Origin of the sequence: Sphingomonas rustica (assembly GCF_039652585.1) — a bacterium.
Lineage (GTDB): Bacteria > Pseudomonadota > Alphaproteobacteria > Sphingomonadales > Sphingomonadaceae > Sphingomonas > Sphingomonas rustica.
The window spans coordinates 57,672-112,481 of sequence record NZ_JBDIZK010000014.1 but is presented as its reverse complement, the minus strand read 5'-3'; the positions used below and the strand labels follow the sequence as shown (position 1 = coordinate 112,481).

The 54,810-nt window shown below is 68.0% G+C and carries 58 protein-coding genes and 1 tRNA gene (2 of these 59 running past the window's edge); 37 read left to right on the top strand and 22 right to left on the bottom strand.

Features of this window, described 5'->3' with window-relative positions; translation table 11 throughout:
- From TPR58_RS20280 to TPR58_RS20255, 6 genes are all read left to right on the top strand, one after another.
- Positions 1-996: the 3' portion of a PAS domain-containing protein gene (locus TPR58_RS20280; RefSeq protein WP_346248577.1), read on the top strand. Its footprint begins 309 nt before the window's first position; the window shows 996 of its 1,305 coding nt (coding positions 310-1,305); its start codon lies beyond the left edge, outside the window; it ends in the stop codon at positions 994-996.
- 108 nt (positions 997-1,104) lie between these two features.
- Entirely contained in the window at positions 1,105-5,733 is a 4,629-nt protein-coding gene (locus TPR58_RS20275) for an NAD-glutamate dehydrogenase domain-containing protein (protein ID WP_346248576.1), read from the top strand.
- 126 nt (positions 5,734-5,859) lie between these two features.
- Positions 5,860-6,507, top strand: a complete 648-nt coding sequence (locus tag TPR58_RS20270; RefSeq protein ID WP_346248575.1) for a PepSY-associated TM helix domain-containing protein — start codon at positions 5,860-5,862, stop codon at positions 6,505-6,507.
- A gap of 20 nt (positions 6,508-6,527) precedes the next feature.
- Positions 6,528-7,055: a DUF2271 domain-containing protein gene (locus TPR58_RS20265; RefSeq protein WP_428835745.1), complete on the top strand. Its 528-nt coding sequence runs from the start codon at positions 6,528-6,530 to the stop codon at positions 7,053-7,055.
- Positions 7,056-7,072: 17 nt separating this feature from the next.
- Positions 7,073-7,948, top strand: coding sequence for a DUF4198 domain-containing protein (locus TPR58_RS20260; protein ID WP_346248585.1), 876 nt, complete (start codon positions 7,073-7,075; stop codon positions 7,946-7,948).
- Between the two features lie 95 nt (positions 7,949-8,043).
- A complete protein-coding gene (locus tag TPR58_RS20255; RefSeq protein WP_428835744.1) occupies positions 8,044-8,922 on the top strand; it encodes an FAD:protein FMN transferase in 879 nt (292 codons plus the stop codon).
- Positions 8,923-9,017: 95 nt separating this feature from the next.
- Here the strand turns inward: TPR58_RS20255 and TPR58_RS20250 are convergent, their stop codons facing one another.
- From TPR58_RS20250 to TPR58_RS20225, 6 genes are all read right to left on the bottom strand, one after another.
- On the bottom strand, positions 9,018-9,701 hold the full coding sequence (locus TPR58_RS20250; protein ID WP_346248572.1) for a Fe2+-dependent dioxygenase: 684 nt from the start codon (positions 9,699-9,701) through the stop codon (positions 9,018-9,020).
- A gap of 90 nt (positions 9,702-9,791) precedes the next feature.
- On the bottom strand, positions 9,792-12,185 hold the full coding sequence (locus TPR58_RS20245) for a TonB-dependent receptor (protein ID WP_428835743.1): 2,394 nt from the start codon (positions 12,183-12,185) through the stop codon (positions 9,792-9,794).
- Positions 12,186-12,418: 233 nt separating this feature from the next.
- Positions 12,419-12,673: a ribbon-helix-helix domain-containing protein gene (locus tag TPR58_RS20240; protein WP_346248571.1), complete on the bottom strand. Its 255-nt coding sequence runs from the start codon at positions 12,671-12,673 to the stop codon at positions 12,419-12,421.
- Positions 12,666-14,498 carry a cobaltochelatase subunit CobT gene (cobT, locus tag TPR58_RS20235; protein ID WP_346248569.1) on the bottom strand — a complete coding sequence of 611 codons (1,833 nt, stop codon included), beginning with the start codon at positions 14,496-14,498 and terminating at the stop codon, positions 12,666-12,668. Before cobT ends, TPR58_RS20240 begins: the two co-directional genes overlap by 8 nt.
- A gap of 59 nt (positions 14,499-14,557) precedes the next feature.
- Positions 14,558-15,562, bottom strand: a complete 1,005-nt coding sequence (gene cobS, locus TPR58_RS20230; RefSeq protein ID WP_346248568.1) for a cobaltochelatase subunit CobS — start codon at positions 15,560-15,562, stop codon at positions 14,558-14,560.
- An 87-nt stretch (positions 15,563-15,649) separates the two neighbouring features.
- Positions 15,650-16,330 (bottom strand): winged helix-turn-helix transcriptional regulator, encoded by a 681-nt coding sequence (locus TPR58_RS20225; protein WP_346248567.1) that lies wholly within the window; start codon positions 16,328-16,330, stop codon positions 15,650-15,652.
- Between the two features lie 104 nt (positions 16,331-16,434).
- Between TPR58_RS20225 and TPR58_RS20220 the strand changes: the two genes are divergently transcribed.
- From TPR58_RS20220 to TPR58_RS20195, 5 genes are read left to right on the top strand one after another with little or no spacing between them, the layout of a single operon-like run.
- On the top strand, positions 16,435-16,869 hold the full coding sequence (locus TPR58_RS20220; RefSeq protein WP_346248566.1) for a VOC family protein: 435 nt from the start codon (positions 16,435-16,437) through the stop codon (positions 16,867-16,869).
- A gap of 16 nt (positions 16,870-16,885) precedes the next feature.
- Positions 16,886-17,116: a DUF4287 domain-containing protein gene (locus TPR58_RS20215; protein WP_346248565.1), complete on the top strand. Its 231-nt coding sequence runs from the start codon at positions 16,886-16,888 to the stop codon at positions 17,114-17,116.
- Positions 17,117-17,141: 25 nt separating this feature from the next.
- On the top strand, positions 17,142-17,636 hold the full coding sequence (locus TPR58_RS20210; RefSeq protein ID WP_346248564.1) for a VOC family protein: 495 nt from the start codon (positions 17,142-17,144) through the stop codon (positions 17,634-17,636).
- Between the two features lie 39 nt (positions 17,637-17,675).
- The gene (locus TPR58_RS22675; protein ID WP_428835741.1) at positions 17,676-18,392 is read left to right on the top strand and encodes a DUF1428 domain-containing protein; all 717 of its coding nucleotides are present in this window, start codon (positions 17,676-17,678) and stop codon (positions 18,390-18,392) included.
- Between the two features lie 20 nt (positions 18,393-18,412).
- Complete coding sequence (locus tag TPR58_RS20195) at positions 18,413-19,207, top strand: VOC family protein (RefSeq protein ID WP_346248563.1); 795 nt, start codon at positions 18,413-18,415, stop codon at positions 19,205-19,207.
- 36 nt (positions 19,208-19,243) lie between these two features.
- On the opposite strand, the gene TPR58_RS20190 is transcribed toward TPR58_RS20195, so the two are convergent.
- Positions 19,244-19,855 carry a J domain-containing protein gene (locus tag TPR58_RS20190; RefSeq protein ID WP_428835740.1) on the bottom strand — a complete coding sequence of 204 codons (612 nt, stop codon included), beginning with the start codon at positions 19,853-19,855 and terminating at the stop codon, positions 19,244-19,246.
- Between the two features lie 36 nt (positions 19,856-19,891).
- Between TPR58_RS20190 and TPR58_RS20185 the strand changes: the two genes are divergently transcribed.
- From TPR58_RS20185 to TPR58_RS20165, 5 genes are all read left to right on the top strand, one after another.
- Positions 19,892-20,176, top strand: coding sequence for a BolA family protein (locus tag TPR58_RS20185; protein WP_346248562.1), 285 nt, complete (start codon positions 19,892-19,894; stop codon positions 20,174-20,176).
- Between the two features lie 2 nt (positions 20,177-20,178).
- Complete coding sequence (locus tag TPR58_RS20180) at positions 20,179-20,877, top strand: glutathione S-transferase (protein ID WP_346248561.1); 699 nt, start codon at positions 20,179-20,181, stop codon at positions 20,875-20,877.
- Positions 20,874-21,335, top strand: a complete 462-nt coding sequence (locus TPR58_RS20175) for an NUDIX hydrolase (RefSeq protein WP_346248560.1) — start codon at positions 20,874-20,876, stop codon at positions 21,333-21,335. Before TPR58_RS20180 ends, TPR58_RS20175 begins: the two co-directional genes overlap by 4 nt.
- A complete protein-coding gene (locus TPR58_RS20170; RefSeq protein WP_346248559.1) occupies positions 21,332-22,234 on the top strand; it encodes a pirin family protein in 903 nt (300 codons plus the stop codon). The genes TPR58_RS20175 and TPR58_RS20170 overlap by 4 nt, the downstream gene beginning before the upstream one ends.
- Before the next feature lie 156 nt (positions 22,235-22,390).
- Entirely contained in the window at positions 22,391-23,296 is a 906-nt protein-coding gene (locus TPR58_RS20165; protein ID WP_346248558.1) for an alpha/beta fold hydrolase, read from the top strand.
- A 17-nt stretch (positions 23,297-23,313) separates the two neighbouring features.
- On the opposite strand, the gene TPR58_RS20160 is transcribed toward TPR58_RS20165, so the two are convergent.
- The gene (locus TPR58_RS20160) at positions 23,314-24,372 is read right to left on the bottom strand and encodes a DUF2332 domain-containing protein (protein WP_346248557.1); all 1,059 of its coding nucleotides are present in this window, start codon (positions 24,370-24,372) and stop codon (positions 23,314-23,316) included.
- 61 nt (positions 24,373-24,433) lie between these two features.
- Here TPR58_RS20160 and hisG point away from each other — a divergent pair, with 61 nt between their 5' ends.
- From hisG to TPR58_RS20135, 5 genes are all read left to right on the top strand, one after another.
- Complete coding sequence (hisG, locus tag TPR58_RS20155; RefSeq protein WP_346248556.1) at positions 24,434-25,084, top strand: ATP phosphoribosyltransferase; 651 nt, start codon at positions 24,434-24,436, stop codon at positions 25,082-25,084.
- Positions 25,081-26,361, top strand: a complete 1,281-nt coding sequence (hisD, locus tag TPR58_RS20150) for a histidinol dehydrogenase (RefSeq protein WP_346248555.1) — start codon at positions 25,081-25,083, stop codon at positions 26,359-26,361. The genes hisG and hisD overlap by 4 nt, the downstream gene beginning before the upstream one ends.
- Positions 26,362-26,465: 104 nt before the next feature.
- Positions 26,466-26,927 (top strand): transcription antitermination factor NusB, encoded by a 462-nt coding sequence (nusB, locus tag TPR58_RS20145; RefSeq protein WP_346248554.1) that lies wholly within the window; start codon positions 26,466-26,468, stop codon positions 26,925-26,927.
- Positions 26,924-27,808 (top strand): thiamine-phosphate kinase, encoded by an 885-nt coding sequence (gene thiL, locus TPR58_RS20140; protein WP_428835742.1) that lies wholly within the window; start codon positions 26,924-26,926, stop codon positions 27,806-27,808. Before nusB ends, thiL begins: the two co-directional genes overlap by 4 nt.
- Positions 27,809-27,914: 106 nt before the next feature.
- Entirely contained in the window at positions 27,915-30,074 is a 2,160-nt protein-coding gene (locus tag TPR58_RS20135; protein WP_346248553.1) for a sodium-translocating pyrophosphatase, read from the top strand.
- A gap of 64 nt (positions 30,075-30,138) precedes the next feature.
- Here TPR58_RS20135 and TPR58_RS20130 read toward each other — a convergent pair whose 3' ends face one another.
- Together TPR58_RS20130 and TPR58_RS20125 are read right to left on the bottom strand one after the other, a co-directional pair.
- Complete coding sequence (locus tag TPR58_RS20130) at positions 30,139-30,459, bottom strand: hypothetical protein (protein ID WP_346248552.1); 321 nt, start codon at positions 30,457-30,459, stop codon at positions 30,139-30,141.
- Entirely contained in the window at positions 30,459-30,722 is a 264-nt protein-coding gene (locus TPR58_RS20125) for a DksA/TraR family C4-type zinc finger protein (protein WP_346248551.1), read from the bottom strand. The genes TPR58_RS20130 and TPR58_RS20125 overlap by 1 nt, the downstream gene beginning before the upstream one ends.
- 287 nt (positions 30,723-31,009) lie before the next feature.
- Between TPR58_RS20125 and TPR58_RS20120 the strand changes: the two genes are divergently transcribed.
- The 4 genes from TPR58_RS20120 (at position 31,010) to TPR58_RS20105 (ending at position 32,187) form a co-directional block, all read left to right on the top strand.
- Positions 31,010-31,138, top strand: a complete 129-nt coding sequence (locus TPR58_RS20120; protein WP_346248550.1) for a hypothetical protein — start codon at positions 31,010-31,012, stop codon at positions 31,136-31,138.
- Between the two features lie 67 nt (positions 31,139-31,205).
- Positions 31,206-31,469 (top strand): hypothetical protein, encoded by a 264-nt coding sequence (locus tag TPR58_RS20115; protein ID WP_346248549.1) that lies wholly within the window; start codon positions 31,206-31,208, stop codon positions 31,467-31,469.
- A 186-nt stretch (positions 31,470-31,655) separates the two neighbouring features.
- Positions 31,656-31,865, top strand: coding sequence for a cold-shock protein (locus TPR58_RS20110; RefSeq protein WP_346248548.1), 210 nt, complete (start codon positions 31,656-31,658; stop codon positions 31,863-31,865).
- Between the two features lie 178 nt (positions 31,866-32,043).
- A complete protein-coding gene (locus tag TPR58_RS20105; protein ID WP_346248547.1) occupies positions 32,044-32,187 on the top strand; it encodes a hypothetical protein in 144 nt (47 codons plus the stop codon).
- A 3-nt stretch (positions 32,188-32,190) separates the two neighbouring features.
- Here TPR58_RS20105 and paoC read toward each other — a convergent pair whose 3' ends face one another.
- The 4 genes from paoC to TPR58_RS20085 form a co-directional block, all read right to left on the bottom strand.
- Entirely contained in the window at positions 32,191-34,401 is a 2,211-nt protein-coding gene (gene paoC / locus TPR58_RS20100) for an aldehyde oxidoreductase molybdenum-binding subunit PaoC (RefSeq protein WP_346248546.1), read from the bottom strand.
- Positions 34,402-34,404: 3 nt separating this feature from the next.
- Entirely contained in the window at positions 34,405-35,355 is a 951-nt protein-coding gene (locus tag TPR58_RS20095) for an FAD binding domain-containing protein (protein ID WP_346248545.1), read from the bottom strand.
- Positions 35,352-35,999, bottom strand: a complete 648-nt coding sequence (gene paoA, locus TPR58_RS20090; protein ID WP_346248544.1) for an aldehyde dehydrogenase iron-sulfur subunit PaoA — start codon at positions 35,997-35,999, stop codon at positions 35,352-35,354. The genes TPR58_RS20095 and paoA overlap by 4 nt, the downstream gene beginning before the upstream one ends.
- A 140-nt stretch (positions 36,000-36,139) precedes the next feature.
- Entirely contained in the window at positions 36,140-37,129 is a 990-nt protein-coding gene (locus TPR58_RS20085; RefSeq protein ID WP_346248543.1) for an aldo/keto reductase, read from the bottom strand.
- Between the two features lie 90 nt (positions 37,130-37,219).
- On the opposite strand from TPR58_RS20085, the gene TPR58_RS20080 reads away from it, so the two are divergent.
- The 3 genes from TPR58_RS20080 to TPR58_RS20070 all read left to right on the top strand — a co-directional run bounded on the left by TPR58_RS20080 (position 37,220) and on the right by TPR58_RS20070 (position 39,800).
- Entirely contained in the window at positions 37,220-38,113 is an 894-nt protein-coding gene (locus tag TPR58_RS20080; protein ID WP_346248542.1) for a LysR family transcriptional regulator, read from the top strand.
- 135 nt (positions 38,114-38,248) lie between these two features.
- Positions 38,249-39,304: an NAD(P)-dependent alcohol dehydrogenase gene (locus TPR58_RS20075; RefSeq protein ID WP_346248541.1), complete on the top strand. Its 1,056-nt coding sequence runs from the start codon at positions 38,249-38,251 to the stop codon at positions 39,302-39,304.
- A 94-nt stretch (positions 39,305-39,398) separates the two neighbouring features.
- Positions 39,399-39,800, top strand: coding sequence for a DUF4279 domain-containing protein (locus TPR58_RS20070; RefSeq protein ID WP_346248540.1), 402 nt, complete (start codon positions 39,399-39,401; stop codon positions 39,798-39,800).
- Between the two features lie 121 nt (positions 39,801-39,921).
- Here the strand turns inward: TPR58_RS20070 and TPR58_RS20065 are convergent, their stop codons facing one another.
- The gene (locus TPR58_RS20065; RefSeq protein WP_346248539.1) at positions 39,922-40,332 is read right to left on the bottom strand and encodes a hypothetical protein; all 411 of its coding nucleotides are present in this window, start codon (positions 40,330-40,332) and stop codon (positions 39,922-39,924) included.
- Between the two features lie 99 nt (positions 40,333-40,431).
- Positions 40,432-43,332 (bottom strand): VIT domain-containing protein, encoded by a 2,901-nt coding sequence (locus TPR58_RS20060; RefSeq protein WP_346248538.1) that lies wholly within the window; start codon positions 43,330-43,332, stop codon positions 40,432-40,434.
- Between the two features lie 147 nt (positions 43,333-43,479).
- Here TPR58_RS20060 and infA point away from each other — a divergent pair, with 147 nt between their 5' ends.
- The 9 genes from infA (at position 43,480) to TPR58_RS20015 (ending at position 49,842) form a co-directional block, all read left to right on the top strand.
- Complete coding sequence (infA, locus tag TPR58_RS20055) at positions 43,480-43,698, top strand: translation initiation factor IF-1 (RefSeq protein WP_003049127.1); 219 nt, start codon at positions 43,480-43,482, stop codon at positions 43,696-43,698.
- Positions 43,699-43,756: 58 nt separating this feature from the next.
- Entirely contained in the window at positions 43,757-44,326 is a 570-nt protein-coding gene (locus tag TPR58_RS20050) for a Maf family protein (RefSeq protein ID WP_346248537.1), read from the top strand.
- Complete coding sequence (locus TPR58_RS20045) at positions 44,319-45,272, top strand: ribonuclease (RefSeq protein ID WP_346248536.1); 954 nt, start codon at positions 44,319-44,321, stop codon at positions 45,270-45,272. The genes TPR58_RS20050 and TPR58_RS20045 overlap by 8 nt, the downstream gene beginning before the upstream one ends.
- Positions 45,269-45,451, top strand: coding sequence for a DNA gyrase inhibitor YacG (locus tag TPR58_RS20040; RefSeq protein WP_346248535.1), 183 nt, complete (start codon positions 45,269-45,271; stop codon positions 45,449-45,451). The genes TPR58_RS20045 and TPR58_RS20040 overlap by 4 nt, the downstream gene beginning before the upstream one ends.
- A 31-nt stretch (positions 45,452-45,482) precedes the next feature.
- A tRNA-Phe gene (locus TPR58_RS20035) sits at positions 45,483-45,558 on the top strand.
- A 157-nt stretch (positions 45,559-45,715) separates the two neighbouring features.
- The gene (locus tag TPR58_RS20030) at positions 45,716-46,051 is read left to right on the top strand and encodes a ribosomal protein L7/L12 (RefSeq protein WP_346248534.1); all 336 of its coding nucleotides are present in this window, start codon (positions 45,716-45,718) and stop codon (positions 46,049-46,051) included.
- A gap of 138 nt (positions 46,052-46,189) precedes the next feature.
- Positions 46,190-48,199: an acyltransferase family protein gene (locus TPR58_RS20025; protein ID WP_346248533.1), complete on the top strand. Its 2,010-nt coding sequence runs from the start codon at positions 46,190-46,192 to the stop codon at positions 48,197-48,199.
- 153 nt (positions 48,200-48,352) lie between these two features.
- Positions 48,353-49,312: a glycoside hydrolase family protein gene (locus TPR58_RS20020; RefSeq protein WP_346248532.1), complete on the top strand. Its 960-nt coding sequence runs from the start codon at positions 48,353-48,355 to the stop codon at positions 49,310-49,312.
- Positions 49,309-49,842 carry a hypothetical protein gene (locus tag TPR58_RS20015; RefSeq protein ID WP_346248531.1) on the top strand — a complete coding sequence of 178 codons (534 nt, stop codon included), beginning with the start codon at positions 49,309-49,311 and terminating at the stop codon, positions 49,840-49,842. The genes TPR58_RS20020 and TPR58_RS20015 overlap by 4 nt, the downstream gene beginning before the upstream one ends.
- 45 nt (positions 49,843-49,887) lie before the next feature.
- Here the strand turns inward: TPR58_RS20015 and TPR58_RS20010 are convergent, their stop codons facing one another.
- The 6 genes from TPR58_RS20010 to tssH form a co-directional block, all read right to left on the bottom strand.
- Entirely contained in the window at positions 49,888-50,727 is an 840-nt protein-coding gene (locus TPR58_RS20010) for a peptidoglycan-binding domain-containing protein (protein WP_346248530.1), read from the bottom strand.
- A gap of 1 nt (position 50,728) precedes the next feature.
- A complete protein-coding gene (locus tag TPR58_RS20005) occupies positions 50,729-51,019 on the bottom strand; it encodes a hypothetical protein (protein ID WP_346248529.1) in 291 nt (96 codons plus the stop codon).
- Positions 51,016-52,446: a methyltransferase domain-containing protein gene (locus tag TPR58_RS20000; RefSeq protein WP_346248528.1), complete on the bottom strand. Its 1,431-nt coding sequence runs from the start codon at positions 52,444-52,446 to the stop codon at positions 51,016-51,018. The genes TPR58_RS20005 and TPR58_RS20000 overlap by 4 nt, the downstream gene beginning before the upstream one ends.
- Positions 52,447-52,490: 44 nt before the next feature.
- Positions 52,491-52,979, bottom strand: coding sequence for a hypothetical protein (locus TPR58_RS19995; protein WP_346248527.1), 489 nt, complete (start codon positions 52,977-52,979; stop codon positions 52,491-52,493).
- Complete coding sequence (locus TPR58_RS19990) at positions 52,976-53,875, bottom strand: M15 family metallopeptidase (RefSeq protein WP_346248526.1); 900 nt, start codon at positions 53,873-53,875, stop codon at positions 52,976-52,978. The genes TPR58_RS19995 and TPR58_RS19990 overlap by 4 nt, the downstream gene beginning before the upstream one ends.
- Positions 53,876-53,966: 91 nt before the next feature.
- On the bottom strand, positions 53,967-54,810 hold the 3' end of the coding sequence (gene tssH, locus TPR58_RS19985; protein ID WP_346248525.1) for a type VI secretion system ATPase TssH. 1,877 nt of this gene lie beyond the right edge of the window; the window shows 844 of its 2,721 coding nt (coding positions 1,878-2,721); its start codon lies off the right edge, out of view — the gene reads right to left on this strand; the stop codon is at positions 53,967-53,969.

The following is a 54,810-nucleotide window of genomic DNA, read 5'->3' as shown; positions in this document are numbered from 1 at the left end:
GTCGCCCAGGTGCCCAGCCGATCGCTGCTGTCGCGGCTGACCGATCATTATCTCCAGATCATCGCCAACCGCGCACCGATCGGGTTCGAGGCCGAGTTCGTCGGCCTGCGCGGTCTGAATACGCTGTATCGCGGCATCCTGATGCCCTTCTCGTCGACCGGCGACGCGATCGACTTCATCTACGGCGTGATCAACTGGAAGGAGATGGTCGACTCCGAGACCCAGGCCAGGCTGGAGACCGAGGTCGCCGAATCATGCCGCGCGGCGCCCACGCCGCCGCCCTGTGCCGCGGCCTGGGCCGACGGGCCCGGCGCCGACTTCGCCGCGACCACCGGCGCCCCGGATATCGACCATGCGGATATCGACGCGACGGACATCGGCGCCGAAGCCGCGACGATCCCCGGCGCGGCATCGACCCTGGTCGACCGGCTTACGCTGGCGCGCGAGACCGCGGCCGCGGCGCGAGCGTCCGACACCCGCAGCCGTTCGGCACTCCATCGCGCCTTGTCGCGCGCCTATGACTTCGCGGTGGCTGCCCAGGAAGACGAGGCCGGCCTTGCCCGCCTGCTCGACCAGGCAGGCCTGGCGGAGCAGGAATGCGCGCCGATGGCACCGTGCGTCGCGCTGGTCTTCGGCCCCGGTTACGACAAGGACCGGATCGCCGAATTCGCCGCCTTGCTGACCCGCGCCCGACGGAGCGCAGTCCCGGTCGGCGCGTTGGAAACCTTTCTGGACGGCGTCGATGGCGGGGTCGGGGGCGGCACTCGCGCCGGGCATGCGCCGCGCCGGGCCGATGACACGCCGGTCGATCTCTATGCCCGGGCAGCCGAGATGCTGCGCCGCCGTGCGCCGCTGGCGCATGTGGCGATCGATGACGGCGAGGGCGAGTTCACCCTGTTGCTGGCCCGGCGCGGACGCGCGGGACTCGACATCGTCGCGTCGGTGGACGGCGACCCGGCGCTGGTCGAACGGGCCGTGCGAAAGGTCGCCGCGTAACGACCTTTAATTAGCCCGGATGGAAACCGCGCGCACGTTAATTGCGATTGTGAACAGCCAGCGCTGTCGGACTTGAGAAGGGCAAGGGGCAGGCGCATAGGATCGCGCATGCCGAAGAATATAAGCGCGCTCAAGCAAGCGTTCGAAGCCCGGCTGCTCGATGGAGCACTCCCCGGCGAACTCGAGGGATTTGGAGAGGAAGAGCGGAAAGGCGCCGCGCTGTTCGTCGCCGAAGCCGCAGCCGAGCGTCCGCCCGGCACCGCCAAGATCGTCCTCGAAAGCTATGAGGACGAGAGCCGCCGCATGCGGCTGGCGGTCATCAACGACGACATGCCCTTCCTGGTCGATTCGATCTCCGGCGCGCTGGCCGCGCACGACATCGCGATCCACCGCATCCTGCACCCCGTGCTGAAGGTGACCCGCAACGCGGCGGGCCAGCTGACCGATATCGGCCCCGACGCCGACGGCGCCCGCCCCGAATCGATGGTGTTCATCGAGATGGAGCGCGCCGACGCCAGGACCCGCCGTGCCGCGGCGACCGAGATCGAGCGGACGCTGGAACAGGTTCGCGCCGCGGTCGAGGACTGGCGCGGGCTCCAGGCGGCGATCGGCGCCGACGCCGCCCACCTTCCCACCCCCGAGGGCGAGGCGCTGCTGCGCTGGTTCCAGGGCGGCGCGATGACGCTGCTGGCGCACGAGAAATGGCGCACCGACGGGACCAGCACCGACCAACTGGGCATCATCCGCTATTCGCAGAGCGCGCCGATCCTGGCCGACGCGTCGCGCAAGGCCGCGGTCGACTATTTCGCCAGGGGCGGCGAGGCGCCGCTGCTGCTGAAGTCCAACTGCATCTCGACCGTGCACCGCCGCGCGCCGCTCGACATCATCGTGCTGCCGATCCTGACCGGTGCCGAAGTCACCGGCCTGTCGATCCATGCCGGCCTGTGGACCAGCGCCGCCTTGTTCTCGCTGCCCGAGGAAGTGCCGCTGCTGCGCGCCCGGCTGAAGGGTCTGGAGGCCAAGTTCGGCTTCAATCCGAAGGGCCATACCGGCAAGGCGATGGCGCATGCGCTGACCGCGCTGCCGCACGACCTGACCACCGCGTTCGAGCCTGCGGCGCTGGAACAGCTGGTGCTGACCGCGATGTCGATCGCCGATCGGCCCCGCGCCAAGCTGGCGCTGGTCGCCAGCCCGCTGAAGCGCCATCTGTTCGCCTTCGTCTGGCTGCCACGCGACGAGGTGTCGACCGGCCGACGCACCGCGATCGGCGAGATGCTGAGCGAGGCTGCCAATGCCCGCGTGATCAACTGGACGATCGCGCTCGAGGACGGCGTGGTCGCGTTGCTGCGCTACACGCTCGACCTGCGCGGCGGTGGCCAGCTGCCCGACGCGCATGCGCTCGACCAGCGGCTGAAGAAGATGGTGCGCGGCTGGGTGCCCGCGGTCGAGGCCGCGCTGCACGAACAGGGCGATGGCGGGTCGACCCGCCTGGCGATCCGCTATGCCGCCGCCTTCCCCGCCGCCTATCGCGCGACCAGCTCGGCCGAGGAAGCGGCCCGCGACATCGCTCGCATCGCCGGCCTGAAGTCGAACACCGATCGCTCGGTCCGGATCTCCCCGGCCGAAGGCGAGGCGAACGGCTTCCGCATCAAGCTCTATGCCCAGGGCGGCGCACTGGCGCTGTCCGACGCGGTGCCGGTGTTCGAGAATTTCGGCTTCCGCGTGATCGAGGAGATCCCGACCGAACTGAGCGGCGACCATGGCATCTTCATCCATGACTTCGAGGTCGCGCTTGCCGGCCCCGCGCCGGCGCTGACGCGCGATCCCGCCCTGGTCCAGAACGCGATCGCCGCGGTGCTCGAAGGCACGGCGGAAAATGACGCCTTCAACCGCCTGATCGTCGAAACGGGCATGAATCCCGGCTCGGTCGTCCTGCTGCGCGCCTGGTTCCGCTATCTGCGCCAGACCGGCCTCGCCTACGGCATGGTGACCGTGGTCGATGCGCTCCGCCGCGCGCCCGCCGTCGCGGCGGCGCTGATCGAGCGGTTCGACGCGGCGCATAATCCGGCGCGCGCCGGCAAGGCCGATGCCGCGATCGACGCTGCCGATGCGGCGATCGAGGCGGGCCTGGCCAACGTGTCCGCGATCGACGACGACCGCATCCTGCGCGCGCTGCGCGGCGTGGTCCTGGCGACGCTGCGGACCAACGCCTATGCTCCGGCCGCGAAGGAAGCGCTCGCGTTCAAGCTGGACAGCGCGCAGGTCCCGGGCCTGCCGCGTCCGCTGCCCTGGCGCGAGATCTGGGTGTACAGCCCGCGCGTCGAGGGCATCCATCTGCGCGCCGGCCCGGTCGCGCGCGGCGGCCTGCGCTGGTCCGATCGCCGCGACGATTTTCGCAGCGAGATCCTCGACCTGATGAAGGCGCAGCGCGTCAAGAACGCGGTGATCGTACCCACCGGCGCCAAGGGCGGCTTCTATCCGAAGCAGCTCCCCTCGCCCGCGCTCGACCGCGACGCCTGGTTCGCGGAGGGCACCGAGAGCTACCGGATCTTCATCCGCACCCTGTTGTCGATCACCGACAACATCGTGCAGGGCGACGTGGTCCATCCCGAGGGCGTGACCGTGCTGGACGGCAACGACCCATATTTCGTCGTCGCCGCCGACAAGGGCACCGCGACCTTCTCCGACGTGGCGAATGCGATCGCGGTCGACAGGGGCTTCTGGCTGGGCGACGCCTTCGCCTCGGGCGGCAGCCACGGCTATGATCACAAGGCGATGGGCATCACCGCCAAGGGCGGCTGGGTCTCGGTCCAGCGCCACTTCCTCGAGATGGGCATCGACGTCCAGTCGGAGCCGGTGCGCGTCGCCGGCTGCGGCGACATGTCGGGCGACGTGTTCGGCAACGGCATGCTGTTGTCGAAGGCGATCAAGCTGGTCGCCGCCTATGACCATCGCCACATCTTCCTCGATCCCGACCCCAATCCGGAAACGAGCTGGACCGAGCGCGCCCGCATGTTCGCGCTGCCGCGGTCGAGCTGGGCGGACTATAATCCGTCGCTGATCTCGGAAGGCGGCGGCGTCTATGCCCGGACCGAGAAGTCGATCCCGCTGTCGCCCCGGGTCCGCGAGATGCTGGGCGTCACGATCGATTCGATCGATCCGGCGGGGCTGATCAACCTGATCCTGAAGGCGCCGGTCGACCTGATGTGGTTCGGCGGCATCGGCACCTATGTGAAGGCTGCGGCCGAGAGCCATCTCGACGCGCGCGATCCCTCGAACGACCGGCTGCGCGTCAATGCCGAGGAGATGCGCGCGCGCGTCATCGGCGAAGGCGCCAATCTGGGCGTGACCCAGGCGGCGCGCATCGCCTTCGCGTCGCGCGGCGGGCGGATCAACACCGACTTCATCGACAATTCGGCGGGCGTCGATTGTTCGGACAACGAGGTCAACATCAAGATCGCGCTCAACCGCGAGGTGATCGAGGGCAGGCTGGACTTCGAGGATCGCAACAGCTTCCTCGCGTCGATGACCGACGACGTGTCGCACCTGGTGCTGGAGGACAACCGGCTCCAGACGCTCGCGCTGTCGTTCATGGAGAATGACGGTGCGGTCGCGCTTCCCTCCTATGTCCGCGTGATCGAGATCCTCGAGGCGGCAGGCCGGCTGGACCGCACGGTCGAGGGGCTGGGCACCAATGACGACCTGCTTCGCCGCGCGCAGGAAGGCCGCGGGCTGACCCGGCCCGAGCTCGCCGTGCTGCTGGCCAGCTGCAAGCTCGGCATCCAGGATGCGGTCGAGCATGGCGACCTCGGCAACGACGCCGAACTGGCGCACTATCTGCACGACGCCTTTCCCGCTGCAATGCGCGAGCGCTTCGCCAAAGCGATCGACGAACACCGCCTGCGCGCCGAGATCATCGCGACGAAGCTGGCCAATCGTGTCGTCAACCGGCTGGGCGTGCTCCACCCGTTCGAACTTGCCGAGGAAGAAGGCGCGTCGATGCGCGACATCGCCGCGATGTTCGTCGTCGCCGAGAAGCTGCTCGGACTCCCCCAGATCTGGGAAGCGATCGAGACCGCCGAGGTCGGCGAGGGCGCTCGCCTCGCGCTGCTCGAGGAAGTGGCCGTCGCGGTGCGCGGACAGATCGCCGACCTGCTGCGCGTCTGCCGCCCGGGCGCCAGCCCGGCCGAGGTCATCGCCCGGCTGAAGCCCGGTATCGAAAGCCTCGACCGGCAGACCAAGGCGCTGCTGCTCGACGAAGTCCGCGCCCAGTCGAACCGCATCTCGGCTCGGTTGGAGGCTGCGGGCGCGCCGGGCGATCTGGTTGCCAAGGTCGTCCGCCTGTTCGAGCTGGACGGCGCGGTCGGTCTCGCCGACCTGGGCGAACGCCGCGGCATCGACGAGACGGTGCTGACCCGCGCCTTCACTGCGCTGGGACAGGCACTGGGCCTCGACTGGGCACAGTCGACCGCCGCTAGGATCACCACCGGCGACGTGTGGGAACGGTTGCTGATCGCCGGGCTAGCCCGCGACTTCCAGCAGCTTCGCCTGGAGTTCCTGGCGCGTGTCGATGCCAAGGATCCGCAGGCGAGCGTCGATGACTGGCTGCAGGCGAACCAGGCGCGCGTCGCCCAGTTCGCGGCGCTGGTGGCGCGGGCGCGTCTTGCCCCGACGCCGAACGCGGCGATGCTGGCGCAGATTGCCGGACAGGCGCGGGTACTGCTCGGCCGATCCTGAGGTCACGGCCCCCGAAGCCATGCTTCGGGGGCCGTCGCAGCAGCGGAAATCGACGCGCGACACGTTGCAATTGCGAATCGTTCGCGTTATCGGCCGGTCATCGATCCTTGAGATGACCGCCACCCGATGCATGCTCCCGCCCCCCCGGCTCGACCCGCGAAGAAGCGCAGCCGGAAAGCCTTCTGGCTGAAGCAGCTTCACACCTGGCACTGGATCAGCTCGGCGATCAGCCTGATCGGGCTGCTGTTGTTCGCGATCACCGGCTTCACGCTCAATCACGCCGCCGATATCGAAGGGTCCCCGGTCACCCGGGAAGCCAAGGCGCAGCTGCCAAAGGCGCTGTTGCCGCGGATCGCACCCGATGATGCGCCCGATGCGAAGAAGCCGTTCCCGGCCGAGGTCCGCAGCTGGCTTGAGTCGAATCTGAAAAGCCGTGCCTCGGGCGAGGCCGACTGGTCGGGGGACGAAATCTATCTGGCCCTGCCCCGACCCGGCGGCGACGGCTGGATCTCGGTCGATCGCGCCACCGGCGAGGTGACGACCGAGACGACCAGCCGCGGCTGGATCGCGTATCTCAACGACCTGCACAAGGGCCGCAACTCGGGCACCGCGTGGAAGTGGTTCATCGACATCTTCGTGCTGGCCTGCATGGTCTTCACGCTGACCGGGCTGGTGCTGCTGTGGATGCATTCGAAGCACCGCAAGAGCACCTGGCCGCTGGTCGGCGCCGGGCTCGTGATCCCGGCGCTCATCGCCATTTTCCTGATTCACTGACATCTAATGGGGGACCGATGATGGAGTATCGCCTGACCGGAATGACCGCCGTCGCGCTTGGCGCCGGCGCATTGCTGCCGGGAAGCGCCGCGGCGCAGACGCTGGACCTGAACGTCGCGATTCCGCGGCTCAGCGTTGCCGAATATCACCGGCCCTATGTCGCCATCTGGCTCGAGAAGGAGGGCGGCCCGACCAGGACGGTCGTCGTCTGGTATGATTTCGACATGAAGAATGGCGAAGGCACGAAATGGCTTCGCGACATCCGCATGTGGTGGCGTGCCTCGGGCCGGACGATGTCGTTCCCGGCCGACGGCGTCAGCAGCGCGACCCGTGCACCCGGCTCGCACAAGCTGACCCTGGTCGGCGGTCGCGGCGGGATGCCGACGCTCAGCCCGGGCAAGTACACGCTGTCGATCGAGGCGGCACGCGAAGTGGGCGGGCGCGAGATCCTGCGCCTCCCCTTCACCTGGAACGGCAGCACCGCCGTATCCGCCAAGGCTGCCGGCGCGTCCGAGCTCGGCGCCGTCTCGCTCACGCTCAAGCGCTGAAAGGTCCGACCATCATGATGAAGCTGCGCACCTCGCTGATCGCCATCGCCGCCGTCGCGACGCTGGCCGTCCCCGCCGTCGCCCACCGCGCCTGGATGCTCCCCTCGTCGACCGTCGTCTCGGGCCAGGACAACTGGGTCACGGTTGATGCCGCCGCATCGAACGACCTGTTCTTCTTCGACCATCGCCCGCTGTCGGCGATCCCGACGGTCACCCAGCCCGACGGCAGCGCCGGCAAGGTCGAGAACCACGCGGTCGGCCGGTTCCGCGCGACCTTCGACCTGCATCTCACGCAACAGGGCACCTACCGCGTCGCGATCATCAACGATGGCGTGTTCGGCAGCTACCAGCTGAACGGCGAGACCAAGCAGCTGCCGCGCGGCACCACGACGGCGACCTTGGCCCAGGCGATCCCGGCAGGCGCGACCAATGTCCGCACCTCGGAAAGCCTTGGCCGCAACGAGATCTTCATCACCCAGGGCGCGCCGACGACGACCATCTTCAAGCCGACCGGAAAGGGGATCGAACTGGTCCCCGTCACCCATCCCAACGACCTGATCGCGGGCGAGGCGGCGACCTTCCAGTTCCTGCTCGATGGCAAGCCGGCGGCCGGCCTGACCGTCACCGTGATCCCCGGCGGCATCCGCTACCGCGACGCGCTGAAGCAGATCGACGCGAAGACCGATGCCCAGGGCAAGGTGACCGTGACCTGGCCGGAGGCCGGCATGTACTGGATGAGCGTCAGCCCGGCCGGCGCGCGCGGCGAAGGCGGTCCGGGCGGCCCCGGCGCAGGGGGTCCGGGCGCGGCGGCGCCTGCGGCGGGCACGGCGCCTGCCAGTCCCCCGGCGCGGCGCGTCAACTACATGACCACGCTCGAGGTGCTTGCCCCCTGAGCGCGGCGCGCATCGTCCTGCCTCCGAACCTGTCGCCGGCGGCGTTTCACCGCCGGCGCAGCGGTTCCGGCGTGTCCCGCCTGAGCGGCGAGACGATGGGCACCAGCTGGTCGGTACGCCTCGTCGATCCCGCGCCGGAGGCGATGACGACGATCGAGACGGCCCTGGACCGCGTGGTCGGGCAGATGAGCCACTGGTCCGCCGGGTCCGATCTCTGCCGGTTCAACCAGGCGGCCGCGGACGTCTGGCATCCGCTGCCCTCCGAACTGTCCGATGTCCTGGCGGCGGCGCTCCGGGTCGCGCGCGCCAGCGACGGCGCGTTCGATCCTGCGATGGGACGTCTGGTCGACCTCTGGGGCTTCGGTCCGCCGGGACCGCGCGGCACTGCCCCGTCGCTGGCCGAGATCCGCGCGGTGCAGGGCGGTCGGATCGAGCATGACAGCGCCCGGTGCCGGGCGCGCCGCACCGACCCGGCCGCACTCGATTTCTCGGGCATCGCCAAGGGCCATGCGGTGGACGCCGTCGCCGGATCGCTGCGGGACACCGGCCATCGCGACTTTCTGATCGAGATCGGCGGCGAACTGCTCGGCGAAGGCGTCAAGCCGGATGGCCAGCCCTGGTGGGTCGACCTCGCCCCCCTGCCCGGCATCGCTCCGGTCCGTATCGCCCTGCACGGGCTGTCGGTCGCCACCTCGGGCGCGGACCAGCGCAACTTCGTCGTCGGCGGCCGCCGCTATTCGCACACGCTCGACCCGCGCACCGGCGGGCCGATCGCCAATGGCGTGGTACAACTGAGCGTGATCCATCCGAACTGCATGCTGGCCGATGCCTGGGCTACGGCGCTGACCGTGCTGGGACCTGACGCATCTGCAGTGGCGGAACGCGAGACGCTGGCGATGCACAGGGTGTGGCGCGACGGCGGCGTGTTGCGCGAGGCGATGTCCTCCGCGCTCGAAGCGATGCTGAGCGACTAACACTCCGTCGCCCCGGCCGAAGTGCCGGAGCCCATCCATCCTCCATCCCGGGAACGATGCGGCTTTGCGGGGTCAGGTCAGCGATCCCCACCCCGCTACGCGTCCGCCCAGCGGCGCAGCAGATTGTGATACACCCCGGTCAGCTCGATCACGCTGCGGTCGTCCCCGCCAAGCTGGGCGGTCAGGCGCTGGACCGACTGGTCGAGGTCGAACAGGATCCGGCGGGCGCCGTCGTCGCGGACCATGGATTGCAGCCAGAAGAAGCTTGCGACACGGGTGCCACGCGTGACCGGCGTCACATGGTGCAGGCTGGACGAGGGGTAGAGCACGGCATGGCCGGCCGGCAGCTTCACCCGCTGCACGCCGAAATGATCCTCGACGATCAGCTCGCCGCCGTCATAGGCCGATGGATCCGCCAGGAAGACGGTCATCGACAGGTCGCTGCGGATGCGGAACTCGGTGCCGCGCTGGATGCGGATCGCATTGTCGACATGCGTGCCGAAGGTCTGCCCCTCGCCATAGCGGTTGAACAGCGGCGGAAAGACCTTGAGCGGCAACGCCGCGGCGAAAAAAAGAGGCGAGGCGCCCAGCGCCTGCATAACGATGCCGCCTGCCTCGCGCGCGGCCGCGCTGGCTTCGGGAAGCTGCTCGTTCTGCTTGGCCAGCGCCGACTGGTGGCCCGATGTGACGTTACCGTCGACCCAGTCGCCCGCATCGATGATCGCACGCACGCGCTCGACCGCCTCGGGATCGAGCAGGTCGGGAATGGCGATCATCATGTTCGGGGTCCTTCGAACGGCAGCGGCAGTCGGAACGGTGTACCGTCCCGACTGCCGCAGGTCTTGTGCGGGATCAAATCTCGCCAGGCATCAGAAGCCGTAGTTGAGCGTCAGCACCGCGGCGCGACCATCGCCGGGCGTCGCCCAGCCATTGTTGCGGATGCGGGTATAGTAGAGTTCGTCGGTGACGTTCTTGACGTTCAGCGCCAGGTTGAAATTCTCGTTCACCTTGTACGCGATATAGGCGCTGTGGATCAGATAGTCGTCCGAGCGATACACCGGCGTCAGCGCGCTGCTCGGGGTCGTCGCCAGCGGCGTAGCCAACGCCGGCAGGTTCAGCGCGAAGCTCCCCTGATAGGTCACGCTGTAGCCGATCGTGAGGCCGAACGGGAAGGCGTACGTCGTGAACAGGCTGCCCGAATGCTTCGGCGTGTTCTGCAGTTCGGCGTCGGCCGCCGGATCGCGGACCAGACTGTTGTTGCCGCACGGATTGCTGACCACCGGCGGCTGGCCGGTCGTGATCGGGCCGGGATTTGCGAGGCAGCTGTCCGAGACCGACTGAAGCAGCTTGGGCTCCAGATAGGTATAATTGGCGGTGACCGACCAGTTGGGGGTGATCTTCCCGATCGCACTCAAGGCGATGCCGTCGACGCGCGAATGGCCGTCCAGCACTTGATCGGGGATCGTCGGGTCGTTCGACGGCAGCCGATAGCTGTCGCGTTCGTTGCGGAACGCGGCTGCGGTCAGCAGCAGGCGGCCGCCGGCCACTTCGGCCTTCGCACCGATCTCGTAATTCTTGGCGCTTTCCGGCTGCACGTTGCAGGTCGCGGCGACGCAGGCGCCGTTGACGGCGCTGATCGACGGCGTCTTCGAATTGCCGAATGCGGCGTAGAGCGTCACGGCCTCGACCGGCTTGTAGACCAGGCCGATGCGATACGAGAACAGCTCAGCCTTGTTGTACAGCGTCGGTCCGGTCGTGACCGGCCCCTGCGGCACGGTTGCGGTCGCTGCCGGCGTCGAAGCGTCGGTGCGGTAGTTGCCGCTGTTCGATTCCCAGCGAATGCCGCCGTTCAGCTCGAACTTGCCGAGCTTCATCGCGTCGAACAGGTACAGCGCATAGTTGGTGACTTCGCCGCGCTGACGGCCGCTTTCGACATAGTTGAGCGGGCCGGTATAGACGTTGCTGCCATAGGTGAAGCCGGCAGGACCGGTCACGACCTCGTTCGGGTTGGCGATGTTGACCAGCGGGAACGAGGTGTACGCGGCGGTGCGATTCGCGTTGCGGAAGATGTTGCCGGTCGAGAGCTGGTACTTCTCCCACATCGCCGATCCGCCGACGACCAGCGTATGTTCGATTCCTCCGGTGTCGAAGACCGCACGGAGATCGAGCTGGTCGTACATCAGCTCGTTCTGCGAATCCCGCACGTTCCCGCGCGGGCCGCCGATCAGGTAGTAGCCCGTGGGAAGGGTGACGCTTGCGCCGTTGTAGGTCGCGGTGCACGCAGCGCCCGTCGGGGTCTTGCCATTGGCCAGGCAGTAGGTGCCCTGGGGCGGACCGACGATCGTCAGCTGCTCGACATTCTGCCAGCGCGCCAAGTTCCGGATCGAGACGGTGTCGCTGATCTCGTGCTCGAAGGTGACCGTCGCCTGGTCGACGGTGATCTCCTGCGTATCGACGTTGCGATAGCCGAAATAGTCGCTGCGATCGACGCCCGGCAGCGCGCCCGCGTTCACCGCATTCAGGTAATAGGGCACGCCATATTGCGGGATATTGTCGTCTTCCTGGTGAATATACTGGAAGGTCAGCCGCGTCGGGCTGTCGATGCCGATCGTCACCGCGGGCGCGACGCCCCAGCGCTTGTAATTCTCGACATCGCGGCCGGGCACGTCGTTCCGGTGAACCATGGCGTTCAGACGCACCGCGATCAGGTCGCTGACGCGGACGTTCGCATCGACAGTGCCGCGATAATAGTCGTCGGTGCCGATGCCTCCGCTGACCAGCACGCGGGTCTCGGCCTGGGGACGCTTCGTCACGATGTTGATCGTGCCGCCGACCGAACCCGATCCGTTGCTGACCGAATTGGCGCCGTTGACGATCTCGAGCTGTTCGAGGTTGAACGAGTCCGACCGGTTATAGGCCGCGCTGTCGCGCACGCCGTCCTGGGTGATGTCGCTGCCCGCCGAATAGCCGCGCAGGTTGATCGAGTCCGCCGGCGGGCTGCCGCCCTCGGCCGCGCCGAAGGTGATGCCGGGGACGGTCGACAGCATGTCGCGCAGCGTCAGCAGATTCTGCTGCTCGATCGCCTCGCCCGAGATGACCGTCACCGTCTGCGGCGTGTCGCGCACGCTGCGCGTTGCCTTGGGGCTGGCCTGGCGCTTTTCATAGACATGGCCGCTGACGATGATCTGGTCGCGGTCCTGGCGGCTGGCGTCCTGGTCGTCATCGCTGGTCGCGACCGCCGGGTCCTCGACCGGCTGCGCCATAGCCGGCGCAGTGGCGATGAAGCCGACACAGGCGAGCGCGAGGAACGACGCGCCCTGACGCGCGGCGGGACTGGACTTGATCAAGATAGCACCCCTTTCGAGTCGGGTTTTCCGATTTCGTTGCGGGTGCAGCTATTGAGAGTCGTTCTCAGTGTCAACGCTAATGCGACTGGCTCGCATCATTGTATCAGGGGAAGGATGCGCGCTGATCCAGTTCCAGTCGATGGTCGAGATCAACCGGGCGCGGACGCAACCTCGGCGAGCAGCCAAGACCGGATCGCGCTCGCCAGGTTCGGCGGATCCTCGGCGCCGATCCGGGCATGGTCGATCGCGGCGACCAGCGCGCTGAGCGGCAGGCGCCGCGCATCCGCCGCCGCCTCCAGTGCCTGCCAGAATTGCGGCTCGAGGCTGATCGAAGTCTGGTGCCCCGCGATCGTCACCGATCGCTTCACCGGGCCGTGGAAACCGCCCGGCGGCGGATCAATCATTGCTGTCGAACAGTGCGGCCAGCTGTTCCATCATCGTGCCGGCAAGCTGCTCGGCGTCCATGATCGTGACCGCCTTCTGGTAATAGCGCGTCACGTCATGGCCGATGCCGATCGCGACGAGCTCGACCGGCGAGCGTCCCTCGATCCAGGTGATGACCTGGCGCAGATGCCGTTCGAGATAGGAGCCCGAATTCACCGACAGGGTGGAATCGTCGACCGGCGCACCGTCCGAGATCACCATCAGGATCTTGCGATCCTCGGGACGGGCGATGATCCGGCTGTGCGCCCACAACAGCGCCTCGCCGTCGATATTCTCCTTCAGCAGGCCCTCGCGCATCATCAGCCCCAGCGCCTTCTTGGCGCGGCGCCACGGCTCGTCGGCCTGCTTGTAGATGATGTGGCGGATGTCGTTCAGCCGGCCCGGTTGCGCCGGGCGGCCATCGGCCAGCCATTTCTCGCGCGCCTGCCCGCCCTTCCATGCGCGGGTGGTGAAGCCGAGGATCTCGGTCTTCACGCCGACCCGCTCGAGCGTGCGGGCGAGGATGTCGGCGCTGATCGCCGCGATCGAGATCGGACGTCCGCGCATCGATCCCGAATTGTCGATCAGGATCGTGACGACCGTGTCCTTGAACTCGGTATCGCGCTCGACCTTGTAGCTGAGCGACAGCATCGGGTTGACGACGACGCGCGCCAGCCGGGCGGCGTCGAGAATGCCCTCGTCCTGGTCGAAGTCCCAGCTGCGGTTCTGCTGCGCCATCAACCGGCGCTGCAGCCGGTTGGCAAGCTTCGTCACGACGCCCTGGAGATGGACCAGCTGCTGGTCGAGATAGGAGCGCAGCCGGTCCAGCTCCTCCGCGTCGCACAATTCGGTCGCCGCCACTTCCTCGTCGAACTGGCGGGTATAGGGCTTGTACTCGAACTGCGGCGGCAGATCGGACCAGGGGCGGTTCGGGCGGTTGGGGACGACGCCGTCCTCGCCCTCGTCGCCTTCCTCGCCCTCGCCATCGTCCATGCCGTCGGACTGTTCGTCCTCGCCCTGCTGGTCCGATTCCTCGCCGTCACGCTGCTCGCCGCGCGCCTCGACATCGCCTTCGCCCTGCTGCGCCTCGGCCTCGCCCTGCTCGTCGCCGCTGTCGTCCTGCTCGTCGTTGCCCTCGTCCTCGCCGCCGCCCTCGTCGCTGTCGTCGGGCAGCATCTCGCCCTCGGTCAGCTCCAGGTCCTGCAGCATGCGGCTGGCCAGCGAAGCGAATGCCTGCTGGTCGTCGATCGCGAGCTGAAGCGCGTCGAGGTCCTTGCCCGCCCGCTCCTCGATCCAGTCGCGCACCATCGCCAGACCCAGCGCGGCGCTGGACGGCGCCTCCTGACCGGTCAGCCGTTCGCGCACCAGCAGCTGGATCGCGGTCGACAGCGGCACCTCGTCGCGGTTGCGCGCGCGGGTGATCGGGTCGGAGCGCAGCCGCAGGTCCAGCGCATGGTCGAGATTGGCGGCGATCCCGGCGTACCCCTTCGATCCCAGCGCCTCGACCCGGGCCGTCTCGACCGCGTCGAACACTGCGCGCGCCACCGGCTCCTTCGGCGCGCCGCGATTGTGGAGCCCGGTGTCGTGCAGCCGCATGCGCAGCGCGAAGCTGTCCGCGAAACCGCGCGCCTCAGCCACCTGATCGGCCGGCAGCGCACGCGACGGCATCGGCACCTTGATGCTCTTGCCCGATTGCAGCGGCGTATCCGCGGTGAAGGCGAGTTCGACCTCGGCATTGTCGGACAGGGCGCGGGCGGTCCCGCCCAGCACGGAGCGCAGTTGTTCGAGCGGAGAGTCGGCAGCCATGCCGCGCAGATGGGGGAGAGGGCCCGCCGGATGCAAGCCCTATCCGGTCTGCCCGGCGCCTATGCCTTCTTGACGACGCTCTCGGGCAGGTCGGTGCCGAACACGCGCTGGTAGTATTCCGCCACCTGCGCGCGCTCCGCCTCGTCGCACTTGTTCAGGAACGACAGGCGGAAGGCGAAGCCGACATCCTTGAAGATCAGCGCATTCTGCGCCCAGGTGATCACGGTGCGCGGGCTCATCACGGTCGAGATGTCGCCGTTGATGAAGCCGCGGCGGGTCAGTTCGGCCACGCGGACCATGTTCTCGACCGTCGCCTTGCCGTCGGGCTTGTCATATTCGCCCGACTTGGCGAGCACGATCTGCGCCTCGACCGCGGCGGGCAGATAGTTCAGCGTCACGACCACGTTCCAGCGGTCCATCTGGCCCTGGTTGATCTGCTGGGTACCGTGATACAGGCCGCTGGTGTCGCCCAGGCCGACGGTGTTGGCGGTGGCGAACAGGCGGAACCAGGGATTGGGGCGGATCACGCGGTTCTGGTCGAGCAGCGTCAGCTTGCCCTCGGTCTCCAGCACGCGCTGGATCACGAACATCACGTCGGGGCGGCCGGCGTCATATTCGTCGAACACCAGGGCCGTCGGCGTCTGCAGCGCCCAGGGCAGCAGCCCTTCGCGGAATTCGGTGACCTGCATCCCGTCCTTCAGGACGATCGCGTCGCGACCGATCAGGTCGATGCGGCTGATATGCGCGTCGAGGTTGATGCGGATGCACGGCCAGTTGAGGCGCGCCGCCACCTGTTCGATGTGCGACGACTTGCCGGTGCCGTGATAGCCCTGGATCATCACGCGACGGTTGTGCGCGAAGCCCGCCAGGATCGCGAGCGTGGTGTCGCCATCGAACACATAGGCGGGGTCGAGATCGGGCACCCGCTCGTCGGCCTCGCTGAACGCGGGCACTTCCATGTCGATGTCGATGCCGAACAGGTCGCGCACGCTGACGCTCTTGTCGGGTGCCGACAGGATGGTGGTGTCGCGGCTGTCGGGCTGGGTGTTGGGGATATCGGCCATGGTCTTCTCAATTCCCGTCCGCGCGGACCGGCGGACTCGGAGTGCGGGGTAGAGGCTTGGCCATCGCATCGCAACGCCAAAGGCGCGTCAGGCCGCGAACTTCTCCGGCAGCACGAACAGCGTGACGAAGCGTTCGGCGAGCGCACGGTCGCCGATCAGCCGCAGCGCGCCCGCCGCCTCCGCGTCCGCCAGCGGCCGGCCGCCATAGACGATCGAGGCGAGCGTCATCGGATCGGTTTCGAACACGATCCCGGCGCCATCGGGATCGGCGCGGCGGATCGGGATTTCGCCATCCGCGACATGTGCCAGGAACTGCTCGGCGCCCATACGAAAGCCGATCGTGGCGTCGAGGCCCGCCGCGCGCTCGGCCGAGAGCATCGTGCGGAACGACATCATGATCGACGCCGCCGACAACGGCAGCGTGGGATCGTGCAGCGGCGATCGCACCGCCCAGCGGCCCAGCGCCTTGATCGGCTCTTCGCTTTCATAGCCCCACTCGGTCAGTTCGTAGATCTGCACCGATGCCGGCGGCGGCAGCTTGCGCCGGACCAGAACGCCCGACGCCTCCAGCCCTTCCAGCCGCTGCGTCAGGATGTTCGCGCTGATGCCGGTCAGCGCCGTCTTCAACTCGCTGAAGCGCCGGCCGCCGAACATCAGTTCGCGCACGATCAGCATCGACCAGCGTTCGCCGACAAGCTCCATCGCCAGCGCGGTGCCGCACGCATCGTCATACCAGCGGCCGCGACCCGCCTTTTCCTCTTTGGTCACTTTTTTTAACTTCATGGTTGTTTTTTGTAACTCGCAAGGGCATCAAAGTCAAATACGGCGATTCGGGACCAACCCGGCCACGCGACGATCGAAGGAGATGCCAGATGCCGAAGATGATTTTCGTCAACCTGCCCACGGCCGACGTCGTAAAATCGACTGCCTTCTACGAAGCGCTCGGGTTCACCAAGGACCTGCGGTTCAGCAACGAGCATGCCTCGGCAATGGTGTGGTCCGATGCGATCACGCTGATGATCCTGCACCGGGATTTCTTCGCCACCTTCACGCCCAAGCCCGTCGCCGATGCGCATGCCGCCACCGAAGTGCTGCTGGCGCTGTCGCTCGACAGCCGCGACGCGGTCGACGCGATCGTCGATGCCGCCGCTGCGTCGGGCGGCCGGGGCGACATCCGCGCGGCGCAGGACATGGGCTTCATGTACAGCCGCGCGTTCGAGGATCCCGACGGCCATGTGTTCGAGCCGATGTACATGGACATGGATGCGGCGATGGCCGCGTTCGGCAACCAGTCCGAACACGCGTGACGCGGGAGCCGAGACCATGTCCTTCCAGGCCTATCTGACCAATATCGAGGCGAAGACCGGCAAGGGCCCGGCGGATTTCCGCGACTGGGCGGCGGCACGCGACTGGCTGGCCGACGGACGGCTGCGCCCCGAAGTGAAAGCGGGCACCGTCACCGACGCGCTGAAGGCGGAGTTCGCCCTCGGCCATGGCCATGCCATGGCGATCTATGCGTTGCTGAAAGGCATGAAGCAGGAAGGCGACGCCTGACGCCGCCGCGACCGTGGAGAGCGATATGACCCGGAAGATCATTCCCATGCTGTGGTTCGACATGGTGGCCGAGGAGGCGGCCGCCTTCTACACCTCGCTGCTGCCCGACAGCCGGATCGACCGCGTCGTCCGCGCACCGTCGGACAATCCCAGCACCAAGGAAGGTGCCGCGCTACTGGTCGAGTTCACCCTGGCCGGGCAGAAATTCTCGGGGCTGAACGGCGGCCCGCAGTTCAAGCCGAACGAGGCGGTGTCATTCCAGATCCTGACCGAGGATCAGGCGGAGACCGACCGGCTGTGGAACGCCCTCCTCGATCGTGGCGGGACCGAAAGCGAGTGCGGCTGGATCAAGGACCCCTGGGGGTTCAACTGGCAGATCACGCCGCGGCGGCTGATGGAATTGCTGGTCGATCCCGATCCCGATCGCGCGCGCCGCGCCAACCAGGCGATGATGACGATGCGGCGCATCGACATCGCCGCGATCGAAGCGGCGGCCAGCGGTGCGCCCGACGCGGCCTGACCCGCCCCACGCAATCACATCACGACCAGGAGAGAGACCATGACCTTCATCGAAGGATTCCTCACCCCCGTCCCCACCGCCAACAAGGAGCGGTATCTCGAACACGCGCAGGAGGCGGTGCCGCTGTTCCGCTCGCTCGGCGCGACCCGCTTCGTAGAGACATGGGGCGACGACATTCCCGACGGCAAGCTCAACGACCTGAAACAGGCGGTCCAGGCAACGCCTGAGGAAACGGTGCTCTTCAGCTGGATCGAATATCCCGACCGCGCGACGCGCGACGCCGCCAACAAGCGGATGGGCGAGGATGCGTCGATGATGAACATGGACATGCCGTTCGATGCGAAGCGGATGATCTACGCCGGCTTCCAGCCGATGCTCGACGAGGGCACCGGCGCGACGCCCGGCTATGTCGACGGCATCGTCCTCGCGGTGCCGGAGGATCGCAAGGATGATTATCTCGCGCTCGCCCGCAAGACCGCCGGCCTGTTCCAGGAATTCGGCGCCACCCGCGTCGTCGAGACCTGGGGCGAGGACGTCCCCGACGGCCAGGTCACCGACTATCATCGCGCGGTGCTGCGCAAGGACGGCGAGCGCGTCGTCTACAGCTGGATCGAATGGCCCGACAAGGCGACCCGCGATGCCGGCTGGCAAAAGCTGATGTCGGACGAGCGGATGCAATCCGAAGGCGGCATGCCGTTCGACGGACAGCGGATGATGTGGGGCGGCTTCGCCCCGATCATCGACGAACGCAACTGAAGCGCGCGAGGGAGGACGACATGGGCAAGCAGCATGGCAGCTTCATCTGGTACGAACTGCTCACCGCCGATGCGAAGGCGGCCAAGGCATTTTACGATGCGGTGATCGGCTGGACCATCGACGCCGAAGCGCCGCCGGGCGGGATGGACTATCGCATGATCCACGCCCGCGACGGCCACGCCGGCGGGGTCATGCAACTCAACGCCGACATGATCGCCGGCGGGGCGAAGCCAGTCTGGCTGGGCTATATCGGCGTCGACGATGTCGATGCCGCGGTGGCGTCGGTCGCCGCGGCCGGCGGTCAGGTCCACCTGCCCCCGTTCGACGTCCCCGGCGCCGGCCGCCTCGCAATGGTCGCCGACCCGCAGGGCATTCCCTTCTACGTGATGCGCGGCAGCACCGAGGGTGCGGACAGCACCGCCTATCAGCGCCACGGCACCCAGCATGTCAGCTGGAACGAGCTGACCACGCCCGACGATGCGGCAGCCCTGGCGTTCTACGAGGCGCAGTTCGGCATCACCAAGGTCGGCGCGATGCCGATGGGCGCGATGGGCGACTACAGCTTCATCGCCAATATCGAGAGCGAGGGCGAAGCGATCGGCGCGATCATGCCAACGACGCCGAACGGCCATCCCGGCTGGAACTTCTACTTCCGCGTGCCCGAAATCACCGCGGCGAAGGCAGCGGTTCAGGCGCTGGGCGGCGCCGTCCTGATGGGCCCCGACCAGGTCCCCGGCGGCGAATGGACTCTCCACTGCACCGACCCCGAAGGCGTCTTCTTCGGCCTGGTGGCGCCCAAGAATTCGGGAGCTTGAATCTCTCCTCCCTCGCAAAGCGGGGGAGGAAACGCGTCACGCAAACGCCGGTGAACTTTTCAACTGCTGGTACGCCGCGATCACGTCCTGCAGCCGCTGCTCGAAGCTGCGGTCGCCGCCATTGCGATCCGGGTGATAGCGGCGCACGAGGTCCGAATAGCGCCGCCTCAGCATCCCGCGATCGGCATCGACGTCGAGTTCCAGCACGCGCATCGCCTCGCGGTCGCGGCCGGACAGGGGTTTGCCGTCCTTGCGCTCCTGCGGCATCCGGTCGCGGAAGCGCGCCTGGATCGCGTCGAGCGGATCAGCGAAGTCGGCCCAGCGCGGCGGCCGGTCGGCGCCGCCCGCGGCATTGAATGCGCGCGTCTCGCGCTCCCAGCCGGAAAAGGGCCGCTGGGCGTCGTTGATCTCCTCGGTGCTCATGCCCTTGAAGAAATTATAGCCCGAATTGAACGCGCGGACATGGTCGAGGCACAGCCAGCGGAACGGCGGCGGACCGTCGCCCGTCGATCTCGCGCCCTCGACCAGCGGCGCGCGGAATTCGCCCGGCTCGCTGCATCCCGGCTCGGCGCACAGCCGTCCTTCCGCCTCCACCCGACCGTGGAACCGTGCGTTCGGTCGGTCCTTTCTCGGTTGCCCCGAAGCCACGCTTACTCCCTCGAACAAACCGCCTATATAAGCGCCATGTCCGATCCCGCTACCGGCCCGCTGGCCCCGATCATCACTTCCCGCCTCACCGACGCGCTCGCCCCGTCGCACCTCGAGGTGATCAACGACAGCCACCATCATTCCGGCCATCTCGGGGACGACGGCACCGGCGAATCGCACTGGACCGTGATTGTCGAAAGCGGGGCTTTTGCCGGCCAGTCGCGCGTTCAGCGCCAGCGGTTGGTGAACCGGGCGCTCGCCGACCTTCTCGAATCGCGCATCCATGCGCTGGCGATCAAGGCCCGCGCCCCGGGAGAATGAACATGGCGTACACGCTGTGGTATTGGGCGGAGATCCAGGGCCGGGGCGAATTCGTCCGCCTGCCGATGGAGGCAGCGGGCATCGCCTATGTCGATGCGGCGCGCGATCGCGGCAGCGACGCGCTGATCGCCGACATGAAGACGCATCCGACCCGCCGGCCGTTCGCGCCGCCCTATCTCGACACCGGCGGCCAGGTGATCGCGCAGGTCGCCAACATCCTGCAGTGGCTGGGCGCGCATCACGACATCGCCCCCGACGACGAAGCCGGCCGCACCTGGCTGAACGAAGTGCAGCTGACCGTCACCGACTTCGTCGCCGAGGTGCATCAGGTCCATCACCCGGTCGGCGTCGGCGCCTATTACGAGGACCAGAAGGCCGAGGCGGCGCGCATCTCGACCGAGTTTCGCGAGGAGCGGATGCCAAAGTTCCTCGGCTGGTTCAGCGATGCGGTCGAGGGCGACTGGCTGCTCGGCGATCGCTGGAGCTATGGCGACACGTCGATCTTCCAGCTGGTCGAAGGGCTGCGCTACATGTTCCCCCGCCGGATGAAGACGCTGGAAGCGGACCACCCCCGGCTGGTGGCGGTCCGCGACCGCGTCGCCGCACTGCCCGGCATTGCCGCCTATCTGAAAAGCGATCGCCGCATCGCGTTCAACCAGGACGGCATCTTCCGCCATTATCCCGAGCTCGACGCCGAGTGAGCGAGCGCACGCCCCGCCCGGCCGCGCGGTTGCTGGTCACCGATCCGCAGGGACGCGTCCTGCTGTTCCGGTTCACTCCGGACGATCGCCCGCCCTTCTGGTGCACCGTCGGCGGCGCGCTGGACCCGGGCGAAAGCTATGAGGCGGCGGCACGTCGCGAACTGATCGAGGAGACGGGGATCGAGGCCGATCCCGGCCCTCAGATCGCGCGGCGCGTCGTCGAGTTCGTCACGATCGAAGGCGTGCCGGTGATCGCCGACGAACGCTATTTCCGGGTGAGGCTGGACCGTGAGGAACCGGCCGGGATCGCCATCGACACGCGCGGCCATACGCCGCTGGAACAGCGCGTCATGCAGGAGTGGCGCTGGTTCGACCGAGCTGCCATTCTTGCCCATGACGAGCCGATCTTTCCCGAGGACCTGCTGGTCCTGCTGGACATCATGGAGCCTGCCGCATGACCGACGACGATCCTTTCATCCAGACGATCGAGCCGGTCACGCATGACCTGGGCGGGTTCAAGGTCCATCGCACGCTGCCGTCGCGTCCGCGCACGATGGTCGGGCCGTTCATCTTCTTCGATCAGATGGGCCCGGCGCATCTCGAGGTGGGCAACGGCATCGATGTTCGCCCCCACCCGCATATCAACCTCGCGACCGTGACCTATCTTTACGCCGGAGCGATCGACCATCGCGATTCGCTGGGCACCTTCGCCACGATCGAGCCCGGCGCGGTCAACCTGATGACCGCGGGCCGCGGCATCGTCCATTCGGAACGCTCGCCGTCGGGCGAACGGGAAAAGGGACCCGACCTGTCGGGCATTCAGACCTGGCTCGCCTTGCCCGAACGCTATGAAGAGATCGCTCCCGCGTTCGAGCATGTGCCGGCCGCCCGCCTGCCGGTGATCGACGCGCATGGCGCCAAGGCGCGCATCATCATGGGCAGCCTGTGGGGCGAATCGGCGCCCACCACCGTCTATGCCGGCACCATCTACGCCGACATCCTGCTCGAACCCGGCGCCAGTATCCCGATCGACGCCGGAGCCGACGAACGCGCGCTGTATCTGTCGATGGGAGAGGCGAGCGTCGACGGCATGCCGATGGCGCCCCAGACGCTCTATGTGCTCCGACCCGGCGCATCGATGACCTTGCGATCGGAGACGGGCGGCCGCGTCGCCCTGTGCGGCGGTGAAGCGTTCAGGACCCCGCGCCATGTCTGGTGGAACTTCGTCTCGTCGAGCCGCGACCGAATCAACGAGGCCAAGCGCGACTGGAAGGAAGGCCGCTTCCCGGCGGTCCCCGGCGACGACAAGGAATGGATCCCCATCCCCGAAGTCCCCAAGACCGTCAGCTATCCCTGACCTTTCTCCCTCTCCCGCATGCGGGAAGGGGGCCGGGGGGTGGGCGCCCGCCCTCCCCGACTACCAACCGCGGTGACAACAGCGCCGCAAGACAAGATCGCCGCAGAACCCGGGCTCAGCCCGCGTTCGCGCAGAGCGCATAAACAGGAGAGAGACATGTCCGACGCCCTGACCCGTATCGCGCTCCCCACCGGGGTCGAACTCGACGTCGCCATCGCCGGCGACCCGACCCGGCCGGCGATGATCTTCCTCCATGGCTTTCCCGAATCGCATCGCACCTGGCGCCACCAGTTGGCAGAGCTGTCACGCGATCATTTCGTGGTCGCGCCGGATCAGCGCGGCTTCGCCCGCTCGTCAAAGCCCGAGGGGGTCGAGAATTACGCGCCGCAGATGGTCGTTTCCGACCTGCTGGCGCTGGCCGATCATCTCGGCATCGGCAGTTTCACGCTGGTCGGCCATGACTGGGGCGGGGCGATCGCCTGGATGGCGGCGCTGCAGAATCCCGGCCGGATCGAGCGGCTGATCATCCTGAACGCGCCGCACCCGCTGATCTTTCAGCGCACGCTGTTCGACGACCCGGCCCAGCGCGCCGCCAGCCAGTATATGACCGCCTTCCGCAATCCCGATATCGAGAAGCATATCGAGCGGATCGGCCTGGAGACCTTCTTCGACACCAGCTTCGCCAAGCATGTCGACCCGGCGCTGATCGCTCCGGAAAAGCCCGCCTATCTCGACGAATGGCGCCAGCCCGGCGCGATGACCGCGATGCTCAACTGGTACCGCGCCAGCATGATCAAGGTCCCCGCCCTGGACGAGGATCCCGAACGCCCGGCCTGGCTCGACGGGCCCTTCCCGCCGGTGACCCAGCCGACCCTGGTCATCTGGGGGATGAACGATTCCGCCCTGCTGCCCAGCCAGCTCGATGGCCTCGACGCGCAGGTGCCGAAGCTGACGATCGTGAAGATCGATGCGGGTCACTTCGTGCCGTGGGAGAAGCAAGAAGCGGTCAACGATGCGATCCGGCAGTGGCTGACCGCCAATCCGGTTGCCGGCGAGGGATAAGCCCGCCCCTCGCCCGTTCAGGCGAGCCAGTTGATCCACGCCCCATGCGCGTGCGACCGAGCGAGTACCTGCGGCTGCCCGTCGCCCGGCCAGTGGCGCACGACGAGTTCATGCTGCTGATAGGTATCGCGGTTCGCCTCCAGCGCGATCCATGCCAGCGGATGGTCGGTATCCGCCTCCGCCCCCGCCGCCTCGATGGCGCGGGTGATCCGCTCCTGCCGCGCCTCGCCAAGATATTGCCAGACGACCGAGTGCATCACGATGCGGGTCGTCCCCGCGGCCTGGGGCAGTGCGAGCGCCGCCTCGACGAACACGTCGGCATCCGCCCGAACCAGATCGGACGCCTTCGCCGCGGCCAGCCGGCCGGCAATCTCCAGCCGTTCGAATCGCTGCCGATGCTCGGGCCAGACATAGGCTTTCAGCCGCAGCAGCTGCGCCGGATCGCCCAGATCGACCGGCGCGACATCGCAGCCGCGCAAATGGACGATCTCCAGCCCAGAGGACGGCGGGGCGGGCGGCGGCGGGCCGCGCCATTCGGGCGCGAAACGCATCTCGGCATCCTCCGGTCCGACCAGCACGCCGCCCAGATCGTAGCGATAGCGATCCATCATCAGGTTGATGCCGGCGCTCGATCCGATCTCGATCCCGTCGAAGCGCGACGACAGCCCCTGCGCCGCCAGCCACAGCATCGCCGCGGCATAGTTGCTCGACCGCCCCGCCTCGTTGGTCTGCGGCGGCCCGTCGAGCCAGGGCATCAGCGCCGGCCCGTGCGCCGCGATCGCCGCGCCTACCAGCGACTCGGCATTGGCCATCCCGTCGGCCTCGCCGCGATAGAGCGGGCCAAGCGCCGGCTCGGCGCCCGACAGGGAGAGCGAATGGAGTCCGCCAGCCGCGCGCAGCGGCAGCGCATCCGACAGCGGATTCGATCCCGGCCAGTCGCGAATGGCGTTCGTGAAGGGCGTGTCCTCGCCCAGCGCAGCGGCGATGCTCTCGACCACCCGCGCGGTGATCGGGGCATCGTTCTTCCGGCAATAGTCGATCTGGTTCTCGAACGCCGCCTGCACCGCTTCCGTCATGCGCACCTCCGCTAAGCGGCGTGTTGCGCCTGCATCCCCCCACAAGTAAAGCCCGCGCACCATGCAAGAGCCGCTGATCATCGCCGTACCCAAGGGCCGCATCCTCGAAGAGTGCCTGCCCGTGCTCGCGCATGTCGGGATCATCCCCGAACCTGCCTTCGCGGACGAGGGCAGCCGGGCGCTGCGCTTTCGCACCAACACCCCCGGAATCGACCTGATCCGGGTGCGCGCATTCGACGTCGCGACCTTCGTCGCGCACGGCGCGGCACAGCTTGGCATCGTTGGATCGGACGTGATCGCCGAGTTCGCCTATTCGGAGCTCTATGCGCCCGTAGACCTCGACATCGGCCATTGCCGTCTGTCGGTCGCCGAGCCCGCCGACCTGGCGGCCAGGGACGATCCGCGCGGCTGGAGCCATGTCCGCATCGCCACCAAATATCCGCACGTCACCCAGGCGCATTTCGAGGCACGCGGCGTTCAGGCCGAATGCGTCAAGCTGAACGGCGCGATGGAGCTGGCGCCGGTGCTGGGCCTGGCGCCGCGCATCGTCGACCTCGTCTCCTCGGGCCGCACGTTGAAGGAAAACGGCCTGGTCGAGGTCGAGGTGATCGCCCAGGTCACCAGCCGGTTGATCGTCAACCGCGCCGCGTTCAAGACCCGCGCCACCGAGGTCGTGCCGCTGGTCGACGCCTTCCGGAAGGCAGTCGCATGATCCGCCTCGACGCCTCGGCCCCCGATTTCGCGACCGCCTTCGCCGCGCTGGTCGATGCCCGGCGCGAAGCCGATGAGGATGTCGCGCGCGACGTCGCAGCGATCGTCGCCCGCGTCCGCGACGAGGGCGACGCCGCGGTGCGCGACCTCACCCAACGGTTCGATCGCCACAGCCTCGACTGGCGGATCGACCGCGCCGACTGCCTTGCCGCATGGGAGGGCCTGCCGAGCGAGTTGCGCGACGCGCTCGAACTCGCCGCGGAGCGGATCGCCGCCTACCACCTCAAGCAGAAGCCCGAGGATCGCGACGAGATCGACTCGGCCGGCATCCGCCTGGGCGCCCGCTGGCGTCCGGTCGATGCCGCCGGCGTCTACGTCCCCGGCGGCCGCGCCGCCTATCCCAGCTCGGTGCTGATGAACGCGCTGCCCGCCAAGGCGGCGGGGGTCGGCCGGCTGGTGATGGTCACCCCGGCGCCCGACGGTCAGATCAACCCGCTCGTGCTGGCCGCCGCGCACCTTGCCGGCGTCGACGAGATCTGGCGGATCGGCGGGGCGCAGGCGATCGCCGCGCTTGCCTATGGCACCGAGACGATTGCGCCGGTCGATGTCATCACCGGCCCCGGCAATGCCTGGGTCGCCGAGGCGAAGCGCCAGCTGTACGGCGTGGTCGGGATCGACATGGTCGCCGGCCCGTCCGAGATCGTCGTCGTCGCCGACGCAAAGAACGACCCCGAATGGATCGCCGCCGACCTGCTGAGCCAGGCCGAACACGACCCGACCAGCCAGTCGATCCTGTTCACCGACGATGCCGCGTTCGGCGACCGCGTCGCCGAAGCGGTCGACCGTCAAATCGCCGTACTGGCGACGGGTGCGACCGCGCGGACCAGTTGGGACGCAAATGGCGCGATCATCGTCGTCCCGGATCTGGTCGATGCGCTGCCGCTGGTCGATCGGCTCGCGCCCGAGCATCTCGAACTTGCCTGCGACGATGCCGAGGCGCTGTTCGACGCGGTCCGCCACGCGGGATCGGTGTTCATCGGCCGCCACACGCCCGAGGCGATCGGCGACTATGTCGCGGGTCCCAACCATGTGCTGCCGACCGGGCGCCGCGCCCGTTTCGCCTCGGGCCTGTCGGTACTCGACTTCATGAAGCGCACCAGCTTCCTGGCGCTCGACGAGGCCGGCCTCGCCGCGATCGGCCCCGCCGCGGTCGCGCTCGCGGGGGCCGAGGGCCTGCCGGCCCATGCCCGATCCGTCTCCATCCGCCTGAACCAATAGCCCGTTCTGCGCCTGCCGATCGGTCGATGGCCCCTTCGCCGGCACTGCCGCGCGGAGGCCGCGACTTCGACAAGCGGCCAGAAGGGAGTAAGGGAATTCGAATCATGCCTAGTCCGACCGCAAAATCCCGTTCCAAGGCGCGCTCCGCGTCGCGCCTCGCCGCCGTCCAGGCACTCTATCAGCTCGAGATGGAGAAGCCCGCGCTGCCGCACCTGCTCCACGAGTTCCACCAGCACCGGCTGGGCGCGACGATCGAGGATGTCGAATATGCCGAGGCCGACGTCACCTTCTTCGACGATATCGTGAAGGGCGTCTTCGCCCGCCGCGAGGAGATCGATGCGCTGATCGCCGCGAAGCTGGCCGACGACTGGAGCTTCGACCGTCTCGACAAGCCGATGCGCCAGATCCTGCGCGCCGGCGCCTATGAGCTGATCGCGCGCAAGGACGTTCCGGTCGGCGCGGTCATCAACGAATATCTCGACGTCACCGACGCCTTCTACGATCGCCGCGAGAAAGGCTTCGTCAACGGCCTGCTCGACGCGCTCGCCAAGGAAGTCCGCGCCTGAACGAAGCCGAGTTCATCGCCGCGCTGCGCACCCTGCCGCTCCATGACGGCGCCGGTGCGCTGCGCGACGACACCGCCCGGCTGGGCGATCTGATCCTGACCACCGACACGATGGTCGAGGGCGTCCACTATCTCGCGACCGATCCGCCCGAGAGCGTCGGATGGAAGCTTGCCGCGGTGAACCTGTCCGACCTTGCGGCCAAGGGCGCCCGCCCCGAGGGATGCCTGCTCAATCATGCCTTGTCGGGCGAACCCGGCTGGGATGCGGCGTTCCTGCGCGGGCTGGGCGAGGCGCTTGCCTGCTATGCCATGCCGCTGCTGGGCGGCGACACGGTCGCGATGCCGAAGGGGGCGCCGCGCAGCTACAGCCTGACCGCGATCGGCCGCGCCGGTGCGCGCGTGCCGGTGCGCAGCAGCGCGCGCGCGGGCGACCGGCTCTGGGTCACCGGCACGATCGGCGACGCCGGCGCCGGGCTTGCTGTCGCGCGCGGCGGGACCGGACCCGAGCGATTGCTGGCACGCTATCGCCGGCCCGAACCCCGGCTGGCCGAAGGGCTCGACCTCGCCCCTCTGGTCCATGCGATGATGGATGTCTCCGACGGCGTCCTGATCGACGCGCTGCGCATGGCCGAGGCAAGCGCGCTGGCGGTCGAGATCGCGCTCGATCGGCTGCCGCTCGCGCCCGACTATCCGGGATCGCCGGTCGAGGCGGCGACCGCGGGCGATGACTATGAACTGTTGTTCGCCGCCCCCGACGGCTTCGTGCCCCCGGTCGCGGCCACGTGCATCGGCCGGTTCGACAACGGCACCGGGCTGAGACTGACATCGGCCGGCAGCCCCGTCATGCTCCCGGACTCGCTGGGTTTTTCCCACGCGACCTGAGGCGCTTGCGCTCGGTCCTTTCCCTTCTATACCTTGAAGGTCCAGGGGTGATCCCGCCGCAAACGAAGCGGGGGCCCGGCAGGACTTAGGGGAAGGATCCAAGCGTATGACGATCGTCTATGCGGCCATTGCCTGCGGCGTGCTTGCCGTCTTGTACGGAATAGTGACCAGCGGCCAGGTGCTCAGGGCACCCGCCGGCAACGAAAAGATGCAGGATATCGCGGCGGCCATCCAGGAGGGGGCTAAGGCCTATCTGGGTCGCCAGTATCTGACGATCGCCGTGGTCGGCGTCATCGTCGCGGTGGTGCTCGCGTTGACCCTCGGCCTGATCGCGACGGTCAGCTTCCTAGTCGGTGCCATCCTGTCGGGAGTCGCCGGGTTCGTCGGCATGCACATCTCGGTGCGCGCCAATGTCCGCACGGCGGAGGCTGCGCGCGGCTCGCTCCAGGGCGGCCTGACGATGGCGTTCCGCTCGGGCGCGATCACCGGCATGCTCGTGGCCGGCCTCGGCCTGCTCTCGATCGCCGGGCTGTTCTGGTATTTCGTGGCGGTCGCCGGCGAGGAAGCGAATTCGCGCGTCGTGATCGAGATGCTGACGGCGCTGGCGTTCGGTGCGTCGCTGATCTCGATCTTCGCCCGCCTGGGCGGCGGCATCTTCACCAAGGCCGCCGATGTCGGCGCCGACCTGGTCGGCAAGGTCGAGGCGGGCATTCCCGAGGACGATCCCCGCAATCCGGCGGTGATCGCGGACAATGTCGGCGACAATGTCGGCGACTGCGCCGGCATGGCGGCCGACCTGTTCGAGACCTATGTCGTCACCATCGGCCTCACCATGGTGTCGATCGCGCTGCTGATGGAGGCGCTCGTCGGCCAGGTGCTGATCGCGATGATGGCGCTGCCGCTGATCATCGGCGGCGTGTGCATCATCACCTCGATCATCGGTACCTACATGGTCCGGCTGGGCAAGAACCAGTCGATCATGGGGGCGCTGTACAAGGGCTTCTGGACCACGGTGATCCTGTCGATCCCGGCAATCTACTTCGCGACGGCGTGGGCACTGGGGTCCGCCAATCTGGGCATGAATGCCGAGATCGGCACGATCGGCGGCGCGAACCCGGCCAATCCGGCGGTGATCCAGATTACCGGCATGAAGCTGTTCTACTGCATGATGATCGGCCTGGCGGTCACCGGACTGCTGGTGTGGATCACCGAATATTACACCGGCACCAATTATCGTCCGGTCAAGTCGATCGCCAAGGCGTCGGTCACCGGCCACGGCACCAACGTCATCCAGGGCCTGGCGATCAGCCTGGAATCGACCGCGCTGCCAACGCTCGTGATCGTCGTCGCGGTCATCTCGACCTATCAGATCGCGGGCATCATCGGCGTCGCCTTCGCCGCCACCGCGCTGCTGGCGCTGGCCGGCATGGTCGTGGCGCTCGACGCCTATGGCCCGGTCACCGACAATGCCGGCGGCATCGCCGAGATGGCGGGCCTCGAGGACGAGGTCCGGCACCGGACCGACGCGCTCGATGCGGTGGGCAACACGACCAAGGCGGTGACCAAGGGCTATGCGATCGGATCGGCGGCGCTCGCGGCGCTGGTGCTGTTCGGCGCCTATACCACCGATCTCGACCATTATTCGGTCGCGCTCGGCCTCACCGGTCCGGTCGATTTCTCGCTCAGCAATCCCTACGTCATCGTCGGGCTGCTGCTCGGTGCGCTGCTCCCCTATCTGTTCGGCGCGTTCGGCATGACCGCAGTGGGCCGCGCGGCGGGATCTGTCGTCGAGGATGTCCGCAACCAGTTCCGCGACAATCCGGGGATCATGGCGGGCACCAGTCGTCCCAATTACGGCCGCACCGTCGACATCGTCACCAAGGCAGCGATCAAGGAGATGATCATTCCCTCGCTGCTGCCGGTGCTCAGCCCGATCGCGGTCTATTTCATCATCGCCGAGGTGGGCGGCAAGTCGCAGGGCTTCGCCGCGCTGGGCGCGATGCTGCTGGGCGTCATCGTCTCAGGCCTGTTCGTCGCCATCTCGATGACCTCGGGCGGCGGCGCATGGGACAATGCCAAGAAATATATCGAGGACGGCAATTACGGCGGCAAGGGATCGGAAGCGCACAAGGCTGCCGTGACCGGCGACACCGTGGGCGATCCGTACAAGGACACGGCCGGCCCGGCGGTGAACCCGATGATCAAGATCACCAACATCGTCGCGCTGCTGCTGCTCGCCGCACTCGCGGGTGGCGGCACCGTCTGATCGACCCCATGGCCCGCCCGGAGCGATCCGGGCGGGGTGTTGTTTTACGAGTGTACAACAGGTTTCAGTCGAGGCCGGCGAACCAGTCGGCATAGACGGTGGTGCGCGCCATGTGGCGGTTGAGGTCGGGGGCGCCGTCTTTCCACCAGACCGGTCCGCGCTCGCCCAGCGCCACCTTGGCGGCATCGACCGCGGCGTGGGCGGCATCCTCGGCTGCCCGGTCCCCGGCCTTCCGGCTCGTCGCGACGGCGCGGCGGGCGCGCATGAGGTCGCGAACCAGTTCGGCCGCGCGGGCCTGGGGCAGCGCAGGATTTTTCCTGCGCCATAATCGGCCGCGCACGACGAAATAGCGGCCGTCGGGCGTGACCGGATGCTCCTTCGCCATCAGCGCAGCTGGCTGTCCTTGCTGCCGCGGCGGTTGATCGTCGAATGCGCGATGCTCGCGTCGCGCTCGCGCTGGCAGGCGATGCAGGTCCGGCTGCCCGGCTGTGCCTTGCGCCGCGCCTGCGAAATCTCGTCGCCGCAATCGTCGCAGAAGCGCGCGCCCTCGCCCGCCGCCATCCGCGCCCGCGCGCCGCGCACCGCGTCCGCCACGGTGTCGTCGATCTGATCCTGCACCGCGCCATCGGGTGCCCAGCCATTCGCCATGAATTCCTCCGTCGCGTCTCAACCCGCCCGGGGTGCCAGCGTTCCCGGCGCGCTTCTTCGCGTCCGGCACTGGCGAAAGCCCTGCCGGCTCCCCATATGGAAACTATCGCGCCGACCGCTCACGAGCATGGCGCGGCTGAGAGTCGCATCGTGCTCCCGCTCGGACGTGGAGCATCCCCGTGCCCTCGACCCGTATTCCAGATCCCGCGATTGTTCGCCCCCCTGCCCTGATGACGGCTTGCGCCTGAAACGGACCGGATCGACACCCTCGTCTCAAGGAGAGTTTCATGGCCAAAGGTCAGCAGAAAAGCAGCCGCGAAGCCCGCAAGCCCAAGAAGGTCGAGCCGCCCAAGCAGAATGCGTCGAACCCGTCGCAAAAGGGCAAGCCGGCCGATCCGGAGACGCGCAAGTCATAAGCCGATAGCCGCCGATACCTGCGATGCGCCGATGCGCGGTCGCCGCCCGATCCTGAAAGGACCAATCATGCAGCCCACCCTCACCCTGTGCCGTACCCAGGAAGCCTATCAGCGCACGCTCGCTGCCGCCGCCACGCTCGAGAACGTCCGCTCGAAGGCGAATGCCGCAGCAACCGCCTGGGCCAAGGAAGGCGCCGCCGCATTGTTGCGCGAAACCCGCAAGACGCGGCAGATCCTGATCGTCGAGCAGGACGACGGCGATGACGGGATGCGAGCGAGCGACGTGCGCGCGCTGAGCGAAAATCCCGATCGCGGGTTCGTGACCGCGTGACCGGAACAAGGGCCGCGCGGGTTTGTTCGCCCGGCCCTTGAATATCCTGCGCCCGTCCCCATATGAATCGCGTATCGTCGCCTGCGACGGAAATTGACGCGCTTCGCCGATCTTCCCTTTCTCGCTGCCTTGCATCGTCCGCACCCCTGCGGACGGTTCCCTCGTGTTTCGTGAAAGGAACATCCTATGCCGATCGGCACCGTAAAATTCTTCAATATCGACAAGGGCTATGGCTTTATTTCTCCCGAAGGCGGCGGAAATGACAGCTTCGTCCATATCAGCGCGGTCGAACGCGCCGGCATGTCGACGCTGCAGCAGAACCAGCGCGTCTCGTACGAGATCGAAGCGGACCAGCGCGGCAAGTCGTCCGCGGTGAACCTGCAGGCGCAAGACTGATCGCGTTGCCGGCCTGACGCCTTGGGGCGCGGGCCGGCAGACGTATCGCCGATACGAACGGGCGGGTGCGACAGGTCGCACCCGCCCGTTCGCGTTTCAGCCGACGCGGCGACGAACCGCCGACGAGGACCGTGCCGTGGAACCCAGACTCATCCTCGCCTACGCGCTGATTGTCCTCATGATCGTCGCGGTCGCGGGAACCATCGCCTATCGGATCCACCATTCCCATCAACGGACCTATCACCGGCGCCTGCGTCGCGAACATCGGCTCTATGCCGATCGCGAGCCGAGGGAACACGGCGAGGCGCCGGACGCCTCCTGACCGTCAGGCCAGGGCAGGCAGTCGGTCGATCAGCTTGTCGAGCGTGACCGGATAGTCGCGCACGCGCACCCCGCAGGCGTTGTAGACCGCGTTCGCCACCGCCGCACCGACGCCGCAGATGCCGAGTTCGCCCACCCCCTTTGCCTTCATCGGCGAGGAATATTCGTCGGCTTCGTCGAGGAAGATCACCTCCTGGTGCGGGATGTCGGCATGGACCGGCACCTCATAGCCGGCGAGGTCGTGGTTGACGAAGAAGCCGAAGCGCTTGTCGACCGCCATCTCCTCCATCAGCGCGGCCCCCACGCCCATCGTCATCGCCCCGATCACCTGGCTGCGCGCGGACTTGGGATTGAGGATGCGTCCCGCCGCGCACACCGCCAGCATCCGCCGCACCCGGATCTCGCCGGTATGGGCATGCACCGCCGCCTCGACGAAGTGCGCGCCGAAGGTCGAGAGCTGATAGGTCTTGGTCAGGTCGCCATATTCGATGAAATCCTCGGCCGAGAGCGGACCGTCCTTTGCCGCGTCCGCCAGACGCACCGCCCGATTGCCCGATTTGACCCGTCCGCCGGAAAATTCCGCATCGCCGGCATTGAAGCCGAGCTTCGCCGACACCGCCTCGCGCAGCTTCACGCAGGCGGCATAGACGCCGGCGGTCGAATTCATCGCGCCGAACTGCCCGCCCGATCCCGCCGATACCGGGAATGCGGAATCGCCCAGCCGGACGGTCACCTTGTCGACCGGCACGCCCATCATCTCGGCCGCGGTCTGGGCGATGATCGTGTAGCTGCCGGTGCCGATATCGGTCATGTCGGTCTCGACCGTCACCGCGCCGCCCGTCTCGAGCCGGACGCGCGCGCCCGACTTCATCGTCGGGCTGTTGCGGAACGCCGCCGCCATGCCCATCCCGACCAGCCAGGCGCCGTCGCGCACTTGGCCCGGCCGCGGGTTGCGCCGGCTCCAGCCGAACGTCGCCGCACCTTCCTCCAGGCACTTCACCAGCTGGCGCTCCGAAAAGCGCCGCTCGGGCTTTTCCGGATCGATCTGCGTATCGTTCAGCACGCGCAGCGCGACCGGGTCCAGGCCCAGTTTTTCGGCAAGCTCGTCCATTGCGATCTCGAGCGCCATCATCCCCGGCGCCTCGCCCGGCGCACGCATCGAATTGCCCTCTGGCAGGTCGAGCGCCGCGAGCCGCAGCGCGGTCATCCGGTTGGCGGCGGCATAGAGCAGCCGCGTCTGCGCGGTTGCGCCTTCGGGCCGTCCGCCCGGCAAATTGCCCGACAGGCTCTCGTGCCCGATCGCGGTCAGCCGTCCGTCGCGCTCGGCGCCAAGCCGGATGCGCTGGATCGTCGCGGGCCGGTGGACGGTGTTGTTCATCACCTGCGGTCGCGCCAGCGCCAGCTTCACCGGACGCCCGGCGACGCGCGCCGCGACCGCGGCAAGCACCGCGTCCGACCGGATCCAGAGTTTCGCGCCGAAGCCGCCGCCGACATAGGGCGACAGGACCCGGATCTTCTCGGCGGGCATGCCCAGCGTCTTGGCAAGGTCGCGCACCGCCCAGGCGATCATCTGGTTCGAGGTCCACAAGGTCAGCCGGTCGCCGTCCCATGCCGCGATGGAGGCGTGCGGCTCCATCATCGCATGGCTCTGGTCGGGCGTCGAATAGGTCGCATCGATCGTCACCGGCGCCTTGGCGAAGGCGCCGTCGAAATCACCGATCACATAGGGTTCGGGCACCGGCCGGCCCGAACTGCTCGTCATCGGCGCGCTGTCGCGGGTCGCGGCCAGGTCGAAGCTGCCCTTGTCGCGGGCATAGTCGACGCGGACGAGCCCGGCGGCATGGCGGGCCTGTTCGAACGTCTCGGCCACCACCACGGCGACCGCCTGGTCGTAATGCTGGATCTCGGGGCCGGCGAGCAGCTTCGCGACATTGCTCTGCGACAAGGCAAGCGTCCCGGCATTCTCCGAGGTCACCACCGCGACGACGCCGGGCGCGCGTCGCGCCTCGGCGGTGTCGATGCGGCGGATCCGGCCCTTGGCGATCGCCGATCCGACCAGATAGCCATAGGCCTGGTTCGGAACGACATCATGCCGTTCATAGGCATAGGGCGCGAAGCCGGTGGTCTTGAGCGGGCCGTCGATCCGGGACAGCGGCTTTCCGACCACGGCCATGCGGTCGATCGGGTTGGCGCCTTCGGGCTTCTCGAACTTCATGGCTCAGCCCCTCGCTTCGGCGATGACCGCGGCGAGCGTACGCTCGACCAGCGGCACCTTGAACGCATTGTCGCGCGTCGGCTTCGCGCCGGCAAGCAGTCCGGACGCGACCGGCTTCGCGCCGCGCGGCAGATCGGCCTCCGCCGCCTCGACCCGCCACGGGCGGGGGGCGATGCCGCCCACCGCGACCCGCCCGCTGCCGTCGCGCTGGATCACCGCCGCGACGGACACCAGCGCAAAGGCGTAGGACGCGCGGTCGCGCACCTTGTGATAGACGTGTCGCCCGCCAAGCGGGGGCGGCAATGTCACCGCGGTGATCAGCTCGCCCGGCTGGAGCGCGGTATCGAGCTGCGGAGTATCACCCGGCAGGCGGTGGAACTCGGCGATCGGGATGGTGCGCGTCGCACCGTCACCCTTGACCGTCTCGACCCCCGCATCCAGCAGCCGCATCGCCACCGCCATGTCGCCGGGATAGGTGGCGATGCACGCCTCGCTGGACCCGATCACCGCCAGCTGGCGGCTATAGCCGCCGATCGCGGCGCAGCCCGAGCCGGGCTGGCGCTTGTTGCAGGGCTGGCGCGTGTCGTAGAAATAGGGGCAGCGCGTCCGCTGGAGCAGGTTGCCCGCGGTCGTCGCCTTGTTGCGCAACTGGCCGCTGGCGCCCGCCAGCACCGCGCGCGACAGCACGCCATAGTCCTTGCGCACCCTTTTGTCGGCCGCCAGCGCGGTGTTGCGCGCCAGCGCGCCGATGCGCAGCCCGCCCTCGCTGGTCGCCTCGATCGTGTCGAGGCCGATGCCATTGACATCGATCAGGTGCGTCGGCGCCTCGATCTCCAGCTTCATCAGGTCGAGCAGATTGGTGCCGCCCGCGATGAAGCGGGCACCCTGCACCCGGGCCGCTGCCGCGGCGGCTTCCTGCGGGCTGGTCACGCGCTCATAGGTGAACGGCCTCATTTGCGGCCTCCGCCGGCGACTTCGGTCATCGCATCGAGAATGTTGGAATAGGCGCCGCAGCGGCAGATATTGCCGCTCATCCGCTCGCGCATCTCGGCATTGGTCGCGCGCGGTTTCGCGTTCAGGTCCGCGGTCGCATGGCTGGGGATGCCCGCCTTGATCTCGCCCAGCACCGCGACTGCCGAGCAGATCTGACCCGGCGTGCAATAGCCGCACTGATAGCCGTCATGCTTCACGAAGGCAGCCTGCATCGGATGCAGCTTGTCGGGCGTGCCCAGCCCCTCGATCGTCGTGATCCGGTCCCCCTCGTGCATCACCGCCAGGCTGAGACAGGAATTGATCCGCTGCCCATCGACGATCACGGTGCAGGCGCCGCACTGGCCATGGTCGCAGCCCTTCTTGCTGCCGGTCAGGTGCAGATGCTCGCGCAGCGCGTCGAGCAGCGTCGTGCGCGTATCGACCTCGATCTCCCGCTTTCTGCCGTTCACCTCGAACGATACCGGCATGCGCGTGGGTGCAGCCTGTTGCATGCTTGCATCCTCATCCGATTGTGCCTGGGCGCCCGGCACCGCGGCAGCGGCCGCCGTGGCGGCGCCGCAAACCAGCATCCCGCGCCTGGAAAGCTCCAGCGATCCGCGATTCATCTCCGCCTTGCTCCCTGTTCAGCCCGGTTGGGATGATCGTGCCTCAGGATCCGAGGCAGGACCAGCCCAAGCAGACGGCATGCGGTCACATCCGTCATTCATCAAACCACCATGCGACCGCTTGGTTCATTCAGGTCGCGTCACCGCCCGGTCATGCGCTCCAGCGCCGTGGGATAGCGATCGCCCTGAACCTCGATTTGCGAGGCCGCCTGGTCGATGCCGCGAATGTCCGCCTCGTCCAGAACGAGTTCGGTCGCCCCGATATTCTCGTCCAGGCGATCGAGCCGGGTGGTTCCGGGGATCGGCACGATCCAGGGCTTGCGCGCCAGCAGCCAGGCAAGCGCAACCTGCGCCGGCGTCGCCCCCTTGCCCGCCGCGACCCCGGCGATCAGGTCGACCAGCGCCTGGTTCGCGGCGCGTGCCTCGGTCGAGAAGCGCGGCAATCCGGCGCGGAAATCTCCCTTCTCGAATTCGGTGTCGGCGCTCATCGCTCCGGTCAGGAAACCGCGACCGAGCGGGCTGTACGGCACCAGGCCGATCCCAAGCGCTTCGATCAGCGGCAGGATCTCCGCCTCCAGCGTGCGCCACCAGATCGAATATTCGCTCTGCAGCGCAGTGACGGGGGTGACGCCGTGCGCGCGGCGGATCGTGTCCGCGCCCGCTTCGGACAGGCCGAAATGGCGCACCTTGCCTTCGCGAATGAGGTCGCCGACCGTCCCGGCGACGTCCTCGATCGGAACCGCGGGATCGACGCGATGCTGATAGAACAGGTCGATGACGTCGGTGCGCAGCCGCGTGAGCGACGCCTCCGCCACCGCCCGGATATGCTCGGGCCGGCTGTCCACGCCCGATCCGCGCGACGCGTCGTCGATCGCGAAGCCGAACTTGGTCGCGATCGTCACCCGGTCGCGGAGCGGCTGCAGCGCTTCGCCCAGCAGATCCTCATTGGTATAGGGGCCATAGACTTCGGCGGTGTCGAAGAAGGTCACGCCGCGATCGACCGCACCGCGCAGCACGCGGATCATCTCGCCGCGGTCCTTGGGCGCGCCGTACGCATGGCTCATCCCCATGCACCCAAGCCCGATCGCCGAAACCTCCAGCCCGCTCTTTCCCAATATGCGTGTGCGCATGCCCGTGTCTCCTTCGCGGTGGATATGGGCGCGATGACAGGTGGCGATTAGGTTTATAGATGCGCATGTAGCGATATTGGAGATTCATCAATGAAGCGCGAGGATCTGCTCGACCTCAACGCCTTCGCGGCGGTCGCCGAGGATCGCAGCTTCACCCGCGCCGCGGCGAAGCTGGGCACCTCGCAATCGGCGCTGAGCCATACGCTGCGCCGGCTGGAGGCGCGGCTGGGCGTGCGGCTGCTCACCCGCACCACGCGCCAGGTCATGCCGACCGAGGCGGGCGAGCGACTGCTGGCAACGCTGCGCCCCGCGCTCGACCGGATCAGCGACGAATTGTCGGCGCTCAGCGAGTTGCGCGACAAGCCCGCGGGAACGGTCCGGATCACCTGTGCGCAGCATGCCGCGGAGACGATCCTGTGGCCCGCGATCGAGCGGCTGATGCCGCATTATCCGGACGTGTGCGTCGAGGTGAGCATCGACCTTGGCCTGATCGACATCGTCGCCGAGCGGTTCGATGCCGGCATCCGGCTGGGCGAGCATGTCGCGCGCGACATGATCGCGGTTCCGGTCAGCGGCGAGAAGCGGATGGCGGTGGTCGCGTCGCCCGACTATCTCGCGCGGCGGGGGACGCCGCGGATGCCGCAGGACGTCACCGCGCACAGCTGCATCAACCTGCGACTGCCGACGCTGGGCGGCCTGTATGCCTGGGAGTTCAGCAAGGCCGGACGCGAGCTGAAGGTGCGCGTCGAGGGGCAGCTGGTGTTCAACAACGTCGCCATGATCCTGCGGGCGGCGGCTGCGGGCTTCGGCCTGGCCTGCGTGGTCGAGGACCAGGTGCTGCCGCACATCGCCGACGGCCGGCTGGTCCGCGTGCTGGAGGACTGGTGCGAACCCTTTGCCGGCTATTATCTCTATTATCCCAGCCGGCGGCAGCCATCGCCCGCCTTCGCGCTGCTGGTCGAGGCGCTGCGCGTGCGGGGATAAGCATGCAGTGATGAACCGGGTTCATCACTGCATGCCGCCCAGCCGCCCTAATCGCCGACGATCATGCTCCCCATATTACCGCTGTAACCGACGCGAGGCGCGGTTGCCGAAATCATCCATAAAGAGGGACATATCATGGTCACCCAGGCCTATGGCGCCTATGCCGCCGACCGCATGCTGGAGCCGATCGAGATCGCGCGCCGCGAGCCCGGCCCCCACGACGTTCAGATCGACATCGCCTGGTGCGGCGTCTGCCACTCGGACCTTCACACCATCCGGTCGGAATGGGCCGGCACGCACTATCCCTGCGTTCCCGGTCACGAGATCGTCGGCACGGTCTCCGCGGTCGGCACTGCGGTCAGCGGCTTCGCGGTCGGCGACACGGTCGGCGTCGGCTGCATGGTCGACAGCTGCCAGCATTGCCCGTCGTGCGGCGAGGGGCTGGAGCAGTTTTGCGAGAATGGCTTTACCGGCACCTATAACGGCGCGACGCCCGACGCCCCCGGCCATACGCTGGGCGGCTATTCGCAGCGCATCGTCGTCAGCGACAAGTTCGTGCTGAAGATCCGCCATTCCGAAGACCAGCTTGCCGCGGTCGCGCCACTGCTGTGCGCCGGCATCACCACCTGGTCGCCGCTGCGCCACTGGAAGGCGGGCCCCGGCAAGAAGGTGGGCATCGTCGGCATCGGCGGGCTGGGTCATATGGGCGTGAAGCTCGCCCATGCGCTGGGCGCCGAGACGGTCGCCTTCACCACCTCCGAGGCCAAGCGCCAGGATGCGCTCGACCTGGGCGCCGACCAGGTGATCGTGTCGCGCAATGCCGACGAGATGGCGGCGCATGCCAACAGCTTCGACCTGATCCTGAACACGGTCGCGGTCAGCCACGACCTGGACGCCTATACCGCGCTGCTGAAGCGCGACGGCGCACTGGTGCTGGTCGGCGTGCCCGAGCACAGGCACCCCGCCCCGGACGTGTCGGCACTGATTTTCAAGCGCCGGTCGATCGCCGGATCGCTGATCGGCGGCATCGCCGAGACGCAGGAGATGCTCGATTTCTGTGCCGAAAAGGGGATCGTCGCCGAGATCGAGACGATCGCCGCCCAGGACATCGACCGCGCCTATGACCGGATGGTGAAGAGCGACGTGAAATACCGCTTCGTCATCGACATCGCGACGATGGCCAACGGCTGAGTTCGCGGCCGGCTACGCCGGTTCAAGCAGCGCCCCGTCCGGGTCCACCCGGGCGGGGCGTTCGCATTGTGGCCCGGGCAGGGTACATGGGTGGATGAGCAACAGCTACAGCGTCTCGCTTCAGATCTGGCACCCCGATGCTGACCCGCAGGACATTATCGCGGGCTTCGGCTTGCCGCCAAAGAGATACTGGAAGGTCGGCGATCAGCGCGTCAGGCCGAACGGCATCCCATTGGAAGGCCGATATCGCGAAAGCTATTGCGTGTTCGACCTGGAAGATGGCGGGGGACGAGAGCTCAGCAGGTATCTTGCTGACGTTCTCACGACGCTTGAGAGCAGTACCGAGTTCATCCGTCAGTTGCGCGACACCGGCGGAAAAGTCAGCTTTTACATCATATGGGAGCGCGGCGATGGCCGCGGCGACTCGTTCGATGTTCCGCTCCTCTCGACCATGGCCCGCATCGGCATAGATCTCGGGATCCAAACGCTTTTCTGAATGGTCGCCGCCCGTCAGTGGCGCATGGTCGGTCTGGCCGTCTCCGCCTTGGGCACCTGTAACGGACTCTCTTACCCGTGGCCGCTCAACAGGCGCGTAGAGGTGGGGCAGAGAGGCGCCATCACTCGGCAACCAAACCCGGCTTGTTGTTGCGGTTCCGCTTGCTGTCCATCCACCGCTTGGCGCTTGTTGTAAACAACAGGCTGAAGGCCACAAATTGCCCAACGGCCTGGCCCACCAAAATGAGTTTCGATCCAAGTAACAGCCCTTGTGCAGCCAGCACGAACAGCAGTGGTAGTCCCAAGGCGAACATTCCGATGCAGATCCACATCACGATCCTGCTCCCTCCGCGAGACACGAGCAGCGTCAAAGCGATCATGAGACCGATCGTGAAGAGCTGGTTCAGCACCACCGCTAGGGGTGAACCGGCAATTGCCACGAGATCATTCCATGCGAAAGTTGTTTGGCCGATTCCCATCGCCAGCGTCGCGAACATTAACCTCTCGAAATAGATAATGGTCGTCGGCCGCATGCCTGATCCTCTCGCCCGAATAGCAACAACCCATTCGCATCAAATTTCTACGACTTGGGTCTTGCCGGCAAGCCGTCGTTCAGACGGCCATTTAAGCTCTCACCGCGGCCTGACGGTAATCGTCCCCACCTGCTTCTCGCCATCATCGTCGCCGAGCAGTTCGATATCGACGCTCTGCTCGCTTTCGTCGGGGCGGCCGAAGTTGCGGATCAGGCGGACGGTCACCACCGACGCGCCATTGGGATCGATCCGGTCGCTGGCATAGGTGTCGACCTTCACGCCATATTTTCCCGCTGGCGCGCGGCGCAGCAGATACTCCTCGGGTCCGTAGCCGGACGTCATATCGTTCGACAGCAGGCCGCCGATCGCGGTCCGCGGGTTGCTGTAGATCGCACGCTCGCCATTGGGCTCGTCGACCCACAGGTCGAGATCGGTCGCATTGGTGTCCCAGTCGACCACGACGCGCAGATCCGTGTCGAGATGCTTCACCAGCCTGGGGTCCAGCGTCGCCTCGCCGCCCAGCGCGCGAAGCGTCGGGATCAGCGCATTCGCCTCGATCAGGGCGATCAGCTCGATCCCGTCCCAATCATTGCCCCACGGGGTCAGCGCCACCTCGCCGAGCAGCGCAACCGCGCGCGTCAGATCCGTCTTCGCGGTGTCGGGGCGCAGCTTCGCCCGGCGCGCCAGCGCAAGGGCGAGCAGGCGCTTGGGCTGGGGCCGGTCGGGCTCGATGACGGCGATGCGCTCGCGCAACTCGATCGCGCGATCGATCGCGCCATAGCGTTCGAGGCGCGAGGCGACGATCGTCTGGGTCCTCTCGTCGGCGCTGGGCAGGTCGAGCGCGGCCAGCACCATCTCGACCGCGTCGGCGGTGCGGCCGCGCTTGGCCAGCCAGGCGGCGATATCGAAGTAGAAGGCCGGGACCCCGCCATGTTCGGTCTCGATTGCGGCGAACCGGGCGTCGAACGCACCGGGCGCCGCATCGAGCAGCTTGAGATAAGGGCGGTCGGGCTGCCACGCATCGATCGCGATCTGCACGGTGTTGACGCGGCGTGCGCTGACAACGATCTCGCCGCTCCCCTCTTCCGAGGCCAGCTTCCGTTGCTGCGAGAGGTCGTCGGCCGTCACCGAATCCACTTGGACGGACGGCGTCGGGATCGACAGCGGCGCGGGTACGGGTACGAGCACAGGCTCGGCCGGGACCACGTCGCCGCGCTGCGCCGCTGGGCGCTGCGGCTTCGCCTTCGGATCGAAGCGGCGTTCCCACCAGGCGACCTGTTCGGTCCAGCGTTCGATCACCTCCCCGATGCGCTCGCGGCGTGCCTCTGCCTGTTCGCCGTCGGCCTCGCGCCGCTGCTTGTCATACTCCACGCGCAACGTTGCCGGATAGCTGGCAGCGGGTGCGATATCGGCGGCGACATAATCGTCGGGCGATTCGACAACGATAAAAGACAGGCTGGGGCTTGCGATGCCGTAACGCCGGCTGAGCGCGACATATTCGGCGCGCCGCTCGCTGGCCCCCAGCGAAGCCAGCGCGTCCGAGGCCAGCATCTGGCCCTCGCCCTCGAACGCGACGGCCGCCCCCTCCGCCGGCAGGTCGACCCGCACCGACTCGCCGCCGATGCGTATAGCGACCGCATCGCCTTCCGGCGCGCGCGCCAGCACCATCCAGCGTCCGGCACGGCTGGGCACCGATATCCAGGGCAGCGACCGGCCATTGGCATCGACGACGTCGGTCACCCCCGGCGTGGACGCCGCCAGCGCCCTTTCGACCAGGGAAGCGTCTGCCCCCAGGCGGTGCGCCTGGCCGCCATGCCGCCGCGCAAGCTGTCGCAACGCAGCCAGATCAGCGTCGGGCACAGTGGTGATCGCGTCGAGGCGGCACGCCGCAGTCAGGCGGGCCGCACGATCGATCGACGGGCGGCCGGTGCCGAACAACAGGCAGCGATCGACCGGCGCGCTTTCCTGGGTCAGCGCCGCGAAGCTGCTGGCGCCGCGGTAGCGCACCGCCTTCAGCGCCGCGATCGCCGCGTCGATGCCGGACACCGTGCGGCGATCGGCCCCGCTGCTGTTGAACAGCACCAGTTCGATCCGCTTCGGCGCGAGCGCGGCAAGGGTGCGGCGCAGCAGCAGCAGTTCATCCTCGTGCCGGCCACGGGCGTGCGAGCGCGAGCGATCCCAGTAGATGCGCACGCTGTCGCTTCGCGCCGGCGTGCCGGTCGTCACCGCGCCGGACAGCTGGACATAACGCTCGCCCAGGCTGTTGCGGCTGAGCAGCGCGGCCGGCAATGCGCCGCGGCCGATGGCGAGCATGCCCGACAGCGGCGCCCTGCCCTCGGCGCGTTCGCGCCAGCCTTTCGCATCGCGTGCCATCGGCCCGACCGACCGGCCCGGCCAGTTGATCGAGGGCGCAGGTCCGTCACCCGCGACCGAAACGCTGATCGACCAGCCGTCGCGCGGCGCGATGTCCAGCGGAAGCGAATAGAGCTCGTCGGACTGCGCGGCGCTGGCCAGCGGCGCGACGAAGCGCAGGCGGATCCGCCGCTCGCCGCGGGGCGGCACCGGATAGACGCGGGTGTGGAAGACGCCGTCATTGCCGACCGTCGCCAGCCCCGGATCGACCGCGCCGCGCACCCGTTCTTCGTAGATTGCCTTGGCGCGCGGCCGATCGACCAGCACGCCGTCGATCATATAGTCCGCCAGATCGAGAGCATAGCCGGTGACGATCGCGCCCTCCGGCAAGGCAAAGCGGAAATCGCCCTCCAGCGTTTCGGTGCCGGGATTGGAGAACACCGCCGTCACCCCGGTTTCGGCCAGCCCGCCGCGCACCACGACCGAGAGCTCGATCCGCCGCAGCGCGATCTCGCGCACTGTCTGATCGCTGCGCACGCCGTCGGCATTCGCGGTGAGGCTGGGGTTGGCGGTCTGTCCCGCGGCGGTGCCGGAAAGGAGGGTCGAGCCGATGGCGAGCGCCATCGCAGTCATCGTACGCAAGATCATCCGATACCCCCTTGTGAACACGTCACCTGATGCACGATGACAACAGGCTGGCGCCCGGTGCAAGCACGCGCTGATCTCAGCTTCCCTTTTGCTTCGTGCAGGGGTATGCGCTCCCGCGACTTTCGGCGCCCACCCATGAGGTTATTTTTGGCCAAAGAAGAACTGCTTGAGATGCGCGGGCAGGTTGTGGAGCTTCTTCCCAACGCGATGTTCCGTGTCCGGCTCGAAAATGATCACGAGATTCTCGGCCACACTGCCGGCAAGATGCGCAAGAACCGCATCCGCGTGCTGGTCGGTGACGAAGTGCTCGTCGAACTGACGCCGTACGACCTGACCAAGGGCCGCATCACCTACCGCTTCAAGTGATCCGCGCCGCGGGGCAGCCCGCCGCGCGTCGGTATCCGAAGCGATAGCAGCCGCCACGATGCGCCTCGTCCTTGCCTCCACCTCGCCGCGCCGACTCGACCTGCTGCGCAGGATCGGGGTCGAACCCGCGCGCGTGGCGGCACCCGATATCGACGAGGATCCGCTCAAGGCCGAGCTGCCGCGCGACTATGTCCGCCGCATCGCCGAGGGCAAGGCGCGGGCGGTCGCGCGCGAGGCGGACGAGATCGTGCTGGCAGGCGACACCACCATCGCGGTCGGCCGCCGCATCCTGGGCAAGCCCGAGGACGAGGCCGATCTTCGCCGGATGCTGGGCCTGTTGTCCGGGCGGCGCCATCACTGCCTATCGGCGGTCAGCGTGATCGGCACCGACGGCACCCAGCGCACGCGCATCTCCGACACGGTCGTCACCTTCAAGCGGCTGAGCGACGCCGAGATCGCAGGCTATGTCGCCACCGGCGAAGGCATGGGCAAGGCCGGCGGCTATGCCATCCAGGGCCGCGCCGAGGTGTTCGTCCGCTTCCTATCGGGCAGCCATTCGGGCGTCGTCGGGCTGCCGGTGTTCGAGACGCGGGCGCTGCTGGCCAGCGCCGGCTATCCGGTTGGCTGAGTGGCTGTACGAGGCTGGGATCGGTGAATCCCGCGCGGCGCTGGTCGAGGACGGCCGCATCCTGAAGGCGCGGATCGAACTGCCCGGGCTGCGCGCGGGAACCGTCGCCGACGGCAGGCTGCGCGCGGACAATCGCGTCGAGCTGGACCAGGGCGGCGAGGTGCTGCTGGACCGCGCGCCGCCGGGCATCACCCAGGGCGGCCGGCTGCGCGTCGAGATCGTGCGCGAGGCGATCCCCGAACCCGGCCGCGCCAAGCTGGCCAAGGCGGTCGTCAGCGACCTGCCCCCCGGCCCCGGCCCCGATCTGGCCGCGCGGATCGCCGCATCCGGCCTGCCGGTGCACGGCCCGCGCCCGCACGAGGCGGACGCGCTGGAGGCGGCGGGCTGGTCCGAGGTGCTGGAGGAAGCGCGCACCGGCGAGATCGCGTTTCCCGGCGGCGCGCTGCGCATGGCAGTGACCCCGGCGATGACGATCTTCGACGTCGACGGCAGCGGGCCGCTCGACGCGCTGTCGCTGGCCGCCGCGGGTGCGGTCTGCGCGGCGATGGAACGCCACGGCGTGACCGGATCAATCGGCATCGACTTCCCGACCATGACCAACAAGGCGGCGCGCCAGGCGGTGGCCGACGCGATCGACGCGCAGTTGCCGCAACCGTTCGAGCGGACCGCGGTGAACGGCTTCGGTTTTCTCCAGATCATCCGGCGGCGCACCCGCGCCTCGCTGCCCGAACTGCTGCTGGACGACCCGGTCGGGGCGGATGCGCGCGCCGAGCTGCGGCGGATAGGCCGTCTTTTGCCCCCGCTGCCGGCTACCCATATGGTGTCCGAGGCCGTGCGCCGGCGCATCGCCGGGCATCCCGACTGGACCCGCGACCTGGCCGCCCGGATCGGTGGCGAGGTGGCACTGGTCAGCGGCAGCGGCGAACGAGGAGCATCAAGACAGTGAAGCGTGACGACTGCCCGATCTGTGGCAAGCCGGCCGATCCGGCGACCAAGCCGTTCTGCGGGCGCGGCTGCAAGGATCGCGACCTGCTGCAATGGCTGGGCGAAGGCTATCGCATCCCCGGCGAGCGGGCCGAAAATGATGTGCGAAGCGGGCTGGACAGCGACGCGGACGCCGACTAAGAGGCGCGCTCCCCGGCGGTTTCGCCGGTGTGCCCAAGTAGCTCAGTTGGTAGAGCATGCGACTGAAAATCGCAGTGTCGGTGGTTCGAATCCGCCCTTGGGCACCATTTTCCCCTTCTTCCTGATTTCGCCTGTCTTGCGCGACTTGGGCGTATCGTTGGTCCATTGAGCGCCTGCGCTTGATCCTCCGCCTGCGCGCGGGGCGTCCCGTGCATTCGCCCGGAAGGTGCGGTATCAGCCGGCCTCCGTCGTTCAGGAGCCGCGATGTTCGTCCCCATTCCCGTCCTCGTCGCGATCGGGGCGATCCTGCTCCTGCTGCTGGCCCTGGTGCTCCGTCGGTCGCGCCGGCGCGACCCGCTTCTCGGCGCGCAGCAATTCGCATATCGACCGGCGGCGCCGCGCGATTGGCCGCAGGCGACTGCGCCGGAGCGCGCGCCGATCGGCGAAGGCGAAACAACCCTAGCGCCCGAGGTCGAGGCTCAGGTCATTGCGCTGATCTCGGCAGGGCGCAAGATCGAGGCGATCAAGGTCGTGAAGGACGCCACCCGGATGGGCCTCAAGGACAGCAAGGATCTGGTCGAGGCGCTGGAGCGCGGTTAGCCGAATGCGGATCCGTCCGCGAACGGCGCGGCGCGTTTCAGTGATGTACGTACGGCAGCGCATTTGGCATGGGGTCAGCGACGAGGGGGCCGGCGTAGGGCGGTCCTGACGAGACGCTGACACGGATATCGATCAGGCATGAAGACGGGGGAGCAGGCCGGACCGGGCTATGTCGCGGCAATCGACGGGCTGCGCGCGCTGGCGGTGCTGGCGGTGGTGCTGTTCCATCTATGGGCGCCCGCGCTGCCGGGCGGGTTCGTCGGCGTCGACATCTTCTTCGTCATCTCCGGCTTCGTCGTCACCGGGTCGATGCTCGGGACCCGCTTCGCCAGCCTGGGCGAACTGAGCCTGCATTTCTATGCGCGCCGGCTGGTGCGGATCATGCCGGCGCTGATCCTGATGCTGCTGAGCACGATCGTCGCGGCGACGTTGTTCGTGCCGAGCAGCTGGCTGAGCAACAGCATCCCTCAGGTGGCGCGCTTCGCCTTTTTCGGGCTCAGCAACATCGTCCTGGCGACCGACACCGACAGTTATTTCGGGCCGCAGGCGGGCTATAACCCGTTCACCCACAGCTGGTCGCTGGGGGTCGAGGAACAATTCTACCTCATCTTCCCGTTCCTGATCTTCTGGCACCAGAAGCTTCAGGGCGCGCGCATGCCCGTGCGGCGGGTGGTGCGGCTGGTCGTCGGGCTGTCGATCGCATCGCTGGCGATCCACGCGGTGCTGAATCTGGTGGCGCCCAAATTCGGCTTCTACCTGATCGTGAGCCGCTTCTGGGAGCTGGGCGTCGGCATGCTGCTGTGCCTGACGCTGGACCGCTGGCGCGAGTCGGGGCGGGTTCGGCACGGCGCGACCGCCGCCACGGGGCTGGCGCTGATCGCCGCGGGGCTCGCCTGGCCGGGCGAGATCGGGCTGGCCCGCAACCTGCTGGCGGTGGCGGGGACCGCGGCGCTGCTGGGCCATGTCGTCGCGCGGCCCGAGGCGCACGTGTCGCGGCTGTTCGCGGCCGGACCGATCGTCGCGATCGGCAAGCGATCCTATGCGCTGTATCTGTGGCACTGGCCGGTGTTCGTGCTGTTCCGCTGGACGACCGGGCTGCACACCGCCGCGCTGATGCTGGCGGCGCTGGGCATCAGCGTGCTGCTGGCCGCGCTGTCCTATGCGCTGGTCGAGCATCCGATCCATCGCAGCGCGCGGATCGCGGCAATGCCGCGCCGGCGCGTGGTGATCGCCAGCGTCGCGGCAACGCTGATCGCCTTCGGCATCGCCCAGGCGATCATCGCCAATCACGACCGGCTGACGCTGAGCCGCACCGGCAATGCACAGGACTGGTATGCCGATGACGGCCACCGGCTCGACCCGGCGCTGAGCCGCTGCCGGGTGGTCGAAGAGGGCCGCGCCGCCGGCGGCGCCGTGGTGCGGATCTGGCGGGCGGAGGGGTGTGCGGCGCGGCCGGAAACGATCCGCGTGCTGGGCGATTCGCACGCCACCGCCTATACCCCGGCGCTGCGCCAGCTCGTCGCCGATCGCGGGGTGACGGTGCAGCTGTGGGTGCGTGCGGGCTGCCCGGTCTATCGGCTGATCGACCCCGCGCCCGACACCGACAAGTGCCGGCGCTTCTATGGCGCGATCCTGGACGAGGTCGCGCAGCATTCCAGGCCCGGCGACCGCGTGTTCCTGCCCGGGCTGCGCATCGACCGGTTCGCCAATCAATATGGCGACGATCCCGATGCGCGCATGCAGGACCGCGACGCATCGCCGCTGGGCGTGGCGCAGGCGCGCGCGTTCCTGACGCAGCTGGCGCGCAGCGGTACCCGGCTGACGATCGAGGCGCCCAAACCGATCTTCCCCAGCCCGACCTTCCGGTGCACCGACTGGTTCAACCGCGACAATCCGGGCTGCGCCGGCGGCACGCGGATCGCCCGCGAGCGGATCGAGCGCCGCCGCGCGCCGATCCTCGGGGCGATGCGCGACCTGCAGTCGGCGGTGCCGCAGCTCGAGATCTGGGACCCGCTGCCGACGCTGTGCCCGGGCACCGTGTGCCAGGCGATGCCGGACGGACGGCCGCTGTTCTTCGACGGCGACCATCTGAGCGGCCATGGCAACGACCGCATCTATCCCGAACTCCGGCGCACGCTGACCGACTGAGCCGGCGGAGTCGACAAAGCGGGCGCGGCGCGGGCCGACACGCCGGTAACATGGATCATTTTCATGGTATCGACGTTCCGCCTTGGGCGCGATCTTCCCCGTCGTTTCCGGCGGACGGAGCGCGTCGTGTGATCGGCGAAGGGAGTTGGCGTCATGGTCATGTTGCGCATCGGTAGTCGTGGGAACGAGGTGATGGCACTTCAGCGCTTGCTGCAGCGCTACGACCCGACGCTTCGCGCCGATGGGGTGTTCGGCCCGCGTACCGAGCGCGCGGTGCGGTTGAGCCAGCGCCGCAACGGCCTGTATCCACCCGACGGCATCGCCGGCCCGATGACGATGGGCGCGCTGACCGGAAGCGGCGGATCGAGCGGCGCCACCCCGACACGGTCGGTGCCGATCCCGGCGTCGCGTTCCGCCGCGGTGCGCAGTGCGCAGACCGGCGGCGGATCGAGCGGCGCCACCGGGCCGCTGGGCGCGGCGGTCAACCGGTCGCGCGCGCGGGCACAGAGCACACCGATGCCGAGCGGCGTCGCCAGTCCGGTGGGCGGCATGCACATGTCGCGGCTCGGCCGGCGCTTCATCTATGATCACGAGGCGCAGGCCGGGGTCAGCAACCGGCTGCACCACCCCTCCGCGGGCAGCGGCGTCACGATCGGTCCGGGCTATGACATGAAGGATCGCTCGCGCGCCGCGATCCAGCGCGACCTCGAGGCGGTGCAGGTACCGACCGCCGCGGCGCGCGCCGCGGCGGAGGGCGCCACGCTGACCGGCAGCGCCGCGACCACCTTCGTCCGCAACAATCGCGACCTGCTGAACCTGACGCGCGCGCAGCAGGAGGCGCTGCTCGTCCATATCGTCCCGCACTACGAGGCGATGGTGAAGCGCGCGATCCGCGTGCCGCTGCACCAGCATGAATTCGATGCGATGGTGTCCTATGCCTACAATCCCGGCGGCGGATGGCGAAAGACGACGAACCTGATCAACGACGGCCAGCCGCACGACGCGATGGTCGAGATCAAGCGGCACGTCTATTCCAAGGGCGAAATGATCCGCAGCCTGGTCCGGCGGCGCGATGCCGAGGCACGCATGTTCATCTACGGAGAATATCAATGAAGGTTTCGCGCGCCTGGATCCTGGGACTGGGGCTGGCGGTCGCCGCGTGCGGTACCCAGCCGGAGAGCATTGCGGCGACCAATGCCGCGGGCAATGACGGCGGCGAGATTTCCGGCACGCCGGCCGCCGATGTGCCGGCGCCCGCTGCTCAGCCGTCGCCGCTCGCCGCGGACGAACAGTCGGCTGACGCGCAGACCATCGATAGCAGCAACCAGACCGGTGCCGGTGTCCTCAACCAGATTTTCCTGAAGGCAGGCACGTTCGACGGCAAGCCGATCACCCGCTTCGAGCTGCGCGGCAAATGCGAGACGGCGTTCACGACCGCCGAAGGCACCGGCACGATCGACTGGCGCAAGGTCGGCAATTTCGCCGGCCGCGACGCCGGCGACCGCTGGGAACTGGCGGTCGATGACGGTCGCGGCAACCATGTGATCGGCGTGCCCGCGGGCGAGCAGCCCGAGCCGCTGGGCAATGCATCGGCGCGAGTGGAAAGCGCGCTTTCGGTGATCGCCGACAGCTGCCAGGGCTGACGGCTCACGCCATGCCGGGACTGCTGACTGCGCCTGGTGCGCTGTTCAGCGGCCGTTGGCCGACCAGTGCGGCGGATCGCTGAGCAGCTTGTTGACGCCAAAGGTCGCGCCGACCGCGTGCAGGCTGGTGTTGGTATTGCCTGATCTCGGCTGATCGATGCGGTGGGTGCGGCCGGTCGCGTCGACGATGTCGATCGGCTGGTCCCAGCTGATCGTCATGTCGATCGCGGTCCCCTCGATATGGTTCGAGGTCAGCGATGGCCTGAAGCGGATGCCGAACAGCTCGACCATCGCCTGCGCCGCGCGGCGCGAGGCGCGCGGGTCGCCATGGTCCCACAGGATGTCGACTTCCGGATTGGCGGGCACGTCGCGCGGCTCGATGTCCGAATGGGCGATGCGCCAGGCATAGTGCATGATCCAGGCGCGATTGCGATTGCGCAGGGTCGAACTGATCCGGATCGCCGCCCCCGCCCGGCGCAGCGCGGCGAGGAAGCTGTTGACCTGGGTCGCGAAGCCGGGCGCGAGATCGGCGACGCGCGAACTGTTGGGGAACCGCGCCTCGTTGGCACGGAACCACGCCGCCCCGCTCAGCCGCAGCAGCGCCGCCTGGGCGCGCAGCCGGTCCTGCATCAACCGGGCCGCCGATGAGTCGGACAGCGCGGTGAAGGTCCGCCCGCCGGCATCTACCCGGCCGTCGGCCCGGCCGCCCAGCACCATCGTCTGATAGCGCGAGATCGCCGCGATCGTGGCGTCGTCGATCACCCCGTCGGTGCGGATCTGCGCCAGGCCCATATCGGCGACGCGCAGGCTGAGCAGCCGCTGGACCTCCGCGACATCGGCGGGAGCATTGGCGCCGTTGCGCCCGACGGATCCGACAATCGGCATGTTATTCGATCCTCGGTTCATAGACGTCGAGCGCCCGAAGGACGGCGGGGCTGCGCGCATGCTTGTGTTTAAGGCCAGCTAACTGCCGGTCGCTGCCAGTGCACAATCGGGTCAGTTGCGCATCGATCTCGGCACGCCGCCCGGGATCCGGCGAATCTTCGCCGCGATAATGATCGCATTCGTTACGCCGGACGATGAAGGCGCGGACATCCTCCGGCAGCGCCGACGTCGCCGGCTGCAGCGCGGTTTGAGACGCTGCCTTGAGTATCAGCGGGGCGAGCAACGCGATCATGCGACGATCAACCCTTCCTTGACCAGCGTGCGCAGCCCCTTGTCGAGCGCCTCGTCGCTGTCGAGCCCGGCCTCGCGGCCGACCGATGCCAGGGCCTGGCGATCGCGCGTGCCGTCCAGATGCGTCAGCACGTGGCGCGGGCCGAACTCGGCAATCGTCATCAGCCGGTGATCGAGCGTGCAGATCGTCTCCAGCCCCTCGCCCAGCATCGCCCGCACCAGCGGGCTGGCGACTGGCCGGTCGCTGACCTGAACCGCATGGGGCGACGGGATGGTGCACAGGTCGACCAATCCGGCATCGAACATCTCGAACAGCGCGATCGCCCGGGTGGGCGTGTCGACCAGGTCGCCCACGCGAAGCCGCGCCGGCCGCTCGTCGACCAGCCTGCCCAGCGCGGCGGCAAGCGGGGCGTCCTGCACCTCGAACGCGCTGTCGTTGAGCCGGAACAACCCGTCCTCGGTCCGCTGGCAGCGGCTGGTCGCATAGAGATCGAACAGCGCCGGCACATCGATGCGCCGTTTCGGCGTCACGCCGTCTTGCACCAGCAGGGTCTGTCGAAAGAAGCGGAAGTCGTGATGGTCGCGCGCCTGGAGGATGCGGACCAGTTGCGCGGTGGTGTCGGCCTGCGGCACGACCTCGTCGGGCAGGAACGCGTCGCCCATCTGCTCGCGGTCGGCATCGCCCAGATAGCGAAGGCCGGCCGTGCCCGCCGCGCGGGTCACGTCGGACAGCGACTGGGGATGGAAACAGGGGCCCAACTCGTCATGGCACAGGACCGACCAGGGCTTGTCGAGCGTCAGGCGCGCGGCATCGCGCAGCGCCGCCTGGGCCGGGTTCTCGCGTCCCTCGGGCTCAGCCGCCAGCGCGGCGAGATAGTCGCGGGCGGCCTGGGCCCGCGCCGCACCCTCCAGATCGCCGAGCTGCAGCAGCAGCGCATCGCGCAGCGCCAGGCGAAGATAGCCGCCGGGCATCGCATTATAGCTGAGAAAGGCGACGCCGTCGGGCGAAAGCATCCGGCCGATCAGCGCCATCGTCGCCTCGCGCACCGCATCGGGGACCCAGGCATAGATGCCGTGCGCGATGATATAGTCGAACGGACCGTCGAGCGCGTCCGCCGCATCGAGGATGTCGATCACGCGCAGCTCGGCATTGTCGATGCCGGCCAGCCTGCGCCAGCGCTCGCCCCGCTCGACCGCCGTCGGCGCCAGGTCGAATCCGACGAAGCGCGCATCGGGAAAGGCGGCGGCGAGCGACAGGAGGTTCATCCCGTCGCCCGCCCCGATCTCGAGCACGCGCGCGGTCTCGATCGGCGGCGGCGTCAGCCCGGCGAGCCGGGCGATGACCGCCATCCGATCGGGTGCCGTCTGACCGAAGATCGCGCTGGGATAGGCGACCTCGTCATAGGCGGTGTGCGTGGCCTCAGTCATCCGAACCATTCCACCCTGTTCCGACCGTCATCGACCGGCGCGCATCACTCGATCTGCATGTCCAGCGTGCGCGCCACATCCGCGTAGAGCTTGGCCGATGCGCTGTTCTTCTGCGCCGCGAACCGCGCGCTCACCGCCCGTGCCGCACGCGCTGCGGTCCGGAACGCCGTGAGCCGTTCATTGGCTTCCAGCTCCTTGCCACCAATGTCGCCATCGACGAAGCGCCCGACGCGATACTGGCCGTCGAGGTCAACCACGCCGATCTTGGGAACGCCGGCGGTCAGCTCACCGTAAAAGGCCGGGCCGCTTTTCGCGCCGTCGCGACGGCGCAGCATGCCGATCCCCGATGCCTTGCCGCCGGGACAGGCACCGGTCCAGTAGGTCGGTCCGGCCGTCAGCGAGGCTGGCGCCACGAAACGGCACTTGCTGCCCGGGTCCTGCGACCAGCTCTGGCCGGCAGGCTGGCCCGCCAGCGAGGGCGAGGCGAGCAGCGCGAGGGCGGCCGCGCCGCCCAGGATGCGATGGATCTTCATGCCGACGGAAATCCCTGGATCAGCGAAGCGCTACATTCGAAATGCATGGCATCCTCGGTTCCGAAACCCGCGCCCCAATACCAGCCGCGTGCATTGAAATATGGAGCGATCAAGGTGAGCCCATGCTGAACCTTGTTGTTGCCGCGCGCATCGAGCTGGCCGCCGATCGTGATGTCGATCGCGGTACCCCAGCTGTGGTTCGAGATCTTGGTCGATGAGTTGCGCTGCAGGCGGCACACCTTCATTCCCGCGCTGCCGAGCGCATTGTGCAAGGTGGGAAGCACGGCGTTGATGTCCGACATGACCTGACGAAGGCTGTCGACAGCAGGCTTCAGCCCGGTCACCCGGAAGGGGCCCACCGACTCGGTGACCATCATCCGCTTCAGCTTCTCGTTGGTGATCGGCAGGTCGTTCTGGCTGTAATTCTGGCGCGGCGCGCCGAACTTGGCGAGCAGCAGCTCGTTCCTTGCGGAGCTGAGATTGCGGTTGATCGTCGAGCGATCGGGCCGCGGCAGCAGCGTGGTGTAGGACGTCGAGCTGCTCCGTGCGGGCGTCGGCGGCGCGGCCGGCCTCGGGGCGGCGGGGACCGGCGGGCCGCCGACGCGGGTCGGGGTGCGGACCGGGGTTACCTGGCGCACCGGGGTCGGCATGCCACGCCCGCCGCCCTGGCCGGTCAGATGCCGCCAGGTCGTCTGGTCCGGCTCGATCAACCCGTCGGGATTGCGCAGGAAGGTGCGCTGATAATTGATGATCGCCGAGATCGTCTTGGGGCCGCATCGCCCGTCGACGAGGCCGAGCCGCAGCCCGGCACGCGTCAGAAGATTCTGTACGGTAATCGTGTCTTCCCGAACGTTCCTGCCGTTCAGGCCAACCGAACTCCTCAACGCCGCTGACATTGATACTCTCCCGTTACACTTACCAAGGACGAATCATGGCCACGTAATCTTCGATGATGCTTCACTCCCGGCGAGACCCGCCGGTGACATTCTATACCTGCTCCTCGATGGCGACCGGCGCCGCTTCGGCCGATGCGGCATGCGCGCGCATCCCCTTCGGGTCGAAACTGTAGCTGAACCCGTCCGGCCCGGCCGACACGCGGATCGCCTCGATCTCCTCGCCGCGGATCTGACGCTCGAGCAGCGCGATCGACATTTCGGGCAGCATCGTGTTGGTCAGGATCGCGTCGATCATCCGTCCGCCCGACGCCACCTCGTTGCAGCGCGAGACGATCAGTTCGGCGACCGAGTCGTCATGGATGAAGCGGACCTTGTGGTTGTCGGCGATGCGCCGCTCGATCCGCTTGAGCTGCAGGCGGACGATGCCGCCCATCATCTCGGGGCTGAGCGGATAATAGGGCAGCACGAGCAGGCGCCCCAGCAATGCGGGCGGGAACACCTTGAGCAATTCGGGGCGCAGCGCACTGGCCAGCGCCTCGGGCTCGGGCTTCATCTCCTCGTCCTCGGACAGGCCCATCACCAGGTCGGTGCCGACATTGGAGGTCAGCAGGATGATCGTGTTCTTGAAATCGATGAAGCGACCTTCGCTGTCGTTCATGAACCCCTTGTCGAACACCTGGAAGAACATCTCGTGCACGTCCGGGTGCGCCTTCTCGACCTCGTCGAGCAGCACGACCGAATAGGGCCGGCGGCGTACCGCCTCGGTCAGGACGCCGCCCTGGCCGTAGCCGACATAGCCGGCGGGCGCGCCCTTCAGCGTCGAGACGGTATGCGCCTCCTGGAATTCGCTCATGTTGATGACGATCAGCGAATCGTCGCCCGAGAACAGCAGCTCGGCCAGCGCGTGCGCCGTCTCGGTCTTGCCGACGCCCGAC

What these genes read in the sequence shown, in the direction of transcription:
- TPR58_RS20000 (WP_346248528.1), bottom strand. Translation starts at nt 52,446, where the DNA reads ATGACTGAGGCCACGCACACCGCCTATGACGAGGTCGCCTATCCCAGC.
- TPR58_RS20260 (WP_346248585.1), top strand. Translation starts at nt 7,073, where the DNA reads ATGAAGCTGCGCACCTCGCTGATCGCCATCGCCGCCGTCGCGACGCTG.
- TPR58_RS20255 (WP_428835744.1), top strand. Translation starts at nt 8,044, where the DNA reads ATGGGCACCAGCTGGTCGGTACGCCTCGTCGATCCCGCGCCGGAGGCG.
- TPR58_RS20180 (WP_346248561.1), top strand. Translation starts at nt 20,179, where the DNA reads ATGGCGTACACGCTGTGGTATTGGGCGGAGATCCAGGGCCGGGGCGAA.
- TPR58_RS19990 (WP_346248526.1), bottom strand. Translation starts at nt 53,875, where the DNA reads ATGTCAGCGGCGTTGAGGAGTTCGGTTGGCCTGAACGGCAGGAACGTT.
- TPR58_RS20050 (WP_346248537.1), top strand. Translation starts at nt 43,757, where the DNA reads ATGCGCCTCGTCCTTGCCTCCACCTCGCCGCGCCGACTCGACCTGCTG.
- TPR58_RS20115 (WP_346248549.1), top strand. Translation starts at nt 31,206, where the DNA reads ATGCAGCCCACCCTCACCCTGTGCCGTACCCAGGAAGCCTATCAGCGC.
- TPR58_RS20265 (WP_428835745.1), top strand. Translation starts at nt 6,528, where the DNA reads ATGGAGTATCGCCTGACCGGAATGACCGCCGTCGCGCTTGGCGCCGGC.
- TPR58_RS20130 (WP_346248552.1), bottom strand. Translation starts at nt 30,459, where the DNA reads ATGGCGAAGGAGCATCCGGTCACGCCCGACGGCCGCTATTTCGTCGTG.
- hisG (WP_346248556.1), top strand. Translation starts at nt 24,434, where the DNA reads ATGCAAGAGCCGCTGATCATCGCCGTACCCAAGGGCCGCATCCTCGAA.
- TPR58_RS20220 (WP_346248566.1), top strand. Translation starts at nt 16,435, where the DNA reads ATGCCGAAGATGATTTTCGTCAACCTGCCCACGGCCGACGTCGTAAAA.
- paoC (WP_346248546.1), bottom strand. Translation starts at nt 34,401, where the DNA reads ATGAAGTTCGAGAAGCCCGAAGGCGCCAACCCGATCGACCGCATGGCC.
- TPR58_RS20070 (WP_346248540.1), top strand. Translation starts at nt 39,399, where the DNA reads ATGAGCAACAGCTACAGCGTCTCGCTTCAGATCTGGCACCCCGATGCT.
- TPR58_RS20270 (WP_346248575.1), top strand. Translation starts at nt 5,860, where the DNA reads ATGCATGCTCCCGCCCCCCCGGCTCGACCCGCGAAGAAGCGCAGCCGG.
- TPR58_RS20030 (WP_346248534.1), top strand. Translation starts at nt 45,716, where the DNA reads ATGTTCGTCCCCATTCCCGTCCTCGTCGCGATCGGGGCGATCCTGCTC.
- TPR58_RS20015 (WP_346248531.1), top strand. Translation starts at nt 49,309, where the DNA reads ATGAAGGTTTCGCGCGCCTGGATCCTGGGACTGGGGCTGGCGGTCGCC.
- TPR58_RS20025 (WP_346248533.1), top strand. Translation starts at nt 46,190, where the DNA reads ATGAAGACGGGGGAGCAGGCCGGACCGGGCTATGTCGCGGCAATCGAC.
- TPR58_RS20060 (WP_346248538.1), bottom strand. Translation starts at nt 43,332, where the DNA reads ATGATCTTGCGTACGATGACTGCGATGGCGCTCGCCATCGGCTCGACC.
- TPR58_RS20125 (WP_346248551.1), bottom strand. Translation starts at nt 30,722, where the DNA reads ATGGCGAATGGCTGGGCACCCGATGGCGCGGTGCAGGATCAGATCGAC.
- TPR58_RS20110 (WP_346248548.1), top strand. Translation starts at nt 31,656, where the DNA reads ATGCCGATCGGCACCGTAAAATTCTTCAATATCGACAAGGGCTATGGC.
- TPR58_RS20160 (WP_346248557.1), bottom strand. Translation starts at nt 24,372, where the DNA reads ATGACGGAAGCGGTGCAGGCGGCGTTCGAGAACCAGATCGACTATTGC.
- TPR58_RS20095 (WP_346248545.1), bottom strand. Translation starts at nt 35,355, where the DNA reads ATGAGGCCGTTCACCTATGAGCGCGTGACCAGCCCGCAGGAAGCCGCC.
- TPR58_RS22675 (WP_428835741.1), top strand. Translation starts at nt 17,676, where the DNA reads ATGACCTTCATCGAAGGATTCCTCACCCCCGTCCCCACCGCCAACAAG.
- TPR58_RS20240 (WP_346248571.1), bottom strand. Translation starts at nt 12,673, where the DNA reads ATGATTGATCCGCCGCCGGGCGGTTTCCACGGCCCGGTGAAGCGATCG.
- TPR58_RS20275 (WP_346248576.1), top strand. Translation starts at nt 1,105, where the DNA reads ATGCCGAAGAATATAAGCGCGCTCAAGCAAGCGTTCGAAGCCCGGCTG.
- TPR58_RS20120 (WP_346248550.1), top strand. Translation starts at nt 31,010, where the DNA reads ATGGCCAAAGGTCAGCAGAAAAGCAGCCGCGAAGCCCGCAAGCCCAAG.
- TPR58_RS20195 (WP_346248563.1), top strand. Translation starts at nt 18,413, where the DNA reads ATGGGCAAGCAGCATGGCAGCTTCATCTGGTACGAACTGCTCACCGCC.
- TPR58_RS20215 (WP_346248565.1), top strand. Translation starts at nt 16,886, where the DNA reads ATGTCCTTCCAGGCCTATCTGACCAATATCGAGGCGAAGACCGGCAAG.
- TPR58_RS20080 (WP_346248542.1), top strand. Translation starts at nt 37,220, where the DNA reads ATGAAGCGCGAGGATCTGCTCGACCTCAACGCCTTCGCGGCGGTCGCC.
- TPR58_RS20085 (WP_346248543.1), bottom strand. Translation starts at nt 37,129, where the DNA reads ATGCGCACACGCATATTGGGAAAGAGCGGGCTGGAGGTTTCGGCGATC.
- paoA (WP_346248544.1), bottom strand. Translation starts at nt 35,999, where the DNA reads ATGAATCGCGGATCGCTGGAGCTTTCCAGGCGCGGGATGCTGGTTTGC.
- TPR58_RS20065 (WP_346248539.1), bottom strand. Translation starts at nt 40,332, where the DNA reads ATGCGGCCGACGACCATTATCTATTTCGAGAGGTTAATGTTCGCGACG.
- TPR58_RS20185 (WP_346248562.1), top strand. Translation starts at nt 19,892, where the DNA reads ATGTCCGATCCCGCTACCGGCCCGCTGGCCCCGATCATCACTTCCCGC.
- hisD (WP_346248555.1), top strand. Translation starts at nt 25,081, where the DNA reads ATGATCCGCCTCGACGCCTCGGCCCCCGATTTCGCGACCGCCTTCGCC.
- nusB (WP_346248554.1), top strand. Translation starts at nt 26,466, where the DNA reads ATGCCTAGTCCGACCGCAAAATCCCGTTCCAAGGCGCGCTCCGCGTCG.
- cobS (WP_346248568.1), bottom strand. Translation starts at nt 15,562, where the DNA reads ATGGCCGATATCCCCAACACCCAGCCCGACAGCCGCGACACCACCATC.
- TPR58_RS19995 (WP_346248527.1), bottom strand. Translation starts at nt 52,979, where the DNA reads ATGAAGATCCATCGCATCCTGGGCGGCGCGGCCGCCCTCGCGCTGCTC.
- TPR58_RS20210 (WP_346248564.1), top strand. Translation starts at nt 17,142, where the DNA reads ATGACCCGGAAGATCATTCCCATGCTGTGGTTCGACATGGTGGCCGAG.
- TPR58_RS20135 (WP_346248553.1), top strand. Translation starts at nt 27,915, where the DNA reads ATGACGATCGTCTATGCGGCCATTGCCTGCGGCGTGCTTGCCGTCTTG.
- TPR58_RS20020 (WP_346248532.1), top strand. Translation starts at nt 48,353, where the DNA reads ATGGTCATGTTGCGCATCGGTAGTCGTGGGAACGAGGTGATGGCACTT.
- TPR58_RS20170 (WP_346248559.1), top strand. Translation starts at nt 21,332, where the DNA reads ATGACCGACGACGATCCTTTCATCCAGACGATCGAGCCGGTCACGCAT.
- cobT (WP_346248569.1), bottom strand. Translation starts at nt 14,498, where the DNA reads ATGGCTGCCGACTCTCCGCTCGAACAACTGCGCTCCGTGCTGGGCGGG.
- TPR58_RS20075 (WP_346248541.1), top strand. Translation starts at nt 38,249, where the DNA reads ATGGTCACCCAGGCCTATGGCGCCTATGCCGCCGACCGCATGCTGGAG.
- TPR58_RS20245 (WP_428835743.1), bottom strand. Translation starts at nt 12,185, where the DNA reads ATGGCGCAGCCGGTCGAGGACCCGGCGGTCGCGACCAGCGATGACGAC.
- TPR58_RS20250 (WP_346248572.1), bottom strand. Translation starts at nt 9,701, where the DNA reads ATGATGATCGCCATTCCCGACCTGCTCGATCCCGAGGCGGTCGAGCGC.
- TPR58_RS20165 (WP_346248558.1), top strand. Translation starts at nt 22,391, where the DNA reads ATGTCCGACGCCCTGACCCGTATCGCGCTCCCCACCGGGGTCGAACTC.
- TPR58_RS20005 (WP_346248529.1), bottom strand. Translation starts at nt 51,019, where the DNA reads ATGATCGCGTTGCTCGCCCCGCTGATACTCAAGGCAGCGTCTCAAACC.
- TPR58_RS20010 (WP_346248530.1), bottom strand. Translation starts at nt 50,727, where the DNA reads ATGCCGATTGTCGGATCCGTCGGGCGCAACGGCGCCAATGCTCCCGCC.
- TPR58_RS20105 (WP_346248547.1), top strand. Translation starts at nt 32,044, where the DNA reads ATGATCGTCGCGGTCGCGGGAACCATCGCCTATCGGATCCACCATTCC.